The organism is Oligoflexus sp., assembly GCF_035712445.1.
GTDB lineage: Bacteria > Bdellovibrionota_B > Oligoflexia > Oligoflexales > Oligoflexaceae > Oligoflexus.
The window spans coordinates 57,672-114,532 of sequence record NZ_DASTAT010000140.1 but is presented as its reverse complement, the minus strand read 5'-3'; the positions used below and the strand labels follow the sequence as shown (position 1 = coordinate 114,532).

The window sequence follows — 56,861 nt, the reverse complement described above, 5'->3', positions numbered from 1 at the left end:
GCGTATCGAAACAGTCTGCATTTGGCAGCTGAATCGAAATTGCTTCATGTCGCAATTCCATCAATCAGTACTGGAATATATGGTTATCCCGTGACGGATGCGGCTATTGTTGCCATGGAAAGCATCAGGTTATTCTGCGATGCAAAGCCCAAAGCTCTGCGCCGGGTGACGATGGTCCTCTTCGACAGCGACACCTACAAAGCCTATCAAAAAGCTCTCTTCACCACCTTTCCCGAAGCCGAGGGAGATGAGCCTTGAAACTAAGGGATCTGGCCTATTACCGCACCGGCGGCCGTTGCCATGCGCTTTATGAACCCAAGTCCATCGACGATCTGAGCCGCATCGTGAAGGCCCTCCATGCAACGCAGCAGAAGTACTTCGTGCTGGGTGGCGGTACCAATTCGCTGGTTCTGGATGAGGACTGGCCAGGAGCCGTGATTGCATTCCGACGGATGAAAAAAATTGAAGTCCAGGGCCATCGCATCTATGCCGAGGCTGGCGCTGACAACACGGATGTGGCCAAGGCGGCCCTTGAAGCAAAACTGGACGGCGTGGCCTGGATGCATCGCCTGCCCGGACAGATCGGTGGTACCGTGCGCATGAATGCGCGCTGCTACGGCGGCGAAATCAGCCAGGTGGCGAAGGAAGTGCACACCGTCCTGCCCGATGGCACCATTCGCGTTTATTCCGCCGCTGAAGGCATCTTCCGCGGATATAAGGATACGCTCTTCATGGATAACGGAGCCATCGTGGCCGCCGCGGTTTTGGAATTGCAGGACGGCGTGCGCGGTTCGATTGAAACCCGCATGCAGTTCTACGAGCAGGATCGGGTGAAAAAGGGGCAATTCCTTTATCCCACCTGCGGCTGTGTCTTTAAAAACGATTATAAGGTTGGCGTTCCCAGCGGCATGCTGCTCGACAAGGCAGGAGCCCATAAGCTCAGCCGCCCCGAAGTGGCCCTGAATCCCCAGCACGCGAATTTCGTCTATAACAAAGGTACCGGCAGCCGCGATATCCTCGAATTGACTCTGGCCATGCGCGAGCTCGTCTATCGCGAATATGGGGTCTGGATGGAATATGAGATGGAAATACTCGGCGATTTGCCATCGGATCTGAAAGCGCGGGTGGAAGAGAAAAGACCGGCCCAGCCGCAGATGGAAAAATTGGAGCCCCTGAGGGCCCTCTTTCAAAAGAAACAGACCTCCGGCAGCTGATCAGTAGTTTTCCATGCGGCCTTTACGACGAATACTCAGCGCGGTGTTGAGGATTTTCTCATAGCCGGCCGATTTTTTCATGAAAGCCTTCACGCAGGACGGGCACTGCATCATTTCCTGGCTGCGGTCCACTCCACTGATCATGATCATGGGCTTGTTGCCGAACAGGGTCGTCATGTAATCGGCCACATCCTTGCCATTGATCTCGCCCAAATCATAATCCACGATTGCAACATCATACTGGGCCAGAAGACCGACAAATCCAAGATCATCCAGGGAATGAAAGACATCCAGCTCCACTCCTTCAATCTTTGCCCAACGGCCGATTACGGCTCCATAAACAGGGTCATCATCAATCAGTACAATGCGTGGCTGATCTCCCATCGTCTCAGTCATGGTGTGTTCCTCCATTGGCTGTGGAGCGAAGACAAACTTCGCCCGCCACTATCCCTATCGCGTTTTGTGCTCTTAAAATTCATCGCCCCGGACCCGATTTCTTCAGCACAGGTCCAAACCCTCGCTCTGACCTGAGATAATTTCAAAAGTTGCCCGGGAAGTAAGAGGCGCGCGGGGCTCATTTCACGGAGCCTGCCCCTGTCTTGAGCAGGCTCAACGAGGCAGAGAGGGCGCGCCTTCTGGCTTTTTACTGACTTATCGCATTCAGACGCAGGAGGGGCCTTAAAAGCCTCTGATATCAAGGAACGAATCCTGACAATCCCGCAGAATTCAGCACGACACAGTGTTTCAAGCGCAGACTTGACTACAGGAAAATCAGCCATAACAATCCTTACAAAAGGGTAAAAAGTGGAACCCTTTTTGCAGATATCCCATGGCTTTGAGAAATACCGACTCGTGAATGCAGGATGACCCTAAAACTTTCGCCCTGCCTTCACGAAAAGACCAGGGTGAGTCCGAAGTCACAGCCTGTCGCGCTGCGAAATTTAGAGAGAGGAAAGACAATGAATACCATGCCTCAGCCCCAAAGCTTCTTCGAACTTTCCGAGGATCAGGACATGCCATTCATGTCTTCGAGTCCTATCCTGAATGAAAACCTGCTCGCGCAGTATGAAGCGATGGATGAAGGGGTTACCGAGGATCCACTTTTACCGAAGCTGGTCGGCATCTTTCAAAAGCACCTGCCAGAGCATCTGAAGCGCCTCGATGCAGGTCTGCAGAAACAGGATGAAGCGGAAGTCAGCTATGTGATCCACAAAATGCTGGGCATGGCCCACAACGTGGGTGCCTTGCGGCTGTCTGATTTGCTGATGGTCCTGGAGAATTCCGAAGCGGAAGTGAAATTGAGCCTGGGGCCGGAAGGTGTCAAACACCTGGAGCAGGAATTCGAGGCTGCCGCAGCAGCCCTGGATGAATACCTGAACGAAGGCCCGCATTAAGATCGGCATCAACCGATCTCGCGCAGCCTTTCAAAGGGATAGATGCCGGTCCTGTGGCCGTCTGTGAATTGAATCGTCAGGGCATAGCGTCCGACCGATTCTATCTTGACGGGACGCACGCTTTCCGGAATATCATCCGGATTCACCGTCCGCTTTTTGGTCACTTCATCGACGCAGTTCGCACAGCGGCACTGCCGGCGCAGCTCCACCACATCGTAAAGACTCTTGCGGCCATCGGTCCAGCTGATAGCCAGAGTGCGATCATCCTGTTGCCAGATGCGTTGTACTCGCGCTTGATCAGACATTGCGTTTCCACTCCAACAGGAAATAGCCCAAAGCTCCATCGCTGTCACGATTCACAAGGGCCTCGTGACTCTTCACGCGTCTTGCCATCTCCTGATAGGCCTGACCGACAACCGAGGATGGATTGCTGACGACGAAGGCCACGCCTTCATCACCGGCATCCGCCACGCGGGGGTCGAGGGGCAATTCAGCCAGCAAAGGAATCTGGGCTTCGTCGGCAAGTTTTTTGCCGCCGCCGCGACGGAAGATATAATGCTTTTTCTCGCAGCCATCGCAGATGAAGTAGCTCATGTTTTCAACGATTCCGAGCACCGGCACGTTCACGGTCTTGAACATGTGCACGGCCTTGCGGACGTCGATGAGCGAAACCTCCTGCGGGGTCGTGACGAGCACCGCACCGCTCAGAGGCACCATCTGCGCCAGAGTCAGATGAATATCTCCGGTTCCCGGCGGCAGGTCGATGACGAGGTAATCGAGTTCACCCCAGACCACCTGAGTCAGAAACTGACGAATCACCTGGGTCACCATGGGCCCGCGCATCAGCTGGGCCTGGCCAGGGGCCGCGAACATTCCGATCGACATGAGCTTCACGCCTTCATATTCCGAGGGAATAAGAAGGTCATCGTCGGTTATCGTCGGCCGCGCGGCGTTCGTCATCTGCTGCAGGGACGGGCCATGAACATCGGCATCCACGATGCCGACTTTATATCCATCCTGAGCCAGGGCCAGAGCCAAATTCAAAGCGACCGTGGATTTTCCCACGCCGCCTTTTCCGGAACCGACGGCGATCAGATGCTTCACCTGATCCAAAGCACCAGCTTTCGGCGGCACCTGAGCCTGGGCGCCGGGCGCACGGGCCGGAGCCTTTTCTGCTGGAGCAGAAGGCGCAGGCGCGGGAGCGGCCGGAGTCGCAGCGGGACGTGCTTCCGAGCCGCTGAATTTTTCCTGAATGCGTTTAAGAAAACTCACAGGGTGCTCCTAGTTGGAAAGGCTTTCCAGGTAATGTTGGGCCTGGATCGCGGCCTGACAGCCCATGCCGGCTGCCGTGATCGCCTGCTTGAAATGCGGATCCGCGATATCACCGGCGGCAAACACGCCTGGAGTCTTGGTCTTGGTGTAGTTGGTGACCTTGATGTAACCATGATCGTCCAAATCCACAAAGGGCTGGAACACCGACGAGTTGGGGGTATGGCCGATGGCATAGAAAAGGCCATCTATCTTCATCTCCTCTTTCGCACCGGTTTCCGTATTTTCCAGGACCACGCCGGTCAGCCCCGAATTATCCGACTGCAGGGAGCTGATGGTGAAAGGCAGTTTGAAATTGATCTTGGAATTCTTGCGGGCGCGGTCGAGCATGATGGGCGAAGCCTTGAAAACTTCACGGCGATGCACAAGGATCACCTCGCTGCAAAGCTTGCTCAGATAATTCGCTTCTTCCATCGCCGAATCACCGCCGCCGACCACGATCACGCGCTTGCCTTTGAAGAAGAATCCGTCACAGGTCGCGCAGGTGGAAACACCACGGCCCATAAGGCCCCACTCGCCATCGACCTGCAGGGTCTTGGCAGTCGCGCCCGTGGAAATGATCACGGCTTTCGCGTGTATCTCTTCACTATCGGTCCACAGTTTTTTCACAGGGCCCGAGAAGTCCACCTTGGTGATCGTATCGTAGATGATCTCGGTACCGAAACGCTCCGCCTGCGCGCTCATATCCTGCATCAGCTTGGGGCCGAGGATACCGTGTTCGAAGCCGGGAAAGTTTTCCACTTCCGTAGTCGTGGTCAGCTGACCACCATGCATGATTCCCGCATAGATCACTGGACTGAGGTTGGCGCGGGCAGCATAGATGGCTGCAGTCAGCCCCGCAGGTCCGGTCCCGACGATGACAACATTGCGAACTGGCTTGGTGGTCATATTTTTACGTTCCTTTACGAGTCTTTTCCTTAACGGGTCACGAAGATATCAGTCTCGGCCCCAACTGTCATCCCTCGTGAACGAGAGCCTGGCTGAGAAGGGGTAAACTGACATCGTAACGGTAACTGGTTCCGGAATGATTATCAACAAATTCAAAAATCTGGTGATGAATCCCCTGACCTTGCAGCTTCTGTTTCAGCTGACGCATGCCGAAATGTAGGTGATACTGATCCTTGTTGCCGCAGTCGAGGTAAAGATACCGAAGCTGCTGCAGCGCCTCGTGGCATTGACTTTGCTCGATCATGTGCACAGGATCATGGGCCAGCCATTTCTGCCAGACTTCCTCGTCCAAGGCGCCCGTCATCGGATCAATCGGCAGACGGTAACCGTCGGGGGATGTGGCATCCGGACTGTAGCTCGCAGCCATTCCCAGCAGCATCAGAATGTGAACATCCTTGCCCCCAATCTTGGGTCCTTTGCGCAGGGCCGTAAGGTAACTGCCGACGCTGCCGGAATGCCGAGCCAAAGCGTAACAGAGATCGACAAGGTCACGCCGGTAGAGAAGATCAAAGCCCATGTCCCCCGAATGGCAGGCGACAGCGGCGAAGGTGCCTGGTCTATCCATGGCCAGACGCAAAGCTCCGAATCCTCCCGATGAGCGGCCAAACACGGCACGCGATGCGGGCCCCTTCAGAACGGGATAATGCGCTTCCACAAAAGGAATCAATTCCTCGACAATATGATCAGCATGGCGTCCAAGGTAGGATGAATTGATATACTGACTGCCGCCGAAATCCGTGAAGAGATCCGGGCATACCACGACGCAAGGTTTCAACGCACCTGCATCCATAAGCCGCTGCAGACGTTCGGGAAGACTTTCCTTGAAAGGTTCCCAGTCCATCTGCTGCCGGCCGGCACTGGTCCACGGGGCAAGGCAATAGAGCACAGGAAAACGACGTTCCGGAGATTCAAGCGCCGCGGCGGGCAGGAAGACTGTGACCGGACGCGCGGCGTCGACACCCGCTGGATTGCCCTGGAGGACAGCACTCTGGACCCACTCCCTTACGATACGATAACGCGGCCGACTGTCTTTTATCGTGGTTAGCAATGAATTTTCCTCCGTCTTTCGTTATGATCGGGTGGAATGCTGTTCCACTCCATGAGGTAGCTATGGATTACGCCTACGGCGCAAAAGTCGTCAACATGATGATTGCTCTGATCATCGCTCTGACCCTACGTGAGGCGACACGCGCCTTGACGGCCAGAATACTGGGCGATCGCACACCCCAGCTCGATGGGCGCTTGACGCTCAATCCCGTTCCGCACATCGACCCTGTCGGCACTCTGTTATTTCCTTTCATCGGGGCCCTTCTCGGTGGCTTTATCTTCGGCTGGGCGAAACCCGTCCATGTCGATCCCCGCTATTTCAAGAATCCAAAATGGGGCCATATCATGGTCGCGGCCTCGGGTCCGGCCTCCAGTTTCCTGTTCACCTTTGTGGCCTTGATCGGCATGCAGCTCATGAGCGGCGCTCAGGAAGGTTCGGTCCTGATCGGCTTTTATAGGCTTTTTGAGCAGCTGGCTTGGATCAGTGCGATTCTTGCCGTCTTCAACCTGCTTCCCGTTTATCCTCTGGATGGTGGAACCATCATATATGAGCTTTTACCCTATGAAGGCAAACGTAAATACGAGGAATACGTGATTCCATACGGCTCCTTCGCTTTGCTGGGCCTCATGCTGCTCGGTGGCCTGAACTGGCTCGGCTATGTGGCGCGATTCTGGGTGATGTTCGCAGGCTGGATCGTGAGTCTTGTTTTTTAAGGAGGCTTGCATGAAAATTGTCGGAATCAATCATTTGGGGCTGGCCGCCAAGGATCCCGTCAAGGCGCGCTGGTTTTTGGCGGAAGTTTTGAAGCTGCCCTTTCTCGGTGAAGAGCTGGTGAAGGAACAAAAAACCAATACCATCATGTTCGAATCGTCGGTGGGTCCGACTGCTTCCGGCGCGCGACTCGAAATCGTCGCCAATCAGGATGGTGAAGAAGGCCCCATCAAAAAATTCATCGACACCAAAGGCGGCGGCATCCATCACATGGCGCTTTCCGTGGATAATCTCGATGAGGCGCTGGTGGAATTGAAGGCCAAGGGCATTGAACTGATCGATGAGAAGCCTCGCTATGGCGCTCACAACAGTCGCATTGCTTTCATTCATCCGCGCGCGACCGGCGGGATTTTGATTGAACTCGTGCAGGCGACGGCGGGACACGGATGAAGACGTCCCAACCACGTGGGCCCGTGCGTTTGAATTTTTGGAGCTGCATCGCCGCGGTTGTTCCCCTCGGCCTTATGCCTAAGGCTCCGGGAACCTTTGGCAGTCTGGCTGGAATTCCCGTGGGACTTCTCTTTTATCATTATGGAGCGATGCTCGCCGCGCGCTGGGATCTTGCGCCGTGGATCGTGCAGGTGGTTTTCCTCGGGTTTTTGGGCGTTCTGTCCTGGTGGTCGATCGAGCAGACGGAGAAATTCTGGAACACGCATGATGACGGTCGCATCGTGATCGACGAGGTTCTGGGCCAGGCCATTCCTTTGAGCCTTATGGCTGCCGATTGGAAAATCGTTCTTCTGGCCTTTGGTCTTTTTCGCTTCTTCGACATTGTGAAGCCGGGGCCGATCGGTTGGGCGGATCGTGAACTGCCGGGGGCCTGGGGCACCCTGATTGATGATGTGATTGCCGGGATTTTCGCCTGGGCCGTCCTTGCATCAGGCCACGCGCTTTTTATCTTCCTTCAGAAGCCGGAATAAAACCATCTCGCCCGCAAGGCCTTTGAGTTTATAACTGCCGGCCGCTTCCCAGGCTATGGAACCCAGATAATCCCGGACCATCGAGGTGATAAGGATTTCGCCGGCCTTGGCCTGGGATTCCACGCGCGAGGCGACGTTGACCGTATTGCCGATGGCGGTGAAGTCCGATCGCAGCTGACTCCCAAAGCTGCCCACCAGAGCCGGACCGCGATGAATGCCGACGCGCATCTGAAATTCATGATTGAATTCCGCTTTCCATTTTTGATTCAATTGGGCCAGGCCCTCCTGCATGCGGAGAGCGCAGCGGCAGGACCGTTCGGCCTGTTCAAAGGGCGGCAGCTCCCGCGGTGCACCGAAGATGACCATGATGCCGTCACCCAGGAATTTATCTATGGTGCCGCCTTCCTCGAAAATGATCTGGGTCATGAGCGCAAGGAATTCGTTCAAGGTTCCCGCCACGCGCTGGGGACCGATCCATTCGGTTGCCGCCGTGAACGAGCAAAGATCCGCGAAGCAGATGGTCACATCCCGCATCGAGGGTCTATCATTGAAGGTCTGTTTTCCAGCCACCAGATCCGCGACGAGGTCGGGCGGCAGAAAGCGCTGCAGGACATGCTGGGCAATATAGGTGTTCACTTCCTGGAGCTTATCGCGCTGCCCCTGCATCTCATCCATCACGCGCTGCATATTCACCGTTTTCTCGGTGACCTTGGCTTCCAAAGACGCATTCAGCTGCCGCACTTCCGCTTCCGATTCTTCAGCCCGTTTGAAAGCACGCGAGAAACGAACGGCGAGAATATGCGCCTGGCCAAACACAAAAAGAAAGGTGCAGAGTGGGACCACGTTGATGGAATCAATCATGCCACGCATGATCAGCATATCGTTGATGCTGCCTACGAACAGAATGCAGGCGAAGAAAATAAAAGTCCGCGTGCTCTGCTGATGATTCCGAAAGGCGCTGTAGACCGAGTGCCCGATGGTCAGCATGCCAACAGCAATGATGGGATGAAAATAAAGGGTATAGAAGGCGAAGACGGAAACCGGCGTGGCCAGGATCAGACCACCGCAAACCAAAGCCGCGGCCGACATGAACCAGGCATAAGCACGACTGAAACGATGCGGAAAAAGAAAGGCGCAGTACCACATGAACGAAACCGCCGAGGCGATCCAGCTCAAATTGAAGATTTGAATCCGCAGGCGAAAATTATTCGGGATGATCGCAGATAGAATACCCACGGCCTGCCCCACCAGAAGGAAGCCGGTCATGGTCAGACAGAAAAGACCAAACCACAGCGCGGTATAATCGCGGCGACGCAGGGCATAGACGGAGAAATGATAGAAAGCCATGATGAAGATGCTGCCGACCAGAAAGAGAAAGGTCGCCACATCGCGTTCTCTTGCCGTTTGCACAGCCAGAGGGCTGCCGATGCGAATCGACTGCAGAGGTCCACCCAGAGTGAAGTCATGATTGGCCACGTGCATGACGATGTCGACCGAGGTCGTGGGTTCGTCCCAGGTCCAGATAAAGGCGCCGCCCATGCTGCTGCGCGTATCCGATGCGCTGCGGCCCGGCTGACCTTCCTGATGAATCATCTGACCGTTGATAAAAATCTGCGAGGCACTCCAGGGCACCGGCATATTCAAACTGATTCTCATCGGCTTCGGCAGCTTCACCTGCAGCCGATAGCTTGCAAAACCCTGGGCCGGATGCTTCGTGGAAAAATTCCAGGCACCCGGATAGGGAATCATCTCCCGGGTTTCCGGCCAGCCGTCTTCCATCGCATAACGGCCCCAGGCGAATTCCGCTTCGCCGATGATATCAATCGTTGGAATTTCATCCGGATTCCACGCACTCAAATCCAAAACGCCCTGCACCAGGGCAAAGCGCGGCGCTGCCAGAGCGAAGCTCGTCAGCATGAAAAGTGTGATGATGCCAAGAATCCGAATGCGCGCCATAAATTTCCGTTGCAAGCCTTCCATTTCACTCAATATTTCGGTTCAAAAACGGGTCAGCTTGATGGATTTTATCCGTGGCGTTTTTCCCTCATGCGGCAAGAGCACGAGACCACAGGGATCTTTCCAATAATTTCATAAAACATAAAGTTGACGCGAAGCGGGTAAGGATCGCATGATGCCCAGAAGAATTGCTGCTTCTTTTGCTATTTTCCATTTGGAGTCCAAACGAATGGATCGTCATTCTCCATGGTGGCGTCTGGCCATGACCTTGATGGTGATTAAAAGGAAGTCTGATTCCCTCCCCTTCCCAGGACATTTTGCAACAAGGCGCTGCCTTGCAAGCTACGCATTCCGGTGCTGAATGGCGCATGCGCTTTTTCCTTCCGCAATGTTATAATGGGCCCGAATTCGGTACGGCCTGCGGAAAGGATGCCTCATGCGTTTACCTTCGTTCTCTGCTTTTCTTGTGATCGCGACTCTCGGCTCAGGTGTTGCCAAACCTGCGCCGGCTCTGACCAACATCAATGGCAATGTCGAGTCCATTCTGGTGCAAAGATTAAGTGATGGAAAGGTGGTCTATTCCAATGGCCCGGACAAGGCGCTGACGCCGGCTTCCGTGACGAAAGTCATCACCTCGGCAGCGCTTCTGCATTACTTCGGTCCTTCGCATACCTTCAAAACGCGCTTCTATCACACGGGCATGCGCAGCGGCGAGATGATTCAGGGAAATCTCTATGTGAAAGGTGACGGCGATCCCCTCGTCATCAGCGAGAAACTCTGGCAGCTGGCTGCGGATCTTAAACATCTCGGCGTGAAGAGTTTCAGCGGCGACCTGATCATCGACAACGATCTTTTCGATAGCGAGAAAAGAGATTCGTCGCGCCAGGATGGAGTCGACGCCTCCGATCGCGCCTATGATGCGCCGGTCAGCGCCTTCGGTCTTAACTTCAATACGCTGCCGATTGCGATTTCCCCCGGCACGGGCCCTGGAGCCAAAGGCCGCGTGAATTTTGATCCCTATCCCATTCCCAACCTGCCTCTGATCAACAACACCAGCACCTCAAGCGGCGTCAAAAGTTCGATCCAGGCGGTCCGACAAAGTCGTGGGAATCAGTCGAGCCTTGTGGTGTCCGGCTCCATCGGCGCGCAGGCTCCGATGGTCAAGCTCTATCGCTCCATGGGCGATGCCGTGACAGAAGGCGGCGAGCAGCTGCGGGCATTTTTACAGGCCAACGACATCATGGTGCACGGCAAGGTCAAGGAAGGGTCCACGCCTGCGTCAGCTCGATTGCTTTACACGCTGGAAAGCTACGATTTGGGCTATATCGTGCACGGCCTCAATCATTTCTCGAATAACTTCATCGCCGATATGCTCGTGAAACGTCTGGGGGCAGCCTTTCCAGAACGTGGGACCGCGGATGCGGATGGCAGCGGCACCCTGAAAAATGGCGTGCGCGCCATCGAGCGTTTTCTGCGTGATGAAGTGGGCATCAAGGATAAATTTGAAATCATCAACGGCTCGGGCCTGGATAACCGCAATCGCTTCAGTGCGGAGCAGATTGTGAAAGTGCTTGTCTACATGCATCAGCACATGGAACTTTATCCGGAATTCCTGGCGAGTTTTCCTTCGTCGGGTTTAACGGGAACTCTCGAAAAACGCTTTAAAAAGCTGGGTGATGGCGAAATTCAGGGTCTTGTTCGTGCCAAAACGGGCACGCTTTCCCAGCCGGTTTCCGTGTCAAGTCTGGCCGGATATATGGGCCATCCGAAGCACGGAACGCTGGCTTTCGCCATCCTGAACAACGGTCAAAGTCCGGGCAACCAGCCCACTGTGGCGGAGTTTCGCCGCCGCCAGGATCAGGCTTTGTATGAGATTCTGGAGAAGTATTAAAAGCAGCGGGAACACGCTAGGCGCTAAGAGTTTTCCCTGCTAAGATCCTGGGCCTACGCCACATGAAAGGACATGCCGTGAACGCCGCGCACCTTGAAGCCCTCAAAGCTATCGTCACTGAATCGCGTTTGACCGTAAAGCCCGATGACCTTCAGGTTTACGGCAAGGATTGGACCCGTTCGACGCCCAATCCCCTCGCGGTTGTTTTTCCGAAAACCACGGACGAAGTCAGCCGGATTCTGCGTTATTGCAACGAGCATAGAATCCGTGTGGTTCCGAGCGGCGGTCGCACAGGTTTGGCCGGTGCCGCCAACGCTTCGAATCTCGAACTCGTCGTCTCGCTTGAAAAAATGAATCGCATCCTGAGCATGGATCCGATCAATATGAGCGTGACAGCCGAGGCCGGCGTCATCATCGAAACGCTGCAAAAAGAGGCGAAAGAGGCCGGGCTTTTCTATCCCGTGGATCTGGCCGCCAAAGGCAGCTGCCAGCTGGGAGGCAACATCGCCACCAATGCTGGTGGACTGAAGCTGATCCGCTACGGTGGAACACGCGAGCAGGTCCTCGGCCTTGAAGTGGTGCTTGCCGATGGGACCGTTCTGGATCTGAACTACGACCTTAGAAAAAATAATATCGGTTACGATCTGAAGCATCTTTTCGTGGCTTCGGAAGGCACTCTCGGTATCGTGACCAAGGCCACGATGAAGCTTGCGACCTTGCCGAAGGAACTGCGCCTCACCTGTATGGCGACCGACAGTTTTGAAAAGATCACGCAGCTCCTTGGGCTCGTGAACCTGCGCGGCATTCATCCGACGGCCTTTGAATTTTTCACCAAAGCCTGCTTGAACCTTGTGCTGAAGCATCAGACGCAAAGACAGAATCCCTTCCAGGATAAGCACGCGTTCTATGTCCTGCTCGAGTTTGAAAAGCAGCCTGACGGCGCGACCGATCCGATGGAGCCCTTTTTGGAAGAGGCCTTTGAACGCGGCCTGATCTCCGACGCCGTGATCGCGTCGAGTTCGTCTGAATTCCATAACCTTTGGGGACTGCGCGAACTCATCAGTGAATCGGTTTCGATGGAAGGCCTCGTCCGGAAAAACGATATCGCTTTGCCGATCAGCAGCCTGCCGCCCTTTATCAAGGAAATGGAAAAGGTCCTGGAGAAGATCCAGGGCGTGCAGATGTTCCTCTTCGGTCACATCGGCGACGGCAACCTTCACCTGAACTACTCCGCACCCAGCAGCATGGATTACGACCATTTCCGCTCGCTGACGCGCGCCACCGAGGTCGAAGTCTTCAAGCTCGTGGAAAAATATCGCGGCAGTATTTCGGCGGAGCATGGCATCGGCGTTCTGAAGAAGGCGGACCTTCACTTCTGCGCGCCGAAGGAAGTGGTGGACACCATGCGACGGATCAAAAGCATCTTTGATCCGAACGGTATCTTGAACCCAGGGAAAATTTTCGACCTATGACGACTACCGCTCAATCGTTGGCAGCCGCAATTTCACGCTGGCTGGAAGGACGGCAGACGCGAAGCCTGCAGATGCTGGCGCGTCTCTCGTCAGTGAGCTACTCCACCGTGCGCCGCGTGGCCCAGGGTGAAGTGGATCCCTCCCAGGAAGTGGCGATTGCCATCGCCTCGATTATCATGCCCGAGGCGGAGCTGCGCGATTTCGTCGGCAGCCGCTGGCCGGCGCTCAAACGCTTCGTCGTAAACGTCAGTTATCGCACGACCGAGGATGATCTTTCCCGTTTTCTGCATTCGGACGAGCATCTGAAAATCCTTGTGCTGGCCAGCTATATTCATGGCGTGGATGAAAAGGATGTGATCGAAGCCTATGGGCAGAATCTCATCCCTTACTTTGAAGACATCGTGGCCTCCGGCGTTCTTACGCGCAAAGGCGACAAGTGGATTTTGGATCAGGACGTGGGTTCGTCCTCCTTCGAACATGCAAGACGGAGTCTCGCCACCTTCATCAGCATGTGTTCCCGTAAGAACGATGAGCTGAAAGGCGCATCCGCGGCTTACGTTGGCTGGGAATCCTTGAACAAGGAAGCCGCTCTGAAGCTGGCCGATCTGGAAGCCAAATTCTGTGAAGACGCCTTTGCCATCATCGGTGACAAGGCCAATCGCGGCGATGTCCTCATCTTTTTTGGAACTCTGTTCAACGTCCTCAAGGGTCAGGAGAGATTATTATGAAAGCTTTGTGTTTGGCCGTGGCCCTGCTCTGCGGAGGATCCGCGTTCGCCGGCGGCGCGATCGGCGGCTCCACAGGTTCCAAGTGTTTGGAGTATATCAGTCTAAGGCCCATGGAATTCCAGCGCCTTGTGCAGCAGGCGATGAGCGAGCGCGAGCTGGTCTATCGCGGCGAAGTCATGGAAGTGGAGTCCGTGGATTGGGATGAGCAGATGATCCAGATGCGATCGGTGGCTCATCGCGAGCGGAGCATCATCTGGTATGTCGTCGTTTATGATGAAGATGACGGCTACTGAGTTTCACAGCTGACGGCAACGGTCGATGGCGTTTTCAGCATCGACCTGTTCCAGCCATCCCGCTTCGTGCAGGGACTGCAGAAAGCGCGCCGCGTAATAGCAGTGCATACGGCTATTCGGATGCGTGTAGTCCCAAAACTTCCAGCCCAGATAATCCGAGCAGAATCCCGGTTCTCCATCGTATTCGCCACGATAATTGCCCTTATAGCAGCCATCCGTAAGACTCGTGAAGCCAAAGTCCGCCGGCCTGTCGACGGTCGCCTGATTGATTTCATAGGCATCATAAAGAGCGATGGATTTACCGGGAAATTCCTGCTGCAGCTCGTCGATGACGGCGTGCATGTTGCGGTTGTGAATGAGTGTGATCTCCCGATACTTTTCCATGGGCACAGGGTCCGCCTTGTGCGGCGCTTTCAAGAGACCTGCCAGCGACGGCATGCTGCCGATCAAAAGACGCTTGATCGGCCCTTGCAAAAGCCTCGTGGCCGACGCTTTGATGTCGGCACGAACTTCATCCGGTTTCATGTCGAGGATCTTCAGATAATTGTTGGCACCGATCCAGATGACGGCGACGGTCTTATCGGAAATCGTTCCGGCCTCGTCGCTCATGAACTCGTCCACCTGCGCATCCAGAGGCCGCAGAACCCAGCGCAAAAAGAACTTATCAAGGCGCGTGGCGGCACCGGCGACCGCATGATTATGCACGCGGCAGGTCAGTGCCCCACAGACATAATCCGTCCAGTTGGGACCATTGGTTATGCGGCCTTGCCAGTAAACATCAGGAGGAATGTAAAGGCCTGCACTGCGACGGTGAAGACGCCCGGTATCGGAAAGGCTGTCACCGAAAACAACCAGATCATCCATCACTGTTGGCAGCGGCTTCGGCAGAGACTCACGCAGGACAAGCTGTTGATCCGGCTTGACAAGGGTGTTCACATCAGGACGCGCGGATGATCCGTGGCAGCCTGATAGGAAAATGCAGAGATTGAGCCCGAGCACAAGAAAACGTTTCATCACGAACCTGTGCCTTTTTGATTAAAGCTTATTAACGGCCACGCCAATCACAAGAGATCCGATGGGCTGGCCTGCATCGAGAATGGGAAGCGCAAACTGCACCTGGCTCAATCCGGTCGAGGCATCCTTTTCCGGTTTGCCAATCCAGATCTTGCCGGCCATGGGCTCATCATGCTTGGCTTTGCCTTTATGCGACCAGGAGCTGGGCTTGGAAAGAAAACTCACCTTCGTTCCGTCCGCCCCGCATACGAAGGCTTCTGATACCACATCAGCTTTTTTGCTGAAGAGAATTTTCGAGGTGGCATTGGATCGAATGTCCTTCAGGATAGGATCCATGATGGTCAGCTTCGACCACTTATCCTGATCCATATCCTTCGTGCTGTCACGACCCTTCATATTATAGTCGCGAACGGCAGCCACGAGATCAGGATTTCTGGCAAGTTCTGTAGCCTGCTTAATCAGTTCATCGAGTTTTTGGGTTTGCTCGGCACTCATGGTGTGGATTTGGGCTTCCGCGCCTGCCTGGGTGAACATCCACAGGCAGAAGGACAAAAACAGCTGGCGGATCATAGCGACTCCTGCGCATTTCATAAGACTTAAACCCTAGCTTCCAGACGCGGCCAAACGATCGGCACCCATCGACTCCGCTCTTTCGATAGCTTTACGAGGATTGAAGCGAACCTGTCCTTCGAGCATCTTCGCGGTTCTGGTATTCTGCAGGGAACTCTTATAAACCATGTGACAGGCCATCTCACCTGGTTTGCTGTCAACAATCGCCAGCACCTTGCTCTTGGCCATTTCCTTCGCTTCATCCACCGCGCTTTTTTCCGCGGGAGCGGAAGCCGCCGGAGTCTGGGCGTTAAGATCACCAAGGGTGCGGGTCAGGGCATGATCGTTCTTCGCGATATTCAACTGCGTGCCCTTTTCGATCGCATGATTCACCCGCTTCAAAAGACCCTCGGATTTCGCGAGCACTTTGGTCGTCTTATGCTGAAGAGCCTGCTCCAGCTGTGCCTTGGCCTCGGGCAGTTTGCTGGCCCGAATATAGGCGAAGGCTATGTTGTAGTGAACGATGCCTTTGATATCAGGTCGCTCATCCGGTATGGCTTCGAGGGTTTTATTGTAGCCTTCGATTCCTTCGTTGATCATGCCGCAACGCGCCATGGCCACCGAACGGTTATTCATATAGGCCACAACATTTTCCATGGCCTTCAACTGGGCCATGATCTTCTTCGCGACGCCGGTCTCGCCGTTGTTGATGGCGGCCTTGGCTTCCGCCTCCTTGACTCTTTGACTGTCGGGGTCGATGTCCTTGGCTTCTTCCAGAATCTCATTGGCCTTGCTCGTGTCGCCCAGTTCAGAATGGATTTCTGCGATCTGACACAGGCGCTCCAGGTTTAAAGGAGCCAGCGTTTGCGCCTTTTGAAAGCATTTCAATGCGGTTTCAAATTCGCGCAGGTTGATAAGCGCCTTGCCCAACAGGTTCAAAATGAAGATCGACTCGCCGGCGTGCTTGATCGCCTCAATCCCAAAATCCCGGGCTTTTTCGTTATCACCGAAGGCGTAGGCGAATTCCGCTTCGATTAACTCCTTGGCGCCCACATTGATGGTGGCGTCCGAGATATATCGTTCCTTGATTTTGGCAGCTTCATCGAAATGCCGCTCCTGCAGCAGCTGACGCATTTTACGCTCCATGCTGCTCTGCTCGGTCGGCTGCCGATCCTGCTGCACGGTCCAGATGATGGATTGAACGAGTTCCTTGCGCTGAAAGGGCTTTTGCAGGGTGTGGGCAATACCCATTTCCCGCACGAAGGGAATGTCCTCTTTTTGTACAAGTGAGCTGACCAGAATCACTGGAGTCGCCTTCGCGCCTTCCTCCTGGGCTCTTTGCAGGAAGAGTGGTCCGGTTAATTTGGGAACCCGCCACTCCTGAAGGATGAGGTCGGGATTGTTGTGCTGCTTGATGTGCTCATGCGCACTGATCCCGTCTTCAAAGGCGTGAATATTCTCCACACCCATTTCCTGCAGCGCCGCTTGAATTTCCGTGCGAATCGAGGTGTCACTGTCCAGGACAATGGCCGTCTTCAGACCCAGCATGTTCATACCCACGCCGCTGACGCTGGACAGGTCTTCGCCGGGAAGATAGGTCGCGCAGATCTGTTTGATGGAGGCATCCAGGGAGTTATCAATCTTCTTCAGCTGCGAGAGGATGGCCTTGGCTTCATCCAGCTTTCCGGTCTTGGCCAGGGGAACGGCAAGGTTCAGATACTGGCCCAGATCCGCGGGTGAAAATTTCAAAAGCTGACGTTCAAAGGCCAACAGCTCATCGTAAAGTCCCAGATAAAGAAGATTCTGCCGCAGATAGGATCCTGCCATCTGGCTCGAACGCCAGTTGAATTTTTCATAGCGCTGCAGAAAGTCCTTCAGCTCATTGATGAGCGAGTCTTTCGTAAAAGGTTTTTTATGATAGGAAAGCAGCCCACGTTCAAAACAGGCGGGCAAAAGATCCATTTCCGTTTCTTCAACCAAGGCGGACACCCGCAGCTGATGCAATTCAGGAACTGAGGTGTAAAGATTAAGCACCTGCAGGAGGTTTTCATGCTGATCGGGAAACACGGGCGTAATCAGCCAGCGAACCTTTTCCACTTCCATCACGCTCAAGGCGTCCTTGAGATTGGGCACACCGTTCACGTCAGCAAAGCCTAGACTGCGAATGACTTCGGACAAAAGTGTACGGGATGCCCCGGACGGGTCCACGACCAGTACTTTGACATCCCTGTCTCTAAAAAATATGTCCATGGCTACCATCGCTTAACGTTGAAAGCAGGCCTCGCTGGATTATCGACACTCTTGAGTAAGCTATGAGTTCGGGCGGGGGCGGGCGCTATTAACCCGCGACAAGTCCAGGCAATTTATTTACAATGAGTTCCCCATAGGACTGAACAAGACGGAGGAGCATTTACGTGCTTCGAATGAAACCCATACTCATCACGGTCTTAAAGCTCTCCCTGGCCGCGGCTCTCATCACCTGGCTGGTGGGTTCCGGCAAGATTGATCTGTCTCAAATGCGCCGATTTGCCACTGAATATGACCTGCTGGCCGCATCCATTGGCTACTGGCTCATAGCCGCCTGCGGGATGGGAACCTGGAGATGGAAAACTCTGCTCGAAGGCGCAGGCTACAAAATCACCTGGAAAAGAGCGATCCAGCTGCAGATCACGGGCTTTTTCTTCAATACCGTCATGCCCGGTGCCGTTGGGGGTGACATTATTAAACTTGCCTATGTGATTCGTGATAACAAGGAAAAATCCAAAACCCAGGCGATGATGACTGTTTTGCTCGATCGCATTGTGGGATTGAGCGGTCTTTTTCTGATCGGCTGGATCTTCATGCTCCCAAGCCTCACCGACCTCATTGACGATCCCAGGCTTTTGCCGCTGGTGACGATGATGGGCGCGATCAGTCTGGGCTTTGTCTTTTTTTATGCAGCGGCCCTCTATCACTACCGCGGACGCGATCCCTTTCTGCGCTTCCTTTCGCTGCCGATTCCCGGCATTGGCCTCTTCTATAAGCTTTATAATGCGCTGCGCACCTACCGCTATGCCCGCGGAGCCATAGCCCGCAGCATCATTCTTTCGCTGGCTATTCAGGGTCTCAGCCTGGGTTTTTTCTATCTCATCACCACCAAAATTCTGGGTGATGCCCCGGATTTCGGTCGCATCGCTTCGATTTTTCCCGTCGGTGTTCTGACGACGGCCGTACCGGTCACACCCGGTGGCCTGGGCGTCGGGCACGTGGCCTTCGATAAGCTTTTCAACATGATCGGCCTGGATCATGGCGCGACCGTCTTCAATCTTTATATCATTTCCCAGCTTTTGCTGAATCTTCTGGGCGTCATTCCTTATATCAGCCTGCGCCGCCAGCAGCCGCTGCCCATGGGTGGCGCGGATGTTGACAGTTCGGCTGTGATTTCCGCCTATTAGAATGTTTCCATAAAGTCCATGCACCGCCTGCCGATTGACCTTCGCGGACTTGTTTCCTCATTGGGGTAGGCTCATGGCAATTGATCGCTTTATGATTTTGGATGATAGCACCGGCAACACCCTCTTTTTCGAGATGCTGCTGAAGGAGCTCGGCTATTCCAACATCACGATCTGCCCGACCGGCGATGACGCCCTGATTCAAGCGGATAAGAATCATGTCCAGTTCTATATTGTGGCCTGGGAGCTGAAAGGCATGCCGGGCACAATATTCATCCAAAAAGCACGAGCCAAGAAAAAGCGCCGTTTCGTGCCATGCATCATCTACTCCAAACGCATGGCCCCGGATGATGTGAAGCTGACCAAAGATCTCGGCTTCACCAATATCCTATCGCTGCCCTTTGACCGTCAGCAGGTCAAGGACATGATTACGAGCATCGTCACCTACGAATCAAATCTCGATCCCCGTGAAAATCAGCTTCGCAAGATCGAAATGTACGTATGGGACGGTTCCCCAGGTGAAGCCTATAAGATGTTCACCGACGATCTTTTCAGTCCTGGTCCTTTCCAAACCCGGGCTTTGCTCGCGGCGACGGAAGTTTTCATGGGTCTTGCGAAGATTGACAAGGCTGAAAAATGCGTGAACGATGCTTTGCGCAATGCACCCGACAACAACCGGGCCATGCAGCTGAAAGCCCGTATCCTGTCCCGCAAGGGTCAGCATGATGAAGCGATCACGATCCTTGAAAAACTGGTGAAGGGTTCGCCGAAGAATATTTCGAACAAGATCAATCTCGGTAGCGCCTATATTGAGGCCGATCGTCATGATGATGCGCGCAGGGTCTTCAAGGACATCATGGATGAAGATCCCGGCAATCAGGAATGCAAAGACCAGATGGCCACGCTCGCTTTCAAGGAAGGCGACTTCTCGCTGGCGGAGCAGCTGATCGCCGAGACGGAAAATGGCAACGAACTGGCCCGTGTGTTCAATAACCTCGCCATCTCCCAGGTGGCCAAAGGGGATTTTGATAAGGGCATTATCACCTATAATAATGCCATGCGCATGCTGGCCGACAAGGCCCGCCTGTATCTTCTGCAGTACAATCTGGGACTGGCCTATCGCAAAAAAGGCGCCCTGGACAAAAGCCTGAAAGAACTCGCAGCCAGCTATACATCCGAGCCGACCTTTGAAAAGGCCTATGTCGCGATCGCCAGAGTGGTCGGGGAACTCAAGGCCAAAGGCGTGAAACCCGAGCCGCAATTGATACGGGATGTGAAGCAGGCCCGCGGACTTGCCAAAAAATCAGCTTAATTTCCCTGGAAACTTCGCTTATCCTGCCCCTCGGACTGACCTTGGGAAGGAACCCTTATGCCCTTCATGCCGCGTGATAGCGCTGAAATCTATTATGAGACGCTCGGAACCGAAGGCCCTTGGCTGACCCTGGTCAACGGTCATACGCGCAGCAGCCGCGATTTTCGCCTGCTGGCAGGCAATCTGGTGAAGCAGGGTCTGCGTTGCCTCCTTTTCGATAACCGGGGTGCCGGGGAAACGAAAAATGGTCCCGACTTTACGCTCGCTGATATCGCCGATGACCTCATTCAGCTTTGGGATCATCTTGGCATTTATAAGACGGTGGTGATGGGTCTTTCCATGGGCGGACTTGTGAGTCAGATCGTGACGCATAAGGTGCCGGATCGTGTGCAGGCCTTGATCCTTGTCTCGACCGGAAGCGCGGAATCGTCTTTGGCACCCGCTGCGTTTACGCCCTGGGGTCATACCGAGGAAAGCGTCTATCATAAGCTTCAGGCTTATTTCACCGAGAGCTTCTTGCATCGCAATAAGCTCCTGGTGCAGGCCATGGCCAAACAGATTCTGCAGGGGATCACCGCCGATCATTTTGAAGAGCGGGCCGATCAGCAGCGAAGGGCCATGCAGGGCGTCGACACTAAACCCATGGCGCGAAATTTCCGCTGCCCCACACTGATTATTCACGGCCAGGACGATCGCATCATTCCCTTCGCCGCGGGCGAGGAATTGCAGCGCCTGATCCCGGGCGCTCAGATGAAAGCGCTGCCGGATGTCGGGCATTTGGTTTTGGCGGAATACAGCAAGAATTTGCCCCAGGATATCCTGGATTTTCTGCGGGAAAACGGCTTGATTTAAGCCATCGAGGCGATCAGGTTCACATCCGACTCAGGCATGCCGAGTTCAGCGGCGACCTGGGCGGTGGAAAGACCTTTGGAAAGAAGAAAGCGGGCATCGACGTACTTTTTGTCTTCGATCTCGGCCAGCACTTCCTGATAGGGGATTTTCTTATCGAAAAAGCGGGCCAGCTGCTCGGCACGGGCAATGGCCTTCTGCAGGATCTGGCGCTCTTCGCGACTCTTTTGAATCACGGAACTCAAAACGGTTCTTTGCTTTTGAGCCTTGGCCAAAGGCTCCTGAATCTGCTGCGTGACATCCGCAACCACCGACGCCACTTCATGAGCCAGAAGACTACCGCTCGACTTCAGACCGATTTCCGTTTCGGTGGCCATCGTTGCGACTTTCTCATAGAGATTCTTCATATCCGCGTGACGACTGACCAGCTCATCCCGCACGGAGTCCCGCAGCTCCTTTAACAGGCGCTGCTCTTCATGAATCTCCCGCAGAAGTTCAATAGGCTCCGCCTGATTCCGGCGACGGAAGGCCATCATCACGGCCCCGACCAGAATCAGATCCATCGCAATCAGGATGACAAGTAAAATGGTGTTCATGCGGAGGCTCCTGGGTCTAACTTAGCCTTCGTCTGCGTCGCTCAACCTTCGTCTGCGTCGTTAGGCCTTCGTCTGCGTCGCTCAACCTTCCTGCAGGAAGGCCTTCAGAACCTGTTCGTCAATCTCGTCCATATTCACGGTACGGACCAGAACGATTTTCTTCTTGCCGCGCTTGCCGACATCTTCCGTCGACACGACCTTGGCGAGAATCTTGAAGTTGCCCGGAGTATCAATGCGGCTGTAATCCACGAAACGCTGCTTGCGTTCCCAGTAATCAGGCATATTGATGTGAATCTTCAGGAGGTCGCCCTCTTCATAGTCCTCAGTCACGCGGAACTGAAGACCATAGGGGCTGATGTGAACCGTCAGGCCTTCCTCGGGATTCACTTCGGAATTGATTCCGTAGCGGGCCACGTTCAAACTCAGACGGCGGTTCGAGCGTGGATACTTTTTCACAAGGTCTTCATTGAACGACAAAGGATTTTCTTCATTCTCCTGGCTCATCCATCACCCTCCCTGGGATCAAAAAACCTAGGATCACTTGGCCTTTTGCTTCTTCAGCATCTGGTCTATCTTTTCCAGCTTATCCTTCAAAGCCTGTCCTGTAAAGGGCTTCACAATATAATTACTCACGCCCGCCTTGACAGCTTCGATGATGTTTTCCTTTTCCGCTTCCGCGGTCACCATCAGGAAAGGGAGGTGCTTGAACTTGGGATCGGCACGCACGGTCTTCAGGAATTCAAGACCAGTCATGTTCGGCATGTTCCAGTCAGAGACGATCAATTCAAAATCACCGTGCTCCTGCAGCGCGCGGTAACCCTGCTCGCCGTCTTCAGCTTCGGTGAAGTTATTGAAGCCGTTCTGCTTCAGAAGAGTCTTGACGATTCTCCGCATCGTGGGAAAATCGTCCACCACAAGGATCTTCAGATCAGGCTTGAGAATCGACATATCAGGACTCCATTAATCTGATAAAAGAGGTTTCAGACGCGACCGAAGCTTTTCCACCGCCTGGGTATGCAGCTGGCTTACACGGGACTCGGTGACCTCCAGGATCTTGCCGATCTCTTTCAGGTTCAAATCCTCGTAGTAATAAAGCGAAAGAACCAGCTTCTGCTTCTCAGGCAGTTCTTCGATGTGCTTGACCAGGAGTTCCCGAACGCCTTTGCTCTTGAGCTGGGTGAAGGGGTTCTTGGAACTTACGTTTTCCAGGCATTCCAGAAGGCTCTTGCGATCCTGCTGGTTCGGGCCCGAAAGCTCGTCGATCGAAAGAAGGGTGACGGCCTTCACCTTCGCGATCATGTCATAGTATTCATCCAGCTCGATCCCGAGAGCCTTGGACAGCTCCTTGTCGGACACCGCGCGGCCGAATTTCTGCTCAAGCTCGGCATAGGTTTTTTCGATCTTCTTCGCCTTGTCACGCACCGAGCGTGGAACCCAGTCCTGCGAACGAAGCTCATCGAGGATGGCCCCGCGGATCCGGAATTCGGCGTAGGTTTTGAACTTGTTATCCCGGGAGGGATCATACTTTTCGATCGCATCCATCAAACCGATCACGCCGGCGCTGATCAGATCGTCGATATCTATATTCGATGGCAGACGTGCTGCAATTCTTTGGGCCACAAAACGGATCAGTGGAGCGTAGTCCATGATCAGCTGGTCCCGAAGTTTGCCATCAACGCCTTTGGTATCCTGCTTATAGCGCTTGACAAGTCCCTTCACTGGATTGCCCCCCTTCGTGTGCTCAAGGCTAGATGGCGTTTACGCTGCGCAACGTCTGTTGCGGAAACATCAGATCCTGCCAGCCGCGCTTCCCGGATGGCTCGCGATATTCCGTGAGTCTCTCAAGAGTTTTGCGAGTAATTTCATTCCATGCCTGTCCTGAACGCGTGTGGGTAATATGTTCGTCTGCTGCCCTTTGCATCATGACCGAACGCTCAACCAGGGCGTCTTTGGGAACAGTTCCCGCCAAATGAAGATCTATTTCGAGAAATCTTCTCGCTACATCGGCGACACGCTGATAAATCTTGAGTCCCTGGCCCTCTGATATCGCCTGGTTCACGATTATATTAAAGTTCTTGCGGCCATAGTTTTCGTGCATGACTTTGAGGAAGGCATAAGCATCGGTCAGAGCATGGGGCTCGGGCGTGGTGACTACCATGATCTCGTCTGCGATCGAATTCAAGTGCAGGACATTACTGGAGATTCCGGCGCCGCTATCAATCAGGAGCAACTGATAAGGCTTGGAAACTTCAGCGATTTTGTCAAGGAGCTGCACCCTTTGGACGAGCTTCAAATCCGCCAGCTGAGCCAGCCCCGAACCACCGGGAATAATGCGGACACCCAGGGGGCCTTCCAGGATAATGTCTTTAAGTTCGCATCGGGATTCCAGAACATCGACGAGGTTGTAGCGGGCACGCATGCCCATCACAACATCGACATTGGCCAGACCAAAGTCGCCATCGAGGATCATGGTGCTGAGTCCGAGGCGACGAGCCGCGAGAGCCATGTTCACTGTCGTGAGCGTTTTACCGACTCCGCCTTTGCCACTGGCAATGCTGATAATCCAGGGTCGATCGGCTGGCTTTCCTTCGAGGTTCAATGAACTGCCCTTTCTCATAAACCAAATATTCTTTCCACAACACGTTCCCGACTGGCGCGCTCCAGATCTTCGGGTACGGCGCGGCCTACTCCAAAGAAACTGATCGGGAGGCTCCAACGCAGACTCAGGTTAAAGATCTCGCCATAACTCCACGACTCATCCAGGCGATTGAAGATGAGACTCGATAGGCCCAGGTGGGAAAATCCGCGGATCATGCGATCCATCTGCACTTCTTTTTCCGTCATGCCGAGTGCCAGATGAAAACTGACCGGCAGCTCCACATCGCGGAAATCCAGGAGATCACCAAGGTCTTCCTTGGAACGGGGGCACTCCGCAGCGCTATCCACCACGACAAGGTCCCAGTCCTTTTTCTTCTCCAGAATATCGAGCAGGTCACGAGGACGTTCGATCGACTCATAGGGCATGCCCAGGACCTTGGCCGTCACGCGCAGCTGCTCGCGGGCAGCAATGCGCTTATTGTCAAAGGCCACCAGGAGGACACGCTGCTTGTGATCCGTTTTATAATGATGGGCGATCTTCGCGGCCGCCGACGTCTTGCCGCTGCCGGACGATCCGACCAGGACATGCACGGCCCTTTCCCCCATCACAGGGTTCCAGGGTGGCGCCACCTTAATGCGCTTCATCATCCAGCGTATGGCCTGGGCCTGATAGGTCTGAAACAGCTGCTCAGGATCGCTGGTCTTCTCGATCGGCAGGGCCTTCAGGAAATCAGCGAGTTTGGTCATTTCCGCTTCATCAAGGCCCATCATCTTCAGCCGCTGGAAGATCCTGGACAGGGTCGGATTCATGCCCTCGACAAAGGATCCCTTGGATTTTGCCAGCTCATCATAGACGACGGTCCTGAGTTCATGAAGACCGGCATCAAGTCGGAAAAGATCCTGCCGACGAGCCATGTCTTCACCGAGCGATTTGATGGAACGTTCCAGGGTCTTGAAGTATTCCACCAGCTCAACGAGGTTGTCTTTGATCTGGCTGCTATCCTGATGACCGCGGCTGGCTCCCATCACCGAGGCCTGGCTGTTTTTCGCAGCCGTCACTTCGTAGACTTTACCTTTGGCGCCTTCGATTTTTTTCTCACGCGTATTGAGGATCACTGCGTCATTGCCAAAGTGGGTTTTGACAGCCTTGAGCGCGTCGCGCATCGAAAAAGCTTCAAAGGTTTTGACGTCCACGTTTCCTCCTTTCTGTGAGTCTTAGAGTCTGACTATGCCGATCGACTTGGTCTGGGTGCCTGCAGGAATTTCATCAAAAGCCAGAACCACCACACCAGGGATGAACCTGTTCACGAGCTGGCGAATATCCCAACGAATGAGTGAACCGCAGAGGATCACAGGCTGAGTGCCCGTCGTCTGAAAGGCCTCAAGGGTTTCCGCGATTCCGTTCAGGATTCGCTGGGCCATTTCCGGTTCCAATTGAAGGGAGGTTGAGCCATCTTCCCGATGCTGCAGTCCAGCCACAATCAGGTCTTCGATAGCGCGATCCAGAGTGATCACAACCAGTCTTTCGTCGGGTGTCATGTACTTCTTAATAATACCACGGCCCAGGGCTTTGCGTACATAACGGGTGAGCATATCCGGGTTCTTGATCGACCGGCAATAATCAGCCAGCGTTTCAAAAATGGTGCGAAGGTCACGGACACTCACGCGTTCCGCCAGGAGATTTTGCAGGACTCGCACCACTTCACCAAGACTGAGGCGATCGCCGCCGATGACTTCCTCGACCACCTTCGGCGCTTCCTCTTTGAGCCCTTCGATAAGGTTCTGCGCTTCCTGGCGACCGAGCAGTTCCGCGGCATGCTCTTCGATCAGCTTCGTCAAATGCGTGACGATCACGGTTGCGCAGTTCACCACGGTGTAACCACGGAAACTGGCTTCCTCTTTTTGGGTGGGCTTGATCCAGACGGCTTCCAAACCATAGGCCGGTTCGCGGCCAGGAATGCCATCGATCGGTTCCACGATATCGCCGGGATCCATGGCCAGGAAATAATCGGCCATCAGACTGCCGCGACCTATGCAGTTGCCTTTCAGAAGGATCTGATAATCCCCTGGTTTCAGCTGAATATTGTCCTTCACCATCACCATGGGCACGACGATACCCATGTCCTGCGCGAACTGCTTCCGGGCGGAAACAATGCGTTCCAGCACCTCGCCATCCTGCTGGGAATCCACAAGCGGGATCAGGCCGACACCCACTTCGAGCGAAAGGGCTTCGATATGGAGGAGGGATTCGATCGAATCCTTTTTGGGATCCTTCTGCGCTTCCTGCTCCTTGGCCTCTTCCGCCTCTTTTTTCTCGAAGGCCATCTGCACCGAATAGCGACCCAAAAAGAACGTCCCGATGGCGAGTATTCCAAAGGGAATCGTGGGCAGACCCGGGACCAAAGCCATGATGGCAAGCAGGGCCGAACAGATGAAGATGGCCCTTGGGTAGTTCATCAGCTGATTGTTCACGGTCGCCGAAAGACCGTCTTCATTGTTGCCGGTTCGGGTAACCACGATACCGGCTGCGGTTGAAATGATCAGGGCAGGAATTTGACTGATCAAACCATCACCGACGCTCATCAGCGTATAAAGCTGGGCGGCATCCTGAAAACTCATCCCATGGAAGCCTACACCCAGGATCAGACCCACGATGATGTTGACCGCCGTAATGATGATGCCCGCAATCGCGTCACCGCGTACGAATTTCGAAGCACCGTCCATCGCACCATAAAAATCAGCCTGAAGTTCGATCTTCTGCCGACGCTCGCGCGCTTCCTTGCGGTCGATGAGACCGGCGTTCAGTTCGGCGTCGATGGCCATCTGCTTGCCGGGCATGGCATCCAGGGTGAAGCGGGCGCCCACTTCCGCGACACGTCCCGCACCCTTGGTGATAACGATGAAGTTGATCACAACCAGTATGATGAAGATCACAAAACCGACAAAGTAGTTCCCACCAATCACAAAGTTACCGAACGAACTGATCACGGAACTGACGTGTCCGGTGTGCGCCTCAAGCAAAATACTACGGGTGGTCGCGACGTTCAGACCCAGACGGAAAAGAGTGGTCACAAGAAGGACGGTGGGGAAGGTGGAAAATTCCATGGTGTCGCGAACATAGACCGAAGTCAAAAGAATCATCAGAGAAGACGCCACGGACGTCGCCAGCAGGAGGTCCAGTAGCCACATCGGCAAAGGCAGGATCATGGTGAAAATGATCGCAACCAGAGCCAGTGCAAACTGGACATCAGGCGATTTTAAAAACTTCAGGACCGAATTGGATCCATCAGTTTTTTCGACGGCGGCTCCGGCCATTGATCAGCTCCTACTATTTCCGACTGAGTTTTTTACCTTTGAGCAGGAACACGTAACGGATAACTTCGGACACGGCTTTGTAAAGAGACTCAGGTATTTCCTGGCCGACTTTGCAAACCTTGAAAAGAGTTCGCGCCAGGGGCTTGTTCTCGATGATCGGGATATCCGATTCCTTGGCGACTTCCTTCATCTGCTTCGCAACCAGATCCTGGCCTTTGGCCACGACGATGGGGGCACCCATGCCCAGTTCATAATAAATGGCGACCGCAAAGTGAGTCGGGTTGGTGATGACAGCCGTCGCCGTGCGTGTGGCCGCAATGGTCTTGGCGCTCGACATCTCCCGCTGCATGCGCTTCATCTTGGCTTTGACATGGGGATCCAATTCCCGCTTTTTGTATTCATCTTTGACTTCCTGCTTGGTCATCTTCATCTTCTTTTCAAGGCTGAAGAAGTTGTAAAGGAAGTCAGCCGCACCCAAAAAGAGGAGCAGACCGATCACGGACCAGATCAGGGTCTTGGTCATGGATGTCCAGTAAGCCCAGGACTGCAGATAGGTCATATGCAGAAGGCCGGGCATCTTCACCCATTCACCCTGAAGGATGGTATAGGTCATGCACCCGACGATCAGCATCTTGCCCACGCTTTTCAAAAGCTCGACCACCGAATCCATGCTGAAGGTCTTCATGAATCCTTTGAAAGGATCAAGCCGCGTGAAATCGGGAGCCAATTTTTGCCAGGACCAGTTCAATCGCGTCTGAAAGAAGGTGACGGCAACCGATGCCACCGTCGTTGCTATGAAGATCGGCGTAATCATAATCAGAAGCTCACGCCCGACTTCTCCCAAATACCCTGTGATGCTTTTACTGGTCACCTGTTCGGTACTCAGATGCTGAAAATGGGAAATCATGAAGTGCTGCAGTCGATGCATCAGCCACATCAGGTAATAGCCGAACATACCGATGACCGCAGCCAGCACCAAAACCGATGTGACTTCGCGGGACACAGCGATCTGACCGCGCTCACGGAACTCGTCGCGTCGCTCGGGGCTCGCTTCTTCACTTCGGTCCTGGCCATCATCTTCGGCAGCCATCGCTCACCTTATGGGGCAATGCCCTTAAGAGTCAGAAGAATCTGCTCCTGGGACGTGTTGAAATGTTGCGTGACCCAGCCTGGAAAAAAGGGCAGGCAGGCCATGTAAACAGCAAGACCCACGAAAAAGCCTATGGGAAAGCTCATCGTGAAAACGTTCATCTGGGGTACCGTGCGGGCAATCAGACCCAGGGCGGTATTGGTGAACATCAGGGCCACCAGGACCGGAGCGGAAAGCTGCATGGCCACGCGAAACATTCCCGCCGTCAGATCAATCAGAAAGCGCCCCATTTCCATCTGCGGTGCAATCCCGCCGGCTGGAATCAGGGTGAACGTGCGAACCATGGCATCCAGGTAGATGTGATGCAGGTTCAATCCAAGAAAGATCATGAGCATGATCACGCGGTGAAACGCCGTGAACGCGTTCATCTGCACATCGGCATCCGGCATCATAAGGTCGGCCACGCCAAAACCCATCTGAAAGCCGACAAGGCTCGCCGCCATGATGATGGCATCAAAGGCAATGCGGGCCACAAAGCCTATAAAAAGGCCGATACAGATCTCTTTGATCACGAGGATCATATAAAGCAAAGGATCCTGTGGAAAGTCCACCAGCCAATCCGTGGGCACCAGACCCTGCATGGTAAAGGTGAGAGCCACGCTGAGCAGGATGCGCACCCGAACCGGCGTCGGCTGATCCCCGATGAACGGCAGCGCGAATAAAATCCCACTGACCCTGATGAAGATCAGGGCCGCCGTGAGGATCGCTTCGACTGTGATGCCGTAAATCATACCGACCCTTCAGTGAACGAGGTTCGGAATATCGCGAATCAGGTTGATCGTGAACGTCATCATGGTGCGCAAAACCCAGGGGCCGCAGATGATCATTGCCGCGGCCATGGCCAGGATCTTGGGAATGAACGAAAGCGTCTGTTCGTTGATCTGGGTCGCCGCCTGAAAAATGGAAATCAGAAGACCCATCACAAGGGTGGCGAGCAGGGCTGGCGACGAGATCTTGATCATGACCCAGATCGTGTTCCAGCCGATATCAAGCACTGTCTGTTGAGTCATGGAAGGACTCCTTTATCCAAGGGAAAAGCTGCGAACCAAAGAATCAACGATGAGTCCCCAGCCATCCACCAGCACGAAGAGCACCAGCTTAAAGGGCAGCGACACCACAGTCGGCGGCAGCATCATCATCCCCATACCCATAAGGATCGAGGACACCACCATGTCGATGACGAGGAAGGGGATATAAATCAAAAATCCGATCTGAAAGGCCGTCTTCAGTTCCGAAACCACAAAGGATGGAATCAGAACCCGCATCGGAACTTCATCCATGCTCTTGGGCTTCGGCAGCTTGGCGATATTGAAGAAAGCCTGAAGATCGGATTCTTTCACTTCGCGGAGCATAAAGGTCCTTAGCGGGGCCAGCGTCTCTTTCAGCGCCTGCTCCTGGGTGATGGCTTTTTCCAGGTAAGGCGTCAGTGCCCTTTCCTGAATCACATCAATAACAGGACCCATCGTGAAAAAAGTCAAAAACAGGGACAGGCCCAGCACCACCTGGTTCGGAGGCATGGTCTGGGTCCCCAGGGCCTGGCGCACAAAACTCAGCACGACCACGATGCGGGTGAACGAGGTCATCATCAGAAGGATCGCCGGCGCCACGCCCAGGATGGTGAGGAGCGCGATGATCTTCAGCGCAGGTACGAAAGCATCCGGGTCATCCACTTCGTAGATATTGAAGTTGAGCCCAGGAATCTTGGTATCCGCATAGGCGCGGCCACTCACGAGCAGCGCGAGCAGCGCCCAGAAAAGACCTTTTTTTACACCCGAAACGGTCATGCCAAACCCTGTTTAAACTTTGGGAAGATCACGCAGTTTTTTACGAATCATGCGCGTCACATCATCGACACTGCTGGGCTCTTCCGCTTGACGCGACGAAGGCTTCATATTCTTGATACCCTGATCCCCGATGCCATAGGAAATGGCGCTGCCTGGCTCAGGGAGATCCGTCTTGGGAGTCGAGCGCGGACGGGCTGCCGGACGCGGAGGCACATCATCCAGAACGGGACCCGAACGACGAACCGGCGCTTCCTTCGGCAGAGCCTGCTTTTGAAACAGCGCAGGATCAATCGCCATACGCGGCTGCGCATCGTTGGGATTTTTCAGCGAGGTCAGAAAATTGATATTGTCCGGGGACACTCCGAGCAGAATCTGCTCCTGGCCGACCTGCACGACGGTGAGTTTCTGCTTGGGACCCACAGCATGCGTGGCCAGAGTTTTCAGCGAATAATCCTGGACGGGAGCGCCGGGCATTTTGGTCATCACGCGGCGCCAGCTCTTCATACCGATCATCAGCGCCAGCATCACCGCCATGAAAATGGTCACCATCACCAGCTTTTCCTGAAGACCATCACTCCAGGAAGGGGCCGCTGCCGCAGCAGGAGCCGCTGCCTGTGCTTTTGCAGGGGCTTCCTTGGCCACCACCTGGGTTTTGGCTGGATCAGGAATATCGCTGCGCACTTCCGTTTTCTGCACCACCTCTTCCGCCGTCGGACCACCCGTGACAGGAACGCCATCAAAATGCGCCAGCAGCTGCTTTTCCGCTTCGGCATGATCGAGCATGACGACGACGCGATTTTCCAGGATATCCGTGGTCACAGCGCCGACGAGGTGCGCAGCTTCCTTGGTTACGAAGAGACGCAAACCCGCCGTCTGCTCATCGAGCTGGAACGCGGCGAACTTGCGAATATAGGGACTGTTGGCCTCGACGAACTGCCCTGGCTTAGGCACCATGGTGTTGGGCAGAGTCACCTGGATGAAGCTTCCCATGGCTTCCACCTTGGGTTTGGGGAAGCCTGGTTTGCTATCATAGCGCACGGTGATGATGGATGATTTTTGATCCGATTCGCCATCGATGGGACCCATCATCATCAGCGTCGGGCTCGCCGGAGTTTCCTGCGAGTAAAGACGCGTACCAAACATCAATAAGACCACAGCAAAGAACCGCAACATGCGAAAGCCCTCTCTATCAGGCGTTATGACTCATATCACCCAGACCAAACTGCGACACGACGTCGGTCAAACGCACACCGAATTTTTCGTTCACCACCACGACTTCACCCATGGCCACGAGCTTATCGTTGATCAGAATCTCCATGGGCTCCCCTGCGATCTTGTCGAGTTCGATCACCGAACCCTGACCAAGCTGCAGAAGATCGTTCACCAGCATCTTGGTGCGGCCGAGTTCCACCGAAACTTTCAGCGGGACATCGAGGATCATCTTCAGCTTCGAAAAGTCCGTACGGGCGAGGCGCGAGTCCTCGGGAGTCATGACGATATTTTCGTCCTTGTCCCCACCGCCTTTACCACCACCGTCGTCACCGCCAGCAGCGGCCGCAAGGGCGTCGTCCAAATCACCACCTAAACCAAAATCTTCCGGATTTAAATCATCAGCCATCGCGAGACTCCTCAGCTTTCAAACATGGATTCAGTGATACGGATCGCGCGATTGCCGCGCAAAAGACCAGGGATGCCTTTAAATTTGGGAATGCCCTCGACCATCACGTTGAGCGGCATGGTGGCATCAGTATCGAGTTGTATGATGTCGCCGACTTCCAGGTTCATGAGGTCACGCACCTGAATGTTCGCTTCCCCCAGCTTCACGACGATGTTCGCCGTGGTCTGCATGATCTGCTCCTTCACCCGGTTGATCCAGATGAAGTCGACTTCGAGCTGCTCACTCTGGAAACCGACCGAGAGTTTGGATTTGATCGGTTCCAGCGTGGAATAAGGAATCACGATCTTGATCGTTCCCGAAACCTTTTCGAGTTCGACGTCAAAGGTCGTGGCGATCACAACGTCCGAAGGCGGCACGACGGCGACGAACTGCGGGTTGATTTCAGTACGGCTATAACCGATCTTCAGGGGATAGACGGGTTCCCAGGCTTTTTCCAGATCGTCGATCGCGGAAAGGACCACGCGACGGGCGATCTTGATTTCGATCTGGGTAAAGTCCTTGCCTTCGATTTTGGTGTAAGGCACATCGTTGCCGCCGAAGAAACTGTCGACCAGCGCATAGAGCAGTTTCGATTCGATCACCATCACGGCCGCGCCGCGCAGAGGATCGAGGCGCAGAATGTTCAGACAGGAAGGCAAAGGCAAGGAGTTCATGAACTCCGAGAACTTCAGCGGACCTGTCGAGTTCACGCTGAGGTTGGCCATTTTCCGCAGGGCGTTGGACAGCGTCACCCGGAAAAGGCGGATGAAGCGGTCGTGAATGATGTCGAGCGTGGGCATACGACCACGGATGATCCTGTCCTGGTTGGCCAGATCATACTGGACGACGCCGCTCTGTAGGCCCTCAGGGCCGCCATCATCATCGGAGTCGACGCGATTATCCGAGACCGCGGATAAAAGGGCATCGACTTCGCTCTGGGACAGTACCTGACTCATCAGCCACTCCTCGTGATTCGATCAAAGGGAACCGCTCATTCACTCGATCAACATATCCGTGATGTAAACCGCTTCGACCTTGGTCTTCATATAACGATTGATCCGGGTCAGGATCTCTTTGCGGAGCGCTTCCTTGCCATCCGGCGCCAGAAGGAACTCTCGCGTTTTCCGCTGCAGGATGCCGATGATGGCATCGCGGAGCTGGGGCATGCGTTTTTCAATTTCCTGCTTGGTTGCATCGCCGCCTTTATACTCAAGGGAAATCTCGAGCCGCACATAGCGGTTTTCCAGGGCGTTGCCGAGGTTGATGTTAAATCCAGCCATTTTATAGGTGTCGCCGAAATCAATATCAAGCTGGGGCTTGGCGTCCTTTTTGTCCGCTGCCGTGCCGTCGGCTTTCTTTTCGCCTTCAGCCTGCCCTTCAGCGGCCTTTTCACCTTCCTTATGCTCTCCGGCTCCTTCAGCTTTCTTCTCTTCACCTTTGCCTTCTTCTTTTTTATCTTCGGCGGGCGCGTCGGCTTTTTTGCCTTCTTCTTTTTTCTCGCCGCCGTGTTCATCCGCTTTTCCCGCGGTGCCTTTGGCCGTAATTTCATGCTCGTCGGCTTTTTTGCCTCCGCTCAGGAACATGAAGGCACCCGCGCCTGCTCCACCGATCAGCAAAACGCCGAGAATCGCGAAGATCAGAAGCTTCTTCTTGCGCTTCTTCGCCTCCTGCTCAGGATTTTCCTCGGCAGGGGCTTCACCTTCTTTTTTTTCTTTCTCTTCTTTTTTGCCTTCTTCTGCCATAAATACTCCTGTTGAGCCAGGGTCAGGATTACAAGAGATGTGCCAAGGCTTCGACGCGTCCAATTTTTACGAGAAGCTGTAAAAAGCTGCGTGCATCCTTGCAAAAGCAAGCGCTTGCGGAGCGTTTGCGATAGTCATAGGATAAAGTCGATTCTTTTGGGGATTGAACCAAAGCAAGGCGTCAGAGCCCTGACGACAGGAGTCAAGAGCGTGACGGGGAGTCAAAAATTGTACTCATCATTTGTCAGAAGACTGACGTCGGGAGTCATGCTCGTGACGGGCATGCTGGGAACCGCAGCTTATGCTCAAACCGAAGACGCCTCCGAACCCCGACGTCTCTTCGTGGAAGGCGAGGTCACCTGTGGTACCAAATGCCCACGACTCAATCATTTTCAATTCGGACTGCGGACCTTCCTGAGCGAGCGGCTTTCGCTGCAGCTGGCCTGGGATCCGGGACTTGTTGAAAAACCAACGTGGGAGGATACCTATGATCGTTTGGATCAAAGGTTACCGCCGCGTCGCACCTGGTTTGATCGCTATGCTTTGCGTTTCAGGGCCAGTGATGCGGTCGAAGTGAGCCTCGAAAACTGGAATGCCGCCACACTGATTCCCGATGCCAGCGGTTTGAGTTTTGCGCATGCTCTTCAGGATAGCGGCTGGAATCAGACGGCTTTGCGCATGAGCGTGATCGATACGGAGCGTCCCGCGAATTCCTGGACTCTGATTGCAGGACTCGGTGAAGGCGAACGCTTCAAGGATCGTGATCATAAAGCCTATCTGGCTCTGATGCTCAGACGCGAAATAAGTGAGGGACTCGAATGGCAAGGGGCTTATTCCATGGATCCCGACAGCATGGAAGAGGAGAGCTTTTACTGGCTCCCGCGTGATCAAAGAGCGAAAGCCCGCGAAGGATTCAAAAATGAGCGCCAGGCGCTTTCTCTTATCCTCACGGGACAGCATCGCAAAGCCCGTGGTCTGCGTGCCGCGATCGGGCTGCAAAAAAACCTGATCCGCGGCCCCAAGACACCGGCGGATGTCACGGCGGTTGATCCTTCGGAAGGTCCCTTCGATCTTACGGAAATTCTCGCCGAGCACTGGGGCATGAGAAGCGAGATTGAAAAGCGCACGCTCGCCTTCAGCGCTTCCTATTTGATTCTAGCGGAATACCTGCTCGCTTTCCATCACCAGGACCTTGATGTCAAACTCAGAGCCGGTGCCCGGGCGCGTGCCTGCCAGGGTCTGGGCCGCGACGGCCGCTGCCTGGATGCGGGGACCGATCACGACCGCCTTCGCCTGCGTGAAGACACCTTCGGGATCGGCTATATCAATGAAAGCGGATTCAGTCTTTTTCTGGAAAACTTTTTTGTAAAATATGACAGACTATATGAACTCTATCACTTTGCTCCGGGTCAGGATAAGCGACAGCGCGCCCAATCTTTTGCGCAAGTTCGTCTGACCTGGAACTGGTAGACGAGCGCACCAAAGGGCTTAAAAACCGGCGACTGGGGCCGTGTTTTCGTCCGTATTTTTCTTTGGTGCCCCGGTTGAATATGCTATACATGGCTCCCTGGACCGCATCAAAAGGAGAAAGCATGAAAATCAGACGCACCCTATTGGCTCTTTCATCCCTTGCCGTTGGGATGGTCTTGAGCGCTTGTAAATCCTGTACCGCCCAACATGACCCGCGGCCCGCACAGGAGCGCTTCAAACAGGAAGAGACCAATGCCAATCAGGCTATCGAGACACTGAATCCTGACGGATCGGTGCCCGCACCAAAAGCTGTGGCCAGCAGCGGTGGAGCCAGTGGCGGGGTTGGACAGGAAAAATTCAATCAGTTCTGCGCAGCCTGTCACGGTAACGATGGTGCGGCCAGCGGCCCAGGCGCGCTCGCTATGAATCCCAAACCGCGGAACTTTACAGATGCCAAGTGGCAGGCTTCCGTGGATGACGCCCATATCACCAAGGTCATCAAGGAAGGCGGCGCGTCCGTCGGTCTGAGCCCAACCATGGCACCCTGGGGAGCCGCACTCAACGATGCCGAGATCGCGGAAGTCGTCAAATACGTGCGCTCGTTTAAAAAGTAAGCGACCCGTGCTTGTATAAAAAAAAGCGGCACCTCGTTTGAGAGTGCCGTTTTTTATTGGCCAAAGGAGTTTCGATTTCCGGCCAAGGCAGGTATATACTAGATCATTTAGGCCTGCAAACGCGAGCCGTTCTGCTGGCAAAAGCCTTGTAGAAAGGGGTTTTAGAGGATGATACTGATCACCGGCGGCGCTGGCTTCATTGGCAGTGCCTTGGTCTGGGCGCTCAATGAGAAAGGTCACCACACTATCATCGTCTCAGACCACCTCGGTTTGGGCGACAAGTGGAAGAATCTTGCAAAACGCCGTATTGACTACGTGGTTCCCAAGGATCAACTTTTCAACTGGCTCGATGAAGCGGGACATCCCCTTTTCGAAGCCGTCTTTCATCTTGGCGCCTGCTCATCGACCACCGAGCGTGATGCCGATTATCTGATGAACAACAACGTTCTCTTCACCAAAAAACTTTGGGACTACTGCGCGCAGCGCGATATTCCCTTTCTTTATGCCTCTTCGGCCGCGACCTATGGCGCCGAGGAATCGACCTTCCTGGACGAACACGAGCGCATTCCCGAACTGCGCCCGATCAATAAATACGGCTGGAGCAAACAGCTCTTTGACGCCTGGGCCTTGAAGCAGAAAATAACGCCGCCCTTTTGGTATGGATTCAAATATTTCAACGTCTACGGCCCCCAGGAATATCACAAAGGTCCACAGGCCAGCGTTGTCTACCATGCCTTTCCCCAGGTTCGTGACAAGAGCAGCCTGCGCCTTTTCAAATCCCATCGTCCCGACATCGAACACGGTGAACAGCGCCGCGACTTCGTCTATGTGAAGGACGTGGTGAAGGTCATGCTGCATTTCTGGAAGGAACATCGCCGCATCCCTTCGGGCCTTTATAACCTTGGCACCGGCCAGGCACGGACGTTCGCCGACCTTGGTCGCGCGGTCTTCGCGGCCCTCGATAAAAAGCCGAAGTTCGAATGGATTGAAATGCCTTCGAGCCTGCAAAACCAGTATCAATACTTCACGGAAGCTGATCTGAACAAACTGCGTTCCGTGGCCGGATATCAGGAGCCCTTTTACAGTCTGGAAGACGGTGTGAACGACTACGTCAGACACTATCTCAATCAGGGTGATCCCTATCTTTGATTTCATCCGAAAGCATGGCCTGCTGATTCTCGGCTGGATCGGTTGCTCGTCTGCGGCTTTTGCGCAAGGCGGCAACTTCCATATTCAGCAGATTGAAATCAAAGGTCTGGGCCGCACCAATATCAATTGGCTCATGGAATATGCAGGGCTTCAATGTCCCTGCGATCTGAGCGGCGCGGACATCGACACGCTCAAAACCCGCCTTCTCACGACTCAGGTCTTTCAGGATGTATCCGTGCATTTGAAGGAATTGGAGAAGGACCCAGGAGCCTATCAACTCGAAATAGATGCCAGGGAAAAATGGACCGTTATTCCTGTGATTCGCGGGGCCTTTGGGGGTGGAACACCGCTGATTGTCGCCGGCATTTATGACACCCATTCTTTTGGCAGTCTTTGGACCATGGGTGCAGAAAGCCGAACCTATGGCTCCGCCCCGACCGGCGGGGTCATGTGGATCCGTGCCCCGCGCTGGCGAGGGGGTCGTCATTACTTAAATCTTGAACTCTGGCGGGACAACCGCATTCGTAGCGTATACGATAGGGAGGATCAGGAAGTTGCTCGAATTTATGGCAGCGCCACAGCCGTGGTTGCCGAAGCGCTGGTCCCTCTGAGTTCGAATCCTCGCAGTCCCTGGCAGGCCGGACTGCGTGTGAATTTTAGGCAGCAGCATCAGCTGGGATGGCAAACGGAGAAACCTGCTCCGGGCGTGGATGATTTTGATTTGCGCCCCATAAATCAGAAACGTCTCTTGGCCAGGCTGGTTTATGATGATATGGCTGTCCTGCAGCAGAATTTGCAGGGTCTGCGCGTCCTTCTGAATGCCGGACCCACCTGGTCTGAGGAAAAAAACCAGGCGAGTCTGGAACAGGAGTTGTTTTGGTACGGGCTTTGGGACGAAGATTGGAATCTCGCCTTTCATGAATGGCTGGGATTGAGCGATGATCGTTCCTATCAGAGCCTCTTTTTTCTGGGTGGCTTTGATTCGGTTCGTGGGCTACCCGATGGTGTTATGTACGGAAATAAGGCGGTCTACGGTAACCTGGAGCTGCGGAAAATATTTCACCGCTCCCGTTACGTTTGGTGGCAGGCCGCCACCTATATCGACTATGGTGCGGCTGGGTATGCACTTTCGGATTGGAAACAGAACGATCGAGCGAGCGCAGGCTTAGGCCTGAGGCTGGCAGTTCCGCAGGTCAATCGACTGGTTTTCCGCGTGGATTATGCCTGGAGTCTGGCTGAGCCCAACACCAGCAGTATATCGGTCGGTATGAACCAATTCATTGACCCCTATCGTCCCTTGTAAAGGAGAAGTAAGCATGGATGCACAGGTTCAAGTTCGCGAGAGTCTCCGTTGGTTGGATGGATTAGAGGCGGGCTCGCTGCCAACCAACGATCTCTATTTTCTGGCTGAAAAACTCGATCCCGTGCTGATCAGCCTGATGATTCGTTATCTTCGTAAAAAATATCCGAGCGCCAAGCCTGAAGCCGCTGGCGTGCTCGCCCGTATGCTGGAGCTGACCAGCACATATCCGCAGCTCGTGAAAAAAACCCGTGAAGCCGAGCACGATCCGGTCAGTGAATGGTTCCTCGAAACCTATTCCTTTGCCGAGTTCTACAGTAAACCCGGTGAGCTCGTGCAGGTGATCGTCGATAAACTGGAAGGCTAAAGTCCTGTCGTCCTGTCGGTCCGTGACTCCTTCTCTGCGCTTCGCGAAAATGATAAGAGACCCGCACCCCACGGGTCTTTATGCATTTGTGCTCTTCTCTTCGTGCCAACTTCGAAAATTCCATGTTAACTTCCACGCTGGGCCAATCGGATGACTCGGTGAGGCGCGTTATGTATTATCGTCTGCTCAAGCTTACACTTGCGTTCTTCACGCTCATGCCCGAAGGTTTTGCGAAAACGCAGAAGCTGACCATTGCCGCCACGGAATGGGCGCCACTCACAAGTTCCGATATGGAACGCAATGGTTTACTGGCGGATATTACGAGCGAAGCCTTGAAGAGGGTGGGCTACGAAACCGAATTTGTGATTTTACCGTGGAAAAGAGCCCTCGAAATGACCCGAAAAGGTCGTTACGATGCGCTGCTCGGCGCATCCTATGTGGAGGAGCGGACTCTTGATTTCATCTATCCGCAATATGCCTGGCGCACATATTCCTATTTTCACGCACTCAAAGGCTCACGAACGGGGCCATTCAAAGGCCTGAAGAGCCTCTGTCCCGCGACAGTGGGCATCCTGATCGGATCCTTTCACCGGCGCCCTCTGCTCGAATCAGGCTGTCTCAAAGTCTATGAGAACTCGTCCATTCAGCAGAGCATGCAGATGCTCATGCGTGGCCGCATTGATCTTTATCTGGCCGTCCCGGAGGTGCTGCATTACTATCTCAGCACCGAGTTTCCAGGGGCCGAGGATGATATCATCACGTTGCGTCCCGCTTATATTGAAGACAAGGCCTATCTGGTCTTTCCCAAATCCCTGCCGCAGAGCGCAGAGTTAGCCAGGGATTATGAGCGAGGGATTGAATTGATCAAAGCGGAAGGAGCCTATGCTGAGGTCATCAAAAGGCATCCACTTGCGATCAGACCGTAAGAGCGCGCCTCGGCCGCGGCCTTCTTTTCTGCCCGGCTCAGTCGCCACATAAAGCGAAGTCCCGCTCCATTTTCCGGCGTCATCATAAAAACCTTGGCCATCGACATCAGCCAACCAGGATAATCACGACCCAGCTGCGTTGCGACCACACCCGGACGCACGGCAAAGGCCGGGGCCGGAATATCGCCAAGGATCCGCATGACGTTGCTGATGCCTATATGGGAGGCGCCGGCGGCCTAGAGAGGCTGAGAGATCATGAACAACGGCATATGCGGCCTCGAAAGACCCGTGGGCAGGTTTCCATCAAAAAAAGGCGAGGCGTGTCCTGGAGATGCTTCTCCAGGACAGTATACCTTTGGGAATTAATAACCGCGCGGGAGGACGAAACTGCTCACAGTCGAGCCGAATACTTTCTCTTCACCGTATGTTTTCTCGGCTGGCAGCGTCAGGTAGTCAGCCGTGAAGTCCGACTCGCCATCAAAGAGGCCTCTGGGACCACGGGCAAAACCCCAACTGTTCTTGCTGACGAAAGTTGCCAATTCGCCTTCAAGGGCGGCAAGCTTCTCTTCCTCACTTTTATCGCCCCGTCCGAGATTGCCGACGCCAGGAGCATTCTTCACGGTATAGTCGGTTAACAAAACCATATGACCGCCTTGGTCAGCAGGCAGGCTGGGCAGGTTCTGGCTCAAGGTGTTGTAATCGAATATTCCCCGACGCGTGGCAGGGTCGGCTCTCAGACCGTTGAAGAATACGTGAACGCTCATAAGAACAGGTTGACGATCGTTCAAGGCACGCATCACGCGTTTGAATATCGCGCGACGAGCTGCAATGGTTTCAGGCGTGAGGCCTTCGGCCGTGGTAACACCTTCGGCAGAAGGAAAGCCAACCGTTCTCCATTCCGTTTGTATGGCCTGAGCAACTTTAACCTTCGACTTCGGAACGAATTTATACTCCTGGCTCGCACTCTCGCCGCTATTGGCTGGATCTTCGACCAGGACTTTCTTCACAGGGCCGTTGGCGATCTCAACATTCTGCAGGTTTTTCACGGCTTGCGGAAGCAGGTCGTCCATGTTGACTTTGAATACTTTGTTAAGGAACGCGGTTACTTTTTCCTTGGTGCGATCTTCGGCCTTAAAAAGTTCCCCGCCTTCGAGCAGAGCCTTTTGAACTTCGACCAGGGCCGCGGCCTGCAGGGCCGACTTTTCTGTTTTATAGTCATCCACACCAAACTGGGCTTCACTCAAAAAGCCATAGTTGGACATGAGATAGACAGCCCGGTTCCACGAACCGCCTGTGTTGAATTCAAAAGATTTGATGCCACCCTCATCTTTCGCGGTTCCCAGCTCCTCGTAAGAGTCCTGGGTTAACCTCGTATACCAGTCCCAGTAAGTCCAGTAAGACTCCGAAACGTCGACATGAGCATTATGATTCGAGAAATAAAGGGATTCCAGCCAGCTGGCCTGGGAATAGAGCCAGCAGTTGCCAATCGATTGACGTTTGCTGCGCGTGCCTCCGACTTCGGTCACGCTGGGGGAACTCGTCGACGTGGTATCCTGGCAGGCGCTCAGCAGTGCGGAACTCAAAAGCAGGCAGCTGATCGACTTATAAAGAACGCGACTTACTTGAACTGTGTTTTGCATATCTATTCACCTTTATCGTTTTGTTTGAAATTAGCGGCCGCACTCGTCGACCAGAAGGCCGAAGGATTTATCGAGCGAGTTGACAAAGTCGATTTCGGCAGCTTTGAAACTCAGGAACGGACCTTTGCCGAAATCGGAGGTCACTTCACCATCGATATTGGCCTCGAAGGCGATGTTAGGAAGCCAGCCGTTGAGGAACAGGTTCATACCTGCCATTTTCGTTGCTCCTTCCTCGGTCCTGATAACATCCGAGCGATAGTTTTTGTCGACCTTCAGGAAGTAAGTGTAGGACCAACCGTTCAGTTTGATTTTTTCAGTCAAGGTGAGCTGACATGGTTTGCTTTCATCCAGCTTGAAGGAGTAAGTGACTTCCGTAGGCACCAGAGCTCCGCTGGAATTTTCAGCGTGTATAATACCTTTTCGGCTTTGGACAAGGTTCACAAATCGCTTGGCAGCTTCGAGTTGACGAGCCAGCAAAGACTGTTTCAGGGCCTCCGAAACGGCTTTGTTGATACGCTCGACGACGGCGGTCTCGGGGACGGCACCGGCCAGGGCTGCTGTGATTTCAGCTTTAATACGCTCTTGAATTTCAGCTTCCGTCGGCACAAGTGCCAAGGCCGCGGCCACGGCTTTATCCACTGCGGCTTTGACCTGATCTGGATTCGAAAGGCCAGCAGTAGCCGACTCCACAGCAGCGTTGATTCTCTTTTGGATTTCTTCGTCGCTCGGACGAGCTTTCAATGCTTCATCGACAGCCTTATTGATACGTCCAGCGACGTCCGCTTCGGGAACGAGGCCTTTGACAGCATCGGCGACGGCGTCAGCGATTCTTTTCAGAATGCCTTCTTCAGTTGTTGTGTTGGCCAGAGCCTCGGCCACGGCTTTATCCACTGCGGCCTTGACCTGTTCTGGATTCGAAAGGCCAGCGGTGGCCAACTCCACGGCAGCGTTGATTCTCTTTTGGATTTCTTCGTCGCTGGGACGTTTCTTTAGGGCTTCTGCAACCGCAGCATTGATACGTTCTTCCACTTGCGAGGGCGTAACAGTGTCTTTAAGCGCTTCCGCAACAGCTTTCTTGATTCTGTCTTGAATTTGCTCTTCGCTCGGCTTGTCCTTCAAAGCATTTTCGACTGCAGCGCTGACGAGTTTATCGACCTCTTGCTTATTCACGAGGCCTTCGGTGGCTTGACTGACGGCCGCTTCGATACGCGCCTTAACATCGGCTTCTTTTTGCGCAAGCGCAGTCTCGCTGGCATTATTCTCCGCTTCCAGTTCGGCGATACGTTTACTTTGCTCGGGATCCTGGACGACCACGGTTTTTGTTTTGGTCTCTTTACCGCAGGCGCTGACGAGGACTAGGGAAAGTACGACAAACTTGGAATACTTCATTTTTTGACTCTCTTTAGCAAAGTGAAGAAGACGGTGGTTGAGACATAAACCCTGGGTATTTATTGCAGTGAGGCGTAACATACTGACACTATTACTCTCAGTATAGAGTAGCCAGCTGCCCGCACGATCATTGGAGCCACTTATATATGTCCTATTGGCAACTCAAACTGAACTGGCATTGCAAAGGCGTCCTTCAATTCCATTTCGTTCATGAGAACGAGCGGATTGGGCCCAAAGCCCCGGGGCATAGCCATAATTTGTGAATGAATGGGATGTCGACAGAAGCCGGACAAATCCACTTGGGATAAGAGCTTTGACGCGAAAGTGAGGATGGCTCCCGGAGGGCCTACTTACTCAAGAAGCGAGAATACCTTCAACGCAATCTTCGATCAGTTTCTTGACTTTCATCAGGTCGAACGGTCCATCGAGGTAGTCCACTACCGTGGCTGGACGCTCATCTTCGTAGTCCACAGTGATCTTCACGTTGCCACTAGGCCGTAAGCTCTTCGCTTAAAGTCCAGAGTCGTTCCTGATTGTCTTCGGATAAAGCCTCAGGCGCGGCCTTCTTTTCTTTTGAAGCTTCAAAATAAGCTCCATTGAGCTTCTGCAGGCCCGGCTCAGTCGCCACATAAAGCGAGGTCCGCGCCCCCTTTTCCGGCGTCACCATAAAAACCTTGGCGATCGACATCAGCCAGCCCGGATAATCACGACCCAGCTGCGTTGCGACCACACCCGGATGCACGGCAAAGGCCGAGGCCGAACTTCCCTGCAGACGCCGCGCCAGGGCTTTGGTCATCAGAACATTGGCCAGCTTGGACTGATTATAGGCCTCCCAACCTTTATAAGGCCTCGCTCTATAATTCAGATCATCCCAATGCATGTGTCCGCGATAATGCAGCTTGGAAGAAAGCGTCACGATGCGGCCTTCGGGTGCGGCCTTGACCAAAGGCAGAAGCGCCTGCGTGAGGGTGAAGGTTCCGAGATGATTGACGCCGAAGGTCATTTCAAAACCATCGCGAGTTTCCTGTCGGGTCAGGCTCATCACGCCTGCGTTATTGATCAGGATATCCAGCTGGGAAAAGCGCCGCTTCAAAACTTCGGCCGCGCTTTTGATATTCATGATGTTCGCAAGGTCCATTGAGATGACGTCAACCGTGGCCTTGGGATGAAACTTCAAAATGGACTCACGGGCGTCTTCCGCTTTGTGCAGATTCCGGCAGCCCAGAATCACCTGGGCGCCTTGGGCCGCCAAGCCACGCGCGGTGGCCCAACCGATTCCGCTATTGGAGCCTGTCACCAAAGCTATCTTGCCCTTAAGGTCCATCCGTGGCTCCCATCATGTGCCTGTGGCGGCGGTTTCTTCCACTTTCTTGAAGGCTTTCTGCAGATGCGCCGGCAGATCTTTTCTCATATCCACGCCGACCACAGTGGAAACACCACCCTCCTGCATGGTCACGCCGTAAAGCTGATCCAGGACTTCCATCGTACGACGGTTGTGGGTGATGACCACGAACTGGAAGCGATTGGACAGCGCGTCCAGAACCTTGTTGTAGCGGCCGACGTTGGCCTCATCCAAAGGCGCATCGACCTCGTCCAGGAAGCAGAAAGGTGTGGGCTTGGTTTTCAAAAGCGCAAAGATCAAAGAGATCGCGGTCAGAGCTTTCTCACCACCGGAATAAAGCGTCATGCTCCGCGGTTTCTTCCCGGGCATTCGCACCATGATCTCGACACCTGCGGTCAGGGCGTCTTCACTGGTCAGTTCAAGACGCGCCTCGCCACCGGGGAAGAGGATGGGGAAGAGTTCGATGAAGTTCTGATTCACGACCTCAAAGGTGCTCAGGAATTTTTCCTTTGACGTCTCTTCGATCTCATCAATCGCTTCCTGAAGGAGGAGGATACTGCCGAGCACCTCTTCCTTTTGCGCGTCAATGAATTCATGGCGCTTGGAAATACGCTCGTATTCCTCGACCGCAACCATGTTCACGCCGCCCATATTTTCCAGCTGATTTCTGAACTTGCTGATTTCGCGGTTGGTCTTGTCCGCATCGAAGTTGGGATCTTCGGTGAATTCATAGGTCATCAGGTCAACCTGATATTTTTCCTTGGCCTGATCCAGAATTCCGCGGCTCACCTGCTTGAGACGCTCAAGTTCCACGCTTTTCTTCGATTTATTGCGCTGAATCTCCATCTGCAGATCCCGCGCTTCACGCAGGCGGCTTTCCACCACACGCAGCTCTTCCAGAACGCCGGCGCTTTGCTCGCGACGCTCGGCCAGCTGGCCTTCGAGTTCCTCGCGACGACGGATGTAAACCTCGATCTCCTGGGTGGCGTGGGCCTGATTGATTTCGGCCTGCTCCAGTTCGACTTCGAGTCGATTTTTTTCCTCGTAGCGTTTGGTGATGTTCGTCTGCAGTTTCTGCAGCTGCTGCCGGCTCTGCTCCAGGTTCTCGCGGTTGGACTGCGAGCGCGTCTCAAACTTCGCAAGTTCAAGCTGCCGCTGCTGATGCACGCGCATCACCTCGTCCTTGCGTTCGGCTATGCTGCTGGCCTCATCCTGCAGGGATTCGAGTTCACCCTGCTGCGTTTCCTTTTCCTGACCCAGGGAAATCCGGGTTTCACCGAGCTGCTCCAGCTCTCGCATCAGATCATGCTCGCGCTGATCAAGGTCTTTGATGCGATGATCATTCTGCTCGATGATTTCCTTCTGATGATTGTCCTGATTCAAAAGATTCTGCATCTCGGACATCGCCGCCAGGGCATCCTGGTTTTGGCTGCCGAGGCGATCGGTAATGTCCTTCAAACGAACGCGTGATTCCGCCTGCTGCTGCTCCAGCACATCCAGATGACTTTGAGCGGCGGCAAGCTTGCCTTCGCTTTCCTTCAGCTGTCGGGCCAGATTTTCGATTTCATTTTTGCGGCTGAGGCTGCCCTTGGACTGCGTTCCGCTCAGCAAAAGATCGTCGCGGGAATGAACCAGAACACCCTGGGCGGTGAAAAGGATCAGGCCATAGGGCAGGCTGCGCAGTTCATCCTCGTTCAAATGAACGGACGGCAGATAATAAAGCCGCTGCAAAAGGATAGTCAGCATACTGCGATGCGGTTCCTGCACCTTCAGAACATCCAGGACCGGCACAGCCTCGTAACGTTCCGCCCACTGACGAATGGCACCAAGGTCATCCGTATTCCAAAGCGAAGCGAGACTCAAAGGCAGGGACGCCAGCTGCTCCTGATTCACAAGGCGAATCAGCCCATTCAGAGCGTCACCTGATGGGATGATAAGGCGCTCGGACCAGCGTTCAAAGGCATTCACCGCACGCGGAGCCCACTCTTCAATCCCCTTATCAAAGGCGATGAAGTCGGTCAGCACACCGTAAACGGATTGTTTGGCTTCCGGATATTTTTGATAGAGCTGCTGCAGGCTCGACTTCAAATCGCCGCTGCTGGCTTCCAGCTCTTCCAGGGTGCCGAGTCGGGCCCGCGCATGCAGATAGGTTTCCTTATGGGCATCGCGTTCCCGCGCGCCTTCGCGAATCTGCTCCTCGCGGCGCTGAACGTCCACTTCCAGGTCCTGCTTCATCTGCAGTTCCTGATCAAGCCCGGCCTGACGTTCGTTCAGGACGCTGCGGGCCGCTTCGATTCTATCCGCGATCCCTTTCAAGGACTGATGCAGCGAATCCTGACGCTCCTGATAATTCTGACGTTCAATCAGAATACGTTTGCGGTCGCGCTCGATGCTTTCGCAGCGCAGGCGGTTGCTTTCGAGCAGCAGCTCCAGATTCTTGATTTCATCTTCCAGTTCCTGCGCACGGTTTTCAAAGACCTGCGCGGCCTCTTCAACCTGATCCACTTCATCCTGGAAGGATGCGATCAGATCCTGCAGACGTTCCACTTCCGCCTGCATGCGCACATAATCCGCTTCCTTGCTGGCCACCATGTTTTCAAGAGAGCTCAGGCTCTCCTGATCCTCCTGAATATTGGCCTGCAGTTCATTCAAACGCTTCTGGCCCTGCTCGGTGGTTCGCATGGCGGCGGTGATGGTGCCCTCCGCGCGGACGATCTGCTCGCGCAGGTTGGAAATCTCTTCGCGCAAAAGGTCCAGCTCAGGATCATTTTCAGAAAGCTGACTCTGCAGCTCCTCGACCCGGGCTTCAAGGCCGGACAGGTCGGTCATGGCCTTCACTTCACTATCGGTATCGGTGTCGAGTGAATGGGCGATTTCAAGGAGCCTGGTCGAAAAATGCCGGAAATTATGGGAAAAGAGTTTCATCTCCGCATCGCGCAAAGATCCGCTCAGCTGCTTCCACGCGGCAACCTTCTCCACCTGCTCCTTCAGCTTTTCGAGCTGTTTGGCGAGCTCGCTCAAAATATCGTCGATACGCTTCAGGTTATCGTTGGTGCCTTCGAGCTTTTTCATGGCGGCCTGACGGCGGGCCTTGAAAATAAGGGTACCGGCGGCCTCTTCCAGGATCTCGCGCACGTCCTCGGGCTTCGCATTCAGGATGCGATCGACCTGCCCCTGCTGGATCATCGAATAGCTGCGGCCGCCAAGGCCGGTGGTCGCGAAAAAGCCGACGATATCCTTCAGACGACAGGGTTTTTTATTGATGAAATATTCCCGCTCGCCATCGATATAGAGGCGACGGGTCAAGGCGATTTCAGCCTCATGGCGGTATTCAGGCGGACAGAAGTGGCTCTGATCCTTGTTGTCAAAGATCAGCGTAACTTCAGCCATGCCCAGCGGTTTGCGTTTCTCGGAACCGGCAAAAATAATGTCGGTGGCCACATCACCACGAAGGTGCTTGGCATTCTGCTCACCCATGACCCAGCGGACGGCATCGATCACGTTCGACTTGCCGGAGCCATTCGGCCCGACGATTCCCGTGATTCCGTCATCGAAGTTCAGTGTGACTTTGTCGGCAAACGACTTGAAACCGGAAATAACCAACTTTTTAAGATGCATGCATGACCCTCATCCCGCGTGGTCCCCTGCTCGGGAACCAGCGCAGGACATGCCAAAGATACGGCGTATCATTCAATCCGAATCGGAGTTTGATCCTTCATACTAGTACGAGGACGAACATCAAACAAGTAAAGGGATTGTCCGTAGAATGAGCAGGTCAGAAGCTTGCCGCTTTTGGAGACGGCCAGCTGATAAAATGAGGCTTCAAAGGCTGTGGAATCGAAGCTCGCAGCCTGCTCCAAAGAGAAGGGCGGGTTCAGGAATTTGCGTGAAATGCTGTAAAAAGGCGCGTCACGGAAATTGATGAGATCCCGGAAGTGATTCACAAGCAGCATGGGCTCGCCATCGATCTCTGTCACCGCAAAAGCGCCTGGATAACGGGCGACGCTGTCGCGATCGTTGGAAAAGCCGTAGACGCGCTGGACCTGGAACATCTCCGAGAACTTCGCGGTCCCTGAATTCAAAGCCGTGGGATTGACCTCGACCCGCAGAACGTTATTGCTGGTCGAACCATAGGCGTTGCCGCGCTGCGAAAGGTAAAAGACTTCGCTCGGATCGTTCGGCCCGCGTTTGGCCATCCAGAAGTTGGTGCGATAGATGCGGCTGTCGACATCGACCGTGCCTTCACCCGAAGTCGGCGTTCCATCGAGGTCACGCAGGGTGTAATAGATGAAGCGCATCTCCTTGTTCACCTGATTGGGTTTGGCATAGGTTCCGGTTTCCAGATAGCGAAAACGCGCCGTTCCAATCTCGGGATCCGTGGGTGAGGCCGCTTCCTCAGACGTCACGTTATAGATGAACATCTGATACGGATAGCCGTTACCAGGACGGCGACGGGCTTGCGGCGTGTCCTGCAGAAGATCGGGAACCTCATCCGCGCCATCTATCATTTTATCGGTGGCCAGATCGTAGCTTTGCTTGTCGGTGGCGGGGTAGTCATCCGCATCGGGAATATCGAGGTCCGAGGGGAAGCCGAAGAGCTGGACGTTGGTTCCGTTTTCATAGAAATATAGGGCGCGATGTGCATAGCCGTAGCTTCGCACGCGATCCAGAGTCGAGGCGGCGAGGTTATTGCGATCGAGGTGCCCCATGAAAAGATCACCATTCAAGCACGTCACGGCGAAGTAAGGCTGCGAAGGCGCCAGGATCCCATTCACAGGCGAGCATTCGATGCTCCATGAGGCTGCGAGTGTGGGGGCGGTTTCGTTTTTCAGGTCCCAGATATCGATGCGCCGCATGACTTCATCGCCTTCGGCATCGAAGGTGACGAGCAGGAGATTTTGCGCCACGTCCAGCGAACGGCCGAGACGTGGAATGGGAATCGTGTTGATCTTGGTCGGTGTTGCCGTTTCCGGATCGATGACCATGATCGAGCCTTCATTGAAACGGCGCTCATAGTCGGAATTCAGGGCATAAAAGTAGTTGCCGCTCGGTGAGGTGGCGACGTCCACTGGTCCTGCAATCTGTTCACCAAGCTTGGGCAACTTTTCCTCGGTTTTGCAGGCCCCAAAGAGGGTCATGCCGAGCAAAACCAGACTGCTGCCGAGCCAAGCTCGCGTTTGAGTCACGATCATATACAAAAAGCTCCTCAGACTAGGGCTGTTCCACGTGTGGAAAAAGTCGTCCGCTGACTTAAAACCAGCCCGGTAATTTCTCCTTGTGACCGAGTCACGAGCTTAGTTATAACCACTGCAGGGCTTGGCGTCCAATCCCAAGATCTGGGCCGGATTGCTGGCGCTTTTAAAAGCCGAAGACAACAAGAGGGAAGACGATGGCATCCGTCAATAAAGTGATTTTAGTCGGTAACTTAGGCAAGGATCCCGAACTGCGCTACACCCAAAGCGGCGTAGCATTCTGTTCATTTAGCCTGGCGACCACCGACAACTGGACTGACCAAAGTGGACAGCGCCAGGAAAAGACAGAATGGCATCGTATCACTGTCTGGAAAAAACAGGCAGAGAACTGTGCAAAATACCTGCGCAAGGGCAGCTCGGCTTATGTCGAGGGTCGCCTGCAGACCCGTTCCTGGGATGACCAGCAATCGGGTCAGAAGCGTTATTCCACGGAAATCGTCGCTGACAACGTGAAATTCCTGGGCAGTGCCGGAGCCGGTGCGAGCCGCGGTGATTCCAGCTATGACAGTCCTTCGTCAGGCTTCAATCCACCCCCGGTCGAGCCACCTTCGGATAGCGTGTTCGGCAGCCACAATTCATCGAGTCTTGATGATATTCCGTTCTAGGGAACATAAATTCCAATTTGTTAAGATTGGAATTCTTAATCCCACGCAAGCAGCTTAAATTGCTGAAGAATAAACACCTCGCCTTTCTGTAAAGAAAAGCGGGGTGTTTTATTTCGTGTGTAAAGTCAAATTGGCTCCATCGAAATAGTTTGCATAATAATGTTTTTTGACAAGATAGAAGTTCACAGGTTACCCCTTCTGTAAATCTGAAGAGGTAGCAGTTGCAAGTTGATGTCATCACTCATCCCTCCGGCGAACAGATTCCGATCCTCCTCGACAGGGATGGGTTGCCAATACCTTCTCCCAACGAGTTTATACTGGGGAGACGGGCTCTTAGTTCCAATACGCTGACCAGGAACTTGCGAGAGCTTGCTGTCTTCTATCGATGGTTGGAACAACAGAACATCGATCTCCGGGACCGGATTCAAACTGGGAGAGGTTTTAGTGAAGCAGAGGTAAGGGGTGGAATCGTTGAAGCCCTTCGTCTTGAACAAGGTGGCACTTCCTCAATTCATCGATCTGCAGTGTCCCCTCATACGTTTAACCAGCGCCTTACGACAGTTAGGCAGTATGTGGCTTGGCGCTACGATATGTACTTGGGCGCCTTGCCCTTGAGTGATCTGCGTTACGAGCGTATACGGGAACAATCAGTCAGAATTTTGAAATGGCTTGATTCCGCGTTCATGAGCGCTCCTCCTCAAAACAAAGGGGTACGCAAAGGCCTGACGGACAAAGAAGCCAAATTTCTCATCGACTGCCTTGATCCTGATCGCCCTGATCCGATTGGTCGAGACCCTGCCGTCAGATTCAGAAACTACATCTCGACCATGATCATGCTCTACTATGGCCTGCGCCCAGGCGAACTTTTAACCTTACGCGTTGAAGATATCGAGATAGGGGCAATCTCTTGCATACGGGTCAGGCGCAGGCCTCCAGACCTAAAAGATACCCGTCGGCCTCGACCTCAAATTAAACGTAATGGCCGCATTCTGCCTATTGATGACCCTTCTTTTGCTTCAAAGCTGGACCGTTACATCATGAAATGGCGGGATATACTTGAATCCAAATCCGAAAATGAGTCGGACTACCTCATTCTAAGCGATGAAGGAACCCCTCTATCCCAGTCGTCCCTAACCCAGCTTTATCAAATTCTTCGTAATCAGTTTTCCAATGACCTGCCCGAGCATCTTAGCGCAAAAGCCTTGCGTCATACTTTCTCTAGCAGAATTGAACGCGCCTTGCGAGAAGCTGGAGTGGATGAAGAGCGGCGCCGTCAAGCCCTTGCGCTTTTGAGAGGCGACAGCAGTTTGGAATCTCAAACGGTATATATCGCGCAGGAAGTCGAAGAGCAGGCCAATCTCGCTCTAAAAAAATTCCAGCAAAAATTACTCTCATAGGATCGCAATATGGCTGCAGCCTCATTTGCACAGCTTGTTGAACAGCATGGATGGCTTGATATCCCGGAGCAAGTCATGACACGAGAAGGGGTTACAGTAGAAATCAGCGGCGACCGGTGGCGGCTTCCGCTACCCTATGAGAGCGGCGTAATTGATTTCAGCTGCATTGAGAACCCACTGCTGAAATGGGCTGCAAAGCGTAGGGTCATATACCGGGCCGAGACGACGTCAACCCACGCCGCAGTTCAGGAAATGAAATCCCTTCGACTGGAATTCTTCGCGATACAGCACGAATTCGGTCTTAATCAAAGCCTGAACGGCGACCAACTTAAAGAGCCCTTGATTGCCTTAGTCGAAAAATCCATCTTCCAAGCCAGGGCCAAACACCGACTTTGGGCTCTTTATCGGCCCATCCAATGGTACATCTGGTGCGCGGAAAATTACGCCGAGCTAGGCTTTTGCCCAGCATTTGCGATGGAACTTGACGGCATGGTCATTCCTGGGAATCCGAAGGGCGAGGCTGTCAGGATGGAAGATCCAGACCGAGGTCCCCTCCACAGATCCTTGGAAGTTCCGCTCTTAATAAGCGCTCTGAGAGACGACAAAAGCCAAGAACTCGAACATCTCCAGCAAAAGGCGGCATTGGCACTGGCAATTGCTCTGGGTCGGAATCCTGCAAACCTAACCTACTTACGCGAATCTGATCTTTTGACTATCGCTCCAGAATCCGAAAGCCCCTGCCATATAATCAGGATGCCCCGTATCAAAAAGCGCCAACTGCATCCACGCGATGACCTTCTGGATGAATATTTGGACCCTCAGTTTGCTAAGCACGTTGAAAATGTGATCGCCGCAAATAGGTCGATCAAATGCTTTCTGGAAGGGCCTCACGGCCCGATGGAGATAGAACGACCTATCTTTATCAGGCCGGCTCGAAATCGAGCCGCCGGCCATGCAAGTGACTCTTTCAACATGACAAATAGCGAAATAAGTCAGCTAATTAAGGACTTTGTCATTCGCCACGAGATTGTCTCTCCAATAACCGGCCAACTTCTGCATATCAACACCCGGCGCCTGCGATACGCTCTGGCCACTAGCTTGGCTTCTGAGGGTATTAGCAGAAAAGAACTGGCAAGGATTCTCGATCATACAGATACTCAGCACGTTCAGGTATATTTCGAACTTGCTGGAACGATCGTCGAGCATCTGGACAAAGCCACAGCCAAGGGTTTTGCCAAGTACCTCCAATTGTTCAAGGGCAAGATCATTGATAAGGACACAGAGGCGACAAACGGCGATAGGAATGATAAGCACCTCTCCTTTGTGAATGAGTTGAACCCTAAAGAGCATATAGACATTGGTATCTGCGGCGAAAGATCGATTTGCCACCTCGATCCTCCGTTCTCATGCTACCTCTGCCCAAAATTTCAGCCTTATCGACACGCAGATCACGAAAATGTCTTGGAATGCCTTCTGGCAAGCCGTGCAGACAGGTTGGAAAAGTACGAAAATGCGAGACTCGGGATTCAGCTGGATCAGGTGATCGTCGCAGTCGCTCAGGTCGCTGAACAATGCAAGCGCGAGGTTACCCATGGCTGATGGGCGTTCTCAGAGAAAAGCTCGGGTCATCCCCTTTGTCGGCAAATTGGATCATGATAGAGCCAAAAACCTCGACGAACTTATTGCCAAAGCTCAACTGCTGAAGGTACCTGGGTTTGAAAATATTGTGTGGGCACAGCCAACCTGGAACATCAACGACGGGCGCTTGACCAAGTTGACCGGAAAAAACGTTCAGAGCCTTTCCTTGAATTTTCAGTTCCCTCCAAAGCTCGGAGGACAGGCGATCCCGGGTGAATGGGCTGACTTGGCAAAAGCATTGCTCATCCTTCGCTTTCACCGAAAGCATCAATCAGCCCCAAACCAAAGGAATTTCATCACGGCAGTTGCGTGCGTTGCTTTTGAAGCGCTGAAGCAGAATCGTGGCGTGGCTCAACTGGTCCCCGAGCATCTTGATCACGCTTCCCGGCAGATTTCCGCGCTCTACAGCGAAGGCGTTGCCTATAATTTGCACAAGGCCATCGGAGAACTGACAGCGCATTGTGATGCCAACAAACTGTGCAAGGTACATCTGGACTACAAATATTCAGGGATGAAGCGCCCAGAAAATACCGGAGGCCTTGATCACAAGCGCCTTGATGATCCAGAAGTCTTACAGACGAGAGGCGATAAGCTTATCGATCCGGCAGTGTTCCGCGTGATCGGTCAGCTATATCAAAATGTACCCTCCGACCATAAATACCGTATCTATGTCCTGATCCTGAGCCTGCTGGCTTGTCTAGGCAGGCGATTCAGCGAAATCTCGCTGCTACCAGTTCAGGAGATAGGCCAAGATTACGACGGTCGATCGTATATCGAATACTTCCCTCGGAAGGTTTCCAAGGGCGACACATTTACCCCACGCAGGCGCCTCTACTTGCCCTCTGAGACGATCGAGATAGTGAGAGGAGTGTTTGTCGAGCTAAACGAGCTTTGCGCTTCTGCGAGGCAAACAGCAGCTTTCATACTGGAGACAAGGGGACCAGATCTCAGGTTCCTCAACAAGGTGCCTGACAACCAGGTCTTGCTAGGGGAAGAGCTCGAAGCATTGGGGGTACCATCAAGGGGACTTGCCAAAGATGGTTGGTTTAGAGCGAATGGCTTTGCCATTGAAATCTTTAATCAGCAAGGGAAGCAAAGGTACGGCACAACCAAAGCTGGCATCGTCGCCTACTGCATGAAGGACTTACCACCAAATGTCCTAGCTCCTATCCATGTCGACCAGCATGGAAAAGAATATTTTCTGAAGGATCTTCTCATCGTCAAGTATGGTCGATTCACATTGACGGGCGCGGATAAGCCTTGGGTTTCCACACAGTGCACACACTCAATGGTTTCCACATTCCTACGATACTTCGACGATCTAACGCGCGAGTATGCCTCCTCTACCATAGACGCAGATTTTAACTCCCACGACTTTCGGCACACATTAAACACGCTACTGGACGAAGGCGGCCTCAGTGAGCTTCTTCAGACAGAATGGTTCGGTCGGAAAAACCCCCGGGATACCAAGGTCTACCAGCATACAAGCCGTGAAAAGCGGGCGCTTACGCTGCGGGAAGACATCAAGAAGGGCTTGATCGGGGGGCAGCTTGTCGAACAGATAAACCATGTCCCAGTTGGATTTCAGGAAGCCTATCTCAAAGCACGGGTGAATGGGGTACACGATGTCGGAGCAGGCCTCTGCGTACACAATTTCGCACAAACCCCTTGTGAACGGCATCTTCAATGCTCGGCAGACTGCAACGATTACGTCTGGGCCAAGAAAGATCAAGGACGGGTAGAAGAATTGAAACGTCAGTATGCTATGACCGCCATTGCAAGGGAAACAGCCGAAGCCTTGTCAAAGCAAAAGAAGTCGAAAAAAAGTAGTGATTGGCTGGCACACAACGAGAAGAAAATTAAAGTTCTTTCCCAACAGCTCAAAGAAAATAACGTACCAGATTTTGATCCCCATAAGCTTTTGGAGGATTTGAAGAGTGAATAAGAGGTCAAGAAAAATGTCCAAACAGGATGTATCAGCTATAGTCGCGGACCTCGATCGATGGGCAGTCGGGCAGTTTGGACCGAAGCTAACATGGGAAATGTTAGAAGACCGATTCGGATTCAGTAGGCAGTCCTTGCAAGCAAAACCTGAAATTAAGGCAGCATATGACTTATCTAAGAAGACATTATCGAAGGGCTTACGAGGTCCATCCCAACAAGCACTTAAAAGCAACGAAACATTGCAACTTGAAATTGAGAAACTTAAAGTTGATATTGCAAAATATAAAAAGCTTGAAGTGATGTGGAAAAAACGTTGGCAACAAATAGCGTTTCATATCCGGCAAAGAGGATACCAGTTAAGCCATATAGACAATCCAATTAATGAACTCGCAACACTTCTTTCAGACAATGAAGTGGAACAGATTATTGGTGAATTTGACAAGGAAATCCCTTCATCGGGAAGAAGCTGACCACCCCCAATTGAGGCAACTGTCCATTCTCAAGGGCAAATTGAAGATATGATTTTGACAAAGCAATGCGTATTCATCATAGTTGTTCAGGCATTGCAAACATTGAGGTCGGAGGATCATTTCGGATGAGTGTTTCGCCACGTGGGATGAGTATTCAAGAAGCGTATCGTGAATTTCGAGAAGATTCCTTTCGAGTCAATAGAAAATACCAAAGAAAATTGGTTTGGACCTTAGAAGAAAAGCAACAGCTTGTGGACAGTATACTTCATGGATATCCAATTCCTCTAATCCTACTCGCGACGCGCTCAAATGATGAAAAGAGGATCTTCGAGATTCTAGACGGCATGCAAAGGTTGAATGCCCTATTCTCTTTCATAGAGAACCGTTTTAGTCTTAAGAATGGCAAGTATTTCGATGTCGGCGAGCTATCAAGAGCTAAGCAACTGTCGGATCAAGGTCTATTTAAATCTGTAAAAGAAAAAGACAAACTATTGGATCGCGATTCATGCGCAAATTTTCTTGAATATACGCTAGCCATAACCGAATTTCCGGGAGTCAACGAAGAGGAAATTAATGAGATTTTCTCTCGAATCAACTCCTATGGCAGGCAACTTAGCAGGCAAGAAAAGCGCCAAGCTGGAGTTGTTTCACCTTTCGCGAAAGTTGTTCGAGAGATTGCGTCAGAGGTTCGAGGAGATCCTTCGCCAGAAGACGTCCCGCTGGCCGAGATGCCGGAAATTAGTATTGATATAGATGGAGATCTGCCCGAAAATGCGATAAAGGCGGAAGATTCTTTCTGGTGCAAGCAAGGCATTCTTAGAAAGACCCAGTTGCGAGAAAGCGAAGATGAACAAATGATCGCTGATATCGTAATTTCGATCCTGGAAAATAAGCCGTTTGCATTTAGTGGAACAGCACTGGATAGCATCTATGACCCGCATGAAAAAGGACACTCCGAAATTAATGGTCAGCTTATTTCGTATGGCGTTGACGCGCTCAAGCACGGATTCATATCTACATATTCGATCATTCGCGAAACCCTTGAATCCTATGACTCGACGCCGAATGCATTAAAAAGAATAGTAAATCCAGAAGACTCTAGCGGAAATCCTGTAAAAACCCACTTTTATTCGATTTTTCTTGCATTTTTCGAACTCTGCATTTTGGAAATGAAGTCACCTATTGATGTCGGAAAGATTTGGGGTGCATTGAGAAACTTGCATGCTCGATTGGATATTGCCAGGGGATCAATAAAAAGTGAAAGCAGGCGCAAAAACATCAACACAGTCAAAGGTTTGATTAGAGATCACTTCGAAGAAACAAAATCATTGCCTGCACAACTGGGCATTAGATTGGCCACGAGATTTGAAACTGCTCTTAAGCGATCAAAGATAGAG

The 56,861-nt window shown here is 53.4% G+C and carries 55 protein-coding genes (2 of these 55 cut by a window edge); 25 read left to right on the top strand and 30 right to left on the bottom strand.

Annotated features, from left to right (window positions below):
* Both VFO10_RS29550 and murB read left to right on the top strand, forming a co-directional pair.
* Positions 1–258 carry the final stretch of an O-acetyl-ADP-ribose deacetylase gene (locus VFO10_RS29550; protein ID WP_325145630.1) on the top strand. The gene continues 306 nt to the left of window position 1, outside the view, so 258 of the gene's 564 nt are visible here — the last part of the coding sequence; its start codon lies off the left edge, out of view; the stop codon is at positions 256–258.
* Entirely contained in the window at positions 255–1,214 is a 960-nt protein-coding gene (murB, locus tag VFO10_RS29545; protein WP_325145629.1) for a UDP-N-acetylmuramate dehydrogenase, read from the top strand. Before VFO10_RS29550 ends, murB begins: the two co-directional genes overlap by 4 nt.
* Here murB and VFO10_RS29540 read toward each other — a convergent pair whose 3' ends face one another.
* Entirely contained in the window at positions 1,215–1,610 is a 396-nt protein-coding gene (locus VFO10_RS29540) for a response regulator (protein WP_325145628.1), read from the bottom strand.
* Between the two features lie 563 nt (positions 1,611–2,173).
* Between VFO10_RS29540 and VFO10_RS29535 the strand changes: the two genes are divergently transcribed.
* Complete coding sequence (locus VFO10_RS29535) at positions 2,174–2,608, top strand: Hpt domain-containing protein (protein ID WP_325145627.1); 435 nt, start codon at positions 2,174–2,176, stop codon at positions 2,606–2,608.
* An 8-nt stretch (positions 2,609–2,616) separates the two neighbouring features.
* Here VFO10_RS29535 and VFO10_RS29530 read toward each other — a convergent pair whose 3' ends face one another.
* The 4 genes from VFO10_RS29530 to VFO10_RS29515 form a co-directional block, all read right to left on the bottom strand.
* A complete protein-coding gene (locus tag VFO10_RS29530; protein ID WP_325145626.1) occupies positions 2,617–2,913 on the bottom strand; it encodes a DUF971 domain-containing protein in 297 nt (98 codons plus the stop codon).
* Positions 2,906–3,880 carry an Mrp/NBP35 family ATP-binding protein gene (locus VFO10_RS29525; protein ID WP_325145625.1) on the bottom strand — a complete coding sequence of 325 codons (975 nt, stop codon included), beginning with the start codon at positions 3,878–3,880 and terminating at the stop codon, positions 2,906–2,908. Before VFO10_RS29525 ends, VFO10_RS29530 begins: the two co-directional genes overlap by 8 nt.
* 9 nt (positions 3,881–3,889) lie before the next feature.
* A complete protein-coding gene (trxB, locus tag VFO10_RS29520) occupies positions 3,890–4,825 on the bottom strand; it encodes a thioredoxin-disulfide reductase (protein ID WP_325145624.1) in 936 nt (311 codons plus the stop codon).
* A 67-nt stretch (positions 4,826–4,892) separates the two neighbouring features.
* Positions 4,893–5,933, bottom strand: coding sequence for an alpha/beta hydrolase (locus VFO10_RS29515; protein WP_325145623.1), 1,041 nt, complete (start codon positions 5,931–5,933; stop codon positions 4,893–4,895).
* Between the two features lie 62 nt (positions 5,934–5,995).
* Here VFO10_RS29515 and VFO10_RS29510 point away from each other — a divergent pair, with 62 nt between their 5' ends.
* The 3 genes from VFO10_RS29510 to VFO10_RS29500 are packed head-to-tail and all read left to right on the top strand — an operon-like array spanning position 5,996 to position 7,624.
* Positions 5,996–6,646, top strand: coding sequence for a site-2 protease family protein (locus VFO10_RS29510; protein WP_325145622.1), 651 nt, complete (start codon positions 5,996–5,998; stop codon positions 6,644–6,646).
* 10 nt (positions 6,647–6,656) lie between these two features.
* On the top strand, positions 6,657–7,094 hold the full coding sequence (locus VFO10_RS29505; protein WP_325145621.1) for a VOC family protein: 438 nt from the start codon (positions 6,657–6,659) through the stop codon (positions 7,092–7,094).
* Positions 7,091–7,624, top strand: a complete 534-nt coding sequence (locus VFO10_RS29500) for a phosphatidylglycerophosphatase A (protein ID WP_325145620.1) — start codon at positions 7,091–7,093, stop codon at positions 7,622–7,624. The genes VFO10_RS29505 and VFO10_RS29500 overlap by 4 nt, the downstream gene beginning before the upstream one ends.
* Here VFO10_RS29500 and VFO10_RS29495 read toward each other — a convergent pair.
* Complete coding sequence (locus tag VFO10_RS29495) at positions 7,583–9,595, bottom strand: adenylate/guanylate cyclase domain-containing protein (RefSeq protein ID WP_325145619.1); 2,013 nt, start codon at positions 9,593–9,595, stop codon at positions 7,583–7,585. The two genes, VFO10_RS29500 and VFO10_RS29495, sit on opposite strands and share 42 nt — an antisense overlap.
* A gap of 421 nt (positions 9,596–10,016) precedes the next feature.
* Here VFO10_RS29495 and dacB point away from each other — a divergent pair, with 421 nt between their 5' ends.
* The 4 genes from dacB (at position 10,017) to VFO10_RS29475 (ending at position 13,964) form a co-directional block, all read left to right on the top strand.
* The gene (gene dacB, locus VFO10_RS29490; protein WP_325145618.1) at positions 10,017–11,471 is read left to right on the top strand and encodes a D-alanyl-D-alanine carboxypeptidase/D-alanyl-D-alanine endopeptidase; all 1,455 of its coding nucleotides are present in this window, start codon (positions 10,017–10,019) and stop codon (positions 11,469–11,471) included.
* Between the two features lie 62 nt (positions 11,472–11,533).
* Positions 11,534–12,943 carry an FAD-binding oxidoreductase gene (locus VFO10_RS29485; protein ID WP_325145617.1) on the top strand — a complete coding sequence of 470 codons (1,410 nt, stop codon included), beginning with the start codon at positions 11,534–11,536 and terminating at the stop codon, positions 12,941–12,943.
* Positions 12,940–13,671: a helix-turn-helix transcriptional regulator gene (locus VFO10_RS29480; protein ID WP_325145616.1), complete on the top strand. Its 732-nt coding sequence runs from the start codon at positions 12,940–12,942 to the stop codon at positions 13,669–13,671. The genes VFO10_RS29485 and VFO10_RS29480 overlap by 4 nt, the downstream gene beginning before the upstream one ends.
* The gene (locus VFO10_RS29475; RefSeq protein WP_325145615.1) at positions 13,668–13,964 is read left to right on the top strand and encodes a hypothetical protein; all 297 of its coding nucleotides are present in this window, start codon (positions 13,668–13,670) and stop codon (positions 13,962–13,964) included. Before VFO10_RS29480 ends, VFO10_RS29475 begins: the two co-directional genes overlap by 4 nt.
* A 3-nt stretch (positions 13,965–13,967) precedes the next feature.
* On the opposite strand, the gene VFO10_RS29470 is transcribed toward VFO10_RS29475, so the two are convergent.
* The 3 genes from VFO10_RS29470 to VFO10_RS29460 are packed head-to-tail and all read right to left on the bottom strand — an operon-like array spanning position 13,968 to position 17,777.
* Entirely contained in the window at positions 13,968–14,978 is a 1,011-nt protein-coding gene (locus VFO10_RS29470; RefSeq protein WP_325145614.1) for an SGNH/GDSL hydrolase family protein, read from the bottom strand.
* 21 nt (positions 14,979–14,999) lie between these two features.
* Complete coding sequence (locus tag VFO10_RS29465; protein ID WP_325145613.1) at positions 15,000–15,548, bottom strand: hypothetical protein; 549 nt, start codon at positions 15,546–15,548, stop codon at positions 15,000–15,002.
* A 33-nt stretch (positions 15,549–15,581) separates the two neighbouring features.
* Entirely contained in the window at positions 15,582–17,777 is a 2,196-nt protein-coding gene (locus tag VFO10_RS29460) for a response regulator (RefSeq protein ID WP_325145612.1), read from the bottom strand.
* A 173-nt stretch (positions 17,778–17,950) separates the two neighbouring features.
* Here VFO10_RS29460 and VFO10_RS29455 point away from each other — a divergent pair, with 173 nt between their 5' ends.
* From VFO10_RS29455 to VFO10_RS29445, 3 genes are all read left to right on the top strand, one after another.
* Positions 17,951–18,961 (top strand): lysylphosphatidylglycerol synthase transmembrane domain-containing protein, encoded by a 1,011-nt coding sequence (locus tag VFO10_RS29455; RefSeq protein WP_325145648.1) that lies wholly within the window; start codon positions 17,951–17,953, stop codon positions 18,959–18,961.
* Positions 18,962–19,034: 73 nt separating this feature from the next.
* Positions 19,035–20,270 carry a tetratricopeptide repeat protein gene (locus VFO10_RS29450; protein ID WP_325145611.1) on the top strand — a complete coding sequence of 412 codons (1,236 nt, stop codon included), beginning with the start codon at positions 19,035–19,037 and terminating at the stop codon, positions 20,268–20,270.
* Positions 20,271–20,327: 57 nt separating this feature from the next.
* The gene (locus VFO10_RS29445) at positions 20,328–21,122 is read left to right on the top strand and encodes an alpha/beta hydrolase (protein ID WP_325145610.1); all 795 of its coding nucleotides are present in this window, start codon (positions 20,328–20,330) and stop codon (positions 21,120–21,122) included.
* On the opposite strand, the gene VFO10_RS29440 is transcribed toward VFO10_RS29445, so the two are convergent.
* The 15 genes from VFO10_RS29440 to VFO10_RS29370 form a co-directional block, all read right to left on the bottom strand.
* Positions 21,119–21,715, bottom strand: a complete 597-nt coding sequence (locus VFO10_RS29440) for a hypothetical protein (protein WP_325145609.1) — start codon at positions 21,713–21,715, stop codon at positions 21,119–21,121. The two genes, VFO10_RS29445 and VFO10_RS29440, sit on opposite strands and share 4 nt — an antisense overlap.
* Before the next feature lie 81 nt (positions 21,716–21,796).
* Entirely contained in the window at positions 21,797–22,219 is a 423-nt protein-coding gene (locus tag VFO10_RS29435; protein WP_325145608.1) for a PilZ domain-containing protein, read from the bottom strand.
* Positions 22,220–22,252: 33 nt separating this feature from the next.
* A complete protein-coding gene (locus VFO10_RS29430) occupies positions 22,253–22,663 on the bottom strand; it encodes a chemotaxis response regulator CheY (RefSeq protein WP_325145607.1) in 411 nt (136 codons plus the stop codon).
* A gap of 12 nt (positions 22,664–22,675) precedes the next feature.
* Complete coding sequence (locus tag VFO10_RS29425; RefSeq protein WP_325145606.1) at positions 22,676–23,434, bottom strand: FliA/WhiG family RNA polymerase sigma factor; 759 nt, start codon at positions 23,432–23,434, stop codon at positions 22,676–22,678.
* 28 nt (positions 23,435–23,462) lie between these two features.
* Complete coding sequence (locus VFO10_RS29420) at positions 23,463–24,332, bottom strand: MinD/ParA family protein (RefSeq protein ID WP_325145605.1); 870 nt, start codon at positions 24,330–24,332, stop codon at positions 23,463–23,465.
* A complete protein-coding gene (locus VFO10_RS29415) occupies positions 24,329–25,507 on the bottom strand; it encodes a DEAD/DEAH box helicase family protein (protein ID WP_325145604.1) in 1,179 nt (392 codons plus the stop codon). The genes VFO10_RS29420 and VFO10_RS29415 overlap by 4 nt, the downstream gene beginning before the upstream one ends.
* 21 nt (positions 25,508–25,528) lie before the next feature.
* The gene (flhA, locus tag VFO10_RS29410; RefSeq protein ID WP_325145603.1) at positions 25,529–27,628 is read right to left on the bottom strand and encodes a flagellar biosynthesis protein FlhA; all 2,100 of its coding nucleotides are present in this window, start codon (positions 27,626–27,628) and stop codon (positions 25,529–25,531) included.
* A 13-nt stretch (positions 27,629–27,641) separates the two neighbouring features.
* Positions 27,642–28,718 carry an EscU/YscU/HrcU family type III secretion system export apparatus switch protein gene (locus tag VFO10_RS29405; RefSeq protein WP_325145602.1) on the bottom strand — a complete coding sequence of 359 codons (1,077 nt, stop codon included), beginning with the start codon at positions 28,716–28,718 and terminating at the stop codon, positions 27,642–27,644.
* An 8-nt stretch (positions 28,719–28,726) separates the two neighbouring features.
* Positions 28,727–29,509 carry a flagellar biosynthetic protein FliR gene (gene fliR, locus VFO10_RS29400; RefSeq protein WP_325145601.1) on the bottom strand — a complete coding sequence of 261 codons (783 nt, stop codon included), beginning with the start codon at positions 29,507–29,509 and terminating at the stop codon, positions 28,727–28,729.
* A 9-nt stretch (positions 29,510–29,518) separates the two neighbouring features.
* Complete coding sequence (gene fliQ / locus VFO10_RS29395) at positions 29,519–29,788, bottom strand: flagellar biosynthesis protein FliQ (RefSeq protein ID WP_325145600.1); 270 nt, start codon at positions 29,786–29,788, stop codon at positions 29,519–29,521.
* A gap of 12 nt (positions 29,789–29,800) precedes the next feature.
* The gene (gene fliP, locus VFO10_RS29390; RefSeq protein WP_325145599.1) at positions 29,801–30,562 is read right to left on the bottom strand and encodes a flagellar type III secretion system pore protein FliP; all 762 of its coding nucleotides are present in this window, start codon (positions 30,560–30,562) and stop codon (positions 29,801–29,803) included.
* A 12-nt stretch (positions 30,563–30,574) separates the two neighbouring features.
* Positions 30,575–31,735, bottom strand: coding sequence for a flagellar biosynthetic protein FliO (locus tag VFO10_RS29385; RefSeq protein WP_325145598.1), 1,161 nt, complete (start codon positions 31,733–31,735; stop codon positions 30,575–30,577).
* Between the two features lie 16 nt (positions 31,736–31,751).
* Entirely contained in the window at positions 31,752–32,180 is a 429-nt protein-coding gene (gene fliN, locus VFO10_RS29380) for a flagellar motor switch protein FliN (RefSeq protein ID WP_325145597.1), read from the bottom strand.
* 11 nt (positions 32,181–32,191) lie between these two features.
* Positions 32,192–33,175, bottom strand: coding sequence for a flagellar motor switch protein FliM (gene fliM / locus VFO10_RS29375; protein WP_325145596.1), 984 nt, complete (start codon positions 33,173–33,175; stop codon positions 32,192–32,194).
* A gap of 39 nt (positions 33,176–33,214) precedes the next feature.
* A complete protein-coding gene (locus VFO10_RS29370; protein WP_325145595.1) occupies positions 33,215–33,961 on the bottom strand; it encodes a flagellar basal body-associated FliL family protein in 747 nt (248 codons plus the stop codon).
* Positions 33,962–34,189: 228 nt separating this feature from the next.
* Between VFO10_RS29370 and VFO10_RS29365 the strand changes: the two genes are divergently transcribed.
* The 6 genes from VFO10_RS29365 to VFO10_RS29340 all read left to right on the top strand — a co-directional run bounded on the left by VFO10_RS29365 (position 34,190) and on the right by VFO10_RS29340 (position 39,787).
* Positions 34,190–35,431 carry a hypothetical protein gene (locus VFO10_RS29365; RefSeq protein ID WP_325145594.1) on the top strand — a complete coding sequence of 414 codons (1,242 nt, stop codon included), beginning with the start codon at positions 34,190–34,192 and terminating at the stop codon, positions 35,429–35,431.
* Between the two features lie 122 nt (positions 35,432–35,553).
* Positions 35,554–36,045 (top strand): cytochrome c, encoded by a 492-nt coding sequence (locus tag VFO10_RS29360; protein WP_325145593.1) that lies wholly within the window; start codon positions 35,554–35,556, stop codon positions 36,043–36,045.
* 168 nt (positions 36,046–36,213) lie between these two features.
* Positions 36,214–37,194: an ADP-glyceromanno-heptose 6-epimerase gene (gene rfaD, locus VFO10_RS29355; RefSeq protein WP_325145592.1), complete on the top strand. Its 981-nt coding sequence runs from the start codon at positions 36,214–36,216 to the stop codon at positions 37,192–37,194.
* A complete protein-coding gene (locus VFO10_RS29350; RefSeq protein WP_325145591.1) occupies positions 37,178–38,497 on the top strand; it encodes a BamA/TamA family outer membrane protein in 1,320 nt (439 codons plus the stop codon). The genes rfaD and VFO10_RS29350 overlap by 17 nt, the downstream gene beginning before the upstream one ends.
* Before the next feature lie 13 nt (positions 38,498–38,510).
* Positions 38,511–38,861, top strand: coding sequence for a hypothetical protein (locus tag VFO10_RS29345; RefSeq protein WP_325145590.1), 351 nt, complete (start codon positions 38,511–38,513; stop codon positions 38,859–38,861).
* Between the two features lie 170 nt (positions 38,862–39,031).
* Complete coding sequence (locus VFO10_RS29340) at positions 39,032–39,787, top strand: substrate-binding periplasmic protein (protein WP_325145589.1); 756 nt, start codon at positions 39,032–39,034, stop codon at positions 39,785–39,787.
* On the opposite strand, the gene VFO10_RS29335 is transcribed toward VFO10_RS29340, so the two are convergent.
* From VFO10_RS29335 to VFO10_RS29310, 6 genes are all read right to left on the bottom strand, one after another.
* A complete protein-coding gene (locus VFO10_RS29335) occupies positions 39,742–39,987 on the bottom strand; it encodes a hypothetical protein (RefSeq protein WP_325145588.1) in 246 nt (81 codons plus the stop codon). The genes VFO10_RS29340 and VFO10_RS29335 overlap by 46 nt on opposite strands.
* 162 nt (positions 39,988–40,149) lie before the next feature.
* Positions 40,150–41,427 (bottom strand): hypothetical protein, encoded by a 1,278-nt coding sequence (locus VFO10_RS29330; protein WP_325145587.1) that lies wholly within the window; start codon positions 41,425–41,427, stop codon positions 40,150–40,152.
* A gap of 30 nt (positions 41,428–41,457) precedes the next feature.
* The gene (locus VFO10_RS29325; protein WP_325145586.1) at positions 41,458–42,897 is read right to left on the bottom strand and encodes a hypothetical protein; all 1,440 of its coding nucleotides are present in this window, start codon (positions 42,895–42,897) and stop codon (positions 41,458–41,460) included.
* Between the two features lie 409 nt (positions 42,898–43,306).
* A complete protein-coding gene (locus tag VFO10_RS29320; RefSeq protein WP_325145585.1) occupies positions 43,307–44,140 on the bottom strand; it encodes an SDR family oxidoreductase in 834 nt (277 codons plus the stop codon).
* Positions 44,141–44,152: 12 nt separating this feature from the next.
* Positions 44,153–47,776, bottom strand: coding sequence for a chromosome segregation protein SMC (gene smc, locus VFO10_RS29315; protein ID WP_325145584.1), 3,624 nt, complete (start codon positions 47,774–47,776; stop codon positions 44,153–44,155).
* 68 nt (positions 47,777–47,844) lie between these two features.
* Complete coding sequence (locus VFO10_RS29310; RefSeq protein ID WP_325145583.1) at positions 47,845–49,350, bottom strand: hypothetical protein; 1,506 nt, start codon at positions 49,348–49,350, stop codon at positions 47,845–47,847.
* 197 nt (positions 49,351–49,547) lie between these two features.
* Between VFO10_RS29310 and VFO10_RS29305 the strand changes: the two genes are divergently transcribed.
* The 6 genes from VFO10_RS29305 to VFO10_RS29280 form a co-directional block, all read left to right on the top strand.
* On the top strand, positions 49,548–50,015 hold the full coding sequence (locus tag VFO10_RS29305) for a single-stranded DNA-binding protein (RefSeq protein WP_325145582.1): 468 nt from the start codon (positions 49,548–49,550) through the stop codon (positions 50,013–50,015).
* A gap of 221 nt (positions 50,016–50,236) precedes the next feature.
* Entirely contained in the window at positions 50,237–51,412 is a 1,176-nt protein-coding gene (locus VFO10_RS29300) for a site-specific integrase (protein ID WP_325145581.1), read from the top strand.
* A 9-nt stretch (positions 51,413–51,421) separates the two neighbouring features.
* Positions 51,422–53,011, top strand: coding sequence for a hypothetical protein (locus tag VFO10_RS29295; protein ID WP_325145580.1), 1,590 nt, complete (start codon positions 51,422–51,424; stop codon positions 53,009–53,011).
* The gene (locus VFO10_RS29290) at positions 53,004–54,995 is read left to right on the top strand and encodes a hypothetical protein (RefSeq protein WP_325145579.1); all 1,992 of its coding nucleotides are present in this window, start codon (positions 53,004–53,006) and stop codon (positions 54,993–54,995) included. The genes VFO10_RS29295 and VFO10_RS29290 overlap by 8 nt, the downstream gene beginning before the upstream one ends.
* A gap of 13 nt (positions 54,996–55,008) precedes the next feature.
* Positions 55,009–55,464, top strand: a complete 456-nt coding sequence (locus VFO10_RS29285) for a hypothetical protein (protein WP_325145578.1) — start codon at positions 55,009–55,011, stop codon at positions 55,462–55,464.
* 125 nt (positions 55,465–55,589) lie between these two features.
* A protein-coding gene (locus VFO10_RS29280; RefSeq protein WP_325145577.1) for a DUF262 domain-containing protein crosses the window boundary here: on the top strand, positions 55,590–56,861 show its 5' portion. 528 nt of this gene lie beyond the right edge of the window; 1,272 of the gene's 1,800 nt are visible here — the first part of the coding sequence; it begins with the start codon at positions 55,590–55,592; its stop codon lies beyond the right edge, outside the window.

What these genes read in the sequence shown, in the direction of transcription:
- VFO10_RS29540 (WP_325145628.1), bottom strand. Translation starts at nt 1,610, where the DNA reads ATGACTGAGACGATGGGAGATCAGCCACGCATTGTACTGATTGATGAT.
- VFO10_RS29535 (WP_325145627.1), top strand. Translation starts at nt 2,174, where the DNA reads ATGAATACCATGCCTCAGCCCCAAAGCTTCTTCGAACTTTCCGAGGAT.
- VFO10_RS29530 (WP_325145626.1), bottom strand. Translation starts at nt 2,913, where the DNA reads ATGTCTGATCAAGCGCGAGTACAACGCATCTGGCAACAGGATGATCGC.
- trxB (WP_325145624.1), bottom strand. Translation starts at nt 4,825, where the DNA reads ATGACCACCAAGCCAGTTCGCAATGTTGTCATCGTCGGGACCGGACCT.
- VFO10_RS29510 (WP_325145622.1), top strand. Translation starts at nt 5,996, where the DNA reads ATGGATTACGCCTACGGCGCAAAAGTCGTCAACATGATGATTGCTCTG.
- VFO10_RS29505 (WP_325145621.1), top strand. Translation starts at nt 6,657, where the DNA reads ATGAAAATTGTCGGAATCAATCATTTGGGGCTGGCCGCCAAGGATCCC.
- VFO10_RS29500 (WP_325145620.1), top strand. Translation starts at nt 7,091, where the DNA reads ATGAAGACGTCCCAACCACGTGGGCCCGTGCGTTTGAATTTTTGGAGC.
- dacB (WP_325145618.1), top strand. Translation starts at nt 10,017, where the DNA reads ATGCGTTTACCTTCGTTCTCTGCTTTTCTTGTGATCGCGACTCTCGGC.
- VFO10_RS29485 (WP_325145617.1), top strand. Translation starts at nt 11,534, where the DNA reads ATGAAAGGACATGCCGTGAACGCCGCGCACCTTGAAGCCCTCAAAGCT.
- VFO10_RS29480 (WP_325145616.1), top strand. Translation starts at nt 12,940, where the DNA reads ATGACGACTACCGCTCAATCGTTGGCAGCCGCAATTTCACGCTGGCTG.
- VFO10_RS29475 (WP_325145615.1), top strand. Translation starts at nt 13,668, where the DNA reads ATGAAAGCTTTGTGTTTGGCCGTGGCCCTGCTCTGCGGAGGATCCGCG.
- VFO10_RS29470 (WP_325145614.1), bottom strand. Translation starts at nt 14,978, where the DNA reads ATGAAACGTTTTCTTGTGCTCGGGCTCAATCTCTGCATTTTCCTATCA.
- VFO10_RS29465 (WP_325145613.1), bottom strand. Translation starts at nt 15,548, where the DNA reads ATGATCCGCCAGCTGTTTTTGTCCTTCTGCCTGTGGATGTTCACCCAG.
- VFO10_RS29460 (WP_325145612.1), bottom strand. Translation starts at nt 17,777, where the DNA reads ATGGACATATTTTTTAGAGACAGGGATGTCAAAGTACTGGTCGTGGAC.
- VFO10_RS29455 (WP_325145648.1), top strand. Translation starts at nt 17,951, where the DNA reads ATGAAACCCATACTCATCACGGTCTTAAAGCTCTCCCTGGCCGCGGCT.
- VFO10_RS29450 (WP_325145611.1), top strand. Translation starts at nt 19,035, where the DNA reads ATGGCAATTGATCGCTTTATGATTTTGGATGATAGCACCGGCAACACC.
- VFO10_RS29445 (WP_325145610.1), top strand. Translation starts at nt 20,328, where the DNA reads ATGCCCTTCATGCCGCGTGATAGCGCTGAAATCTATTATGAGACGCTC.
- VFO10_RS29440 (WP_325145609.1), bottom strand. Translation starts at nt 21,715, where the DNA reads ATGAACACCATTTTACTTGTCATCCTGATTGCGATGGATCTGATTCTG.
- VFO10_RS29435 (WP_325145608.1), bottom strand. Translation starts at nt 22,219, where the DNA reads ATGAGCCAGGAGAATGAAGAAAATCCTTTGTCGTTCAATGAAGACCTT.
- VFO10_RS29430 (WP_325145607.1), bottom strand. Translation starts at nt 22,663, where the DNA reads ATGTCGATTCTCAAGCCTGATCTGAAGATCCTTGTGGTGGACGATTTT.
- VFO10_RS29420 (WP_325145605.1), bottom strand. Translation starts at nt 24,332, where the DNA reads ATGAGAAAGGGCAGTTCATTGAACCTCGAAGGAAAGCCAGCCGATCGA.
- flhA (WP_325145603.1), bottom strand. Translation starts at nt 27,628, where the DNA reads ATGGCCGGAGCCGCCGTCGAAAAAACTGATGGATCCAATTCGGTCCTG.
- VFO10_RS29405 (WP_325145602.1), bottom strand. Translation starts at nt 28,718, where the DNA reads ATGGCTGCCGAAGATGATGGCCAGGACCGAAGTGAAGAAGCGAGCCCC.
- fliR (WP_325145601.1), bottom strand. Translation starts at nt 29,509, where the DNA reads ATGATTTACGGCATCACAGTCGAAGCGATCCTCACGGCGGCCCTGATC.
- fliQ (WP_325145600.1), bottom strand. Translation starts at nt 29,788, where the DNA reads ATGACTCAACAGACAGTGCTTGATATCGGCTGGAACACGATCTGGGTC.
- fliP (WP_325145599.1), bottom strand. Translation starts at nt 30,562, where the DNA reads ATGACCGTTTCGGGTGTAAAAAAAGGTCTTTTCTGGGCGCTGCTCGCG.
- VFO10_RS29385 (WP_325145598.1), bottom strand. Translation starts at nt 31,735, where the DNA reads ATGTTGCGGTTCTTTGCTGTGGTCTTATTGATGTTTGGTACGCGTCTT.
- fliN (WP_325145597.1), bottom strand. Translation starts at nt 32,180, where the DNA reads ATGGCTGATGATTTAAATCCGGAAGATTTTGGTTTAGGTGGTGATTTG.
- fliM (WP_325145596.1), bottom strand. Translation starts at nt 33,175, where the DNA reads ATGAGTCAGGTACTGTCCCAGAGCGAAGTCGATGCCCTTTTATCCGCG.
- VFO10_RS29370 (WP_325145595.1), bottom strand. Translation starts at nt 33,961, where the DNA reads ATGGCAGAAGAAGGCAAAAAAGAAGAGAAAGAAAAAAAAGAAGGTGAA.
- VFO10_RS29360 (WP_325145593.1), top strand. Translation starts at nt 35,554, where the DNA reads ATGAAAATCAGACGCACCCTATTGGCTCTTTCATCCCTTGCCGTTGGG.
- rfaD (WP_325145592.1), top strand. Translation starts at nt 36,214, where the DNA reads ATGATACTGATCACCGGCGGCGCTGGCTTCATTGGCAGTGCCTTGGTC.
- VFO10_RS29345 (WP_325145590.1), top strand. Translation starts at nt 38,511, where the DNA reads ATGGATGCACAGGTTCAAGTTCGCGAGAGTCTCCGTTGGTTGGATGGA.
- VFO10_RS29340 (WP_325145589.1), top strand. Translation starts at nt 39,032, where the DNA reads ATGTATTATCGTCTGCTCAAGCTTACACTTGCGTTCTTCACGCTCATG.
- VFO10_RS29335 (WP_325145588.1), bottom strand. Translation starts at nt 39,987, where the DNA reads ATGCGGATCCTTGGCGATATTCCGGCCCCGGCCTTTGCCGTGCGTCCG.
- VFO10_RS29330 (WP_325145587.1), bottom strand. Translation starts at nt 41,427, where the DNA reads ATGCAAAACACAGTTCAAGTAAGTCGCGTTCTTTATAAGTCGATCAGC.
- VFO10_RS29325 (WP_325145586.1), bottom strand. Translation starts at nt 42,897, where the DNA reads ATGTTACGCCTCACTGCAATAAATACCCAGGGTTTATGTCTCAACCAC.
- VFO10_RS29320 (WP_325145585.1), bottom strand. Translation starts at nt 44,140, where the DNA reads ATGGACCTTAAGGGCAAGATAGCTTTGGTGACAGGCTCCAATAGCGGA.
- smc (WP_325145584.1), bottom strand. Translation starts at nt 47,776, where the DNA reads ATGCATCTTAAAAAGTTGGTTATTTCCGGTTTCAAGTCGTTTGCCGAC.
- VFO10_RS29310 (WP_325145583.1), bottom strand. Translation starts at nt 49,350, where the DNA reads ATGATCGTGACTCAAACGCGAGCTTGGCTCGGCAGCAGTCTGGTTTTG.
- VFO10_RS29305 (WP_325145582.1), top strand. Translation starts at nt 49,548, where the DNA reads ATGGCATCCGTCAATAAAGTGATTTTAGTCGGTAACTTAGGCAAGGAT.
- VFO10_RS29295 (WP_325145580.1), top strand. Translation starts at nt 51,422, where the DNA reads ATGGCTGCAGCCTCATTTGCACAGCTTGTTGAACAGCATGGATGGCTT.
- VFO10_RS29290 (WP_325145579.1), top strand. Translation starts at nt 53,004, where the DNA reads ATGGCTGATGGGCGTTCTCAGAGAAAAGCTCGGGTCATCCCCTTTGTC.
- VFO10_RS29285 (WP_325145578.1), top strand. Translation starts at nt 55,009, where the DNA reads ATGTCCAAACAGGATGTATCAGCTATAGTCGCGGACCTCGATCGATGG.